The 57,386-nt window shown below is 46.5% G+C and carries 65 protein-coding genes and 1 pseudogene (2 of these 66 cut by a window edge); 4 read left to right on the plus strand and 62 right to left on the minus strand.

What is annotated here, in order from left to right:
* The 3 genes in view from BKD12_RS10135 to BKD12_RS10145 are tightly spaced (at most 27 nt apart) and all read right to left on the minus strand, a layout consistent with a single transcriptional unit that may run on beyond the window.
* Window positions 1-169 carry the beginning of a YggS family pyridoxal phosphate-dependent enzyme gene (locus BKD12_RS10135; protein WP_070089198.1) on the minus strand. 539 nt of this gene lie to the left of the window's left edge, so the window shows 169 of its 708 coding nt (coding positions 1-169); its start codon is at window positions 167-169; its stop codon lies off the left edge, out of view.
* Between the two features lie 27 nt (window positions 170-196).
* Complete coding sequence (locus BKD12_RS10140; RefSeq protein ID WP_070089199.1) at window positions 197-1,579, minus strand: biotin/lipoyl attachment domain-containing protein; 1,383 nt, start codon at window positions 1,577-1,579, stop codon at window positions 197-199.
* Window positions 1,569-2,528: a tRNA modification radical SAM protein MnmL/YtqA gene (locus tag BKD12_RS10145; protein ID WP_070089200.1), complete on the minus strand. Its 960-nt coding sequence runs from the start codon at window positions 2,526-2,528 to the stop codon at window positions 1,569-1,571. Before BKD12_RS10145 ends, BKD12_RS10140 begins: the two co-directional genes overlap by 11 nt.
* 97 nt (window positions 2,529-2,625) lie before the next feature.
* Between BKD12_RS10145 and BKD12_RS10150 the strand changes: the two genes are divergently transcribed.
* Window positions 2,626-2,826 (plus strand): DUF378 domain-containing protein, encoded by a 201-nt coding sequence (locus BKD12_RS10150; RefSeq protein WP_070089201.1) that lies wholly within the window; start codon window positions 2,626-2,628, stop codon window positions 2,824-2,826.
* Between the two features lie 33 nt (window positions 2,827-2,859).
* Here BKD12_RS10150 and BKD12_RS10155 read toward each other — a convergent pair whose 3' ends face one another.
* From BKD12_RS10155 to BKD12_RS10300, 30 genes are all read right to left on the minus strand, one after another.
* Window positions 2,860-3,852, minus strand: coding sequence for a D-alanyl-D-alanine carboxypeptidase family protein (locus tag BKD12_RS10155; protein ID WP_070089202.1), 993 nt, complete (start codon window positions 3,850-3,852; stop codon window positions 2,860-2,862).
* Window positions 3,836-4,231 (minus strand): methylglyoxal synthase, encoded by a 396-nt coding sequence (gene mgsA, locus BKD12_RS10160; RefSeq protein ID WP_070089203.1) that lies wholly within the window; start codon window positions 4,229-4,231, stop codon window positions 3,836-3,838. The genes BKD12_RS10155 and mgsA overlap by 17 nt, the downstream gene beginning before the upstream one ends.
* Before the next feature lie 12 nt (window positions 4,232-4,243).
* Entirely contained in the window at window positions 4,244-5,368 is a 1,125-nt protein-coding gene (locus BKD12_RS10165) for an FtsW/RodA/SpoVE family cell cycle protein (RefSeq protein ID WP_070089204.1), read from the minus strand.
* Window positions 5,365-5,574, minus strand: a complete 210-nt coding sequence (locus BKD12_RS10170) for a cell division topological specificity factor MinE (protein WP_070089205.1) — start codon at window positions 5,572-5,574, stop codon at window positions 5,365-5,367. Before BKD12_RS10170 ends, BKD12_RS10165 begins: the two co-directional genes overlap by 4 nt.
* A gap of 13 nt (window positions 5,575-5,587) precedes the next feature.
* The gene (gene minD, locus BKD12_RS10175; RefSeq protein ID WP_070089206.1) at window positions 5,588-6,379 is read right to left on the minus strand and encodes a septum site-determining protein MinD; all 792 of its coding nucleotides are present in this window, start codon (window positions 6,377-6,379) and stop codon (window positions 5,588-5,590) included.
* Complete coding sequence (locus tag BKD12_RS10180; protein ID WP_070089207.1) at window positions 6,361-6,951, minus strand: septum site-determining protein MinC; 591 nt, start codon at window positions 6,949-6,951, stop codon at window positions 6,361-6,363. The genes minD and BKD12_RS10180 overlap by 19 nt, the downstream gene beginning before the upstream one ends.
* 30 nt (window positions 6,952-6,981) lie before the next feature.
* On the minus strand, window positions 6,982-9,900 hold the full coding sequence (locus BKD12_RS10185) for a penicillin-binding transpeptidase domain-containing protein (protein WP_070089208.1): 2,919 nt from the start codon (window positions 9,898-9,900) through the stop codon (window positions 6,982-6,984).
* Window positions 9,893-10,411 (minus strand): rod shape-determining protein MreD, encoded by a 519-nt coding sequence (gene mreD / locus BKD12_RS10190; RefSeq protein ID WP_070089209.1) that lies wholly within the window; start codon window positions 10,409-10,411, stop codon window positions 9,893-9,895. The genes BKD12_RS10185 and mreD overlap by 8 nt, the downstream gene beginning before the upstream one ends.
* Window positions 10,412-10,414: 3 nt before the next feature.
* Complete coding sequence (gene mreC, locus BKD12_RS10195) at window positions 10,415-11,293, minus strand: rod shape-determining protein MreC (protein ID WP_070089210.1); 879 nt, start codon at window positions 11,291-11,293, stop codon at window positions 10,415-10,417.
* 1 nt (window position 11,294) lies between these two features.
* Complete coding sequence (locus tag BKD12_RS10200) at window positions 11,295-12,317, minus strand: rod shape-determining protein (RefSeq protein WP_070089211.1); 1,023 nt, start codon at window positions 12,315-12,317, stop codon at window positions 11,295-11,297.
* 15 nt (window positions 12,318-12,332) lie between these two features.
* Window positions 12,333-13,025: a RadC family protein gene (gene radC, locus BKD12_RS10205; protein WP_070089212.1), complete on the minus strand. Its 693-nt coding sequence runs from the start codon at window positions 13,023-13,025 to the stop codon at window positions 12,333-12,335.
* A 90-nt stretch (window positions 13,026-13,115) separates the two neighbouring features.
* Entirely contained in the window at window positions 13,116-13,376 is a 261-nt protein-coding gene (locus BKD12_RS10210; RefSeq protein WP_070089213.1) for a DUF4321 domain-containing protein, read from the minus strand.
* A 121-nt stretch (window positions 13,377-13,497) separates the two neighbouring features.
* Window positions 13,498-15,105 (minus strand): NAD(P)/FAD-dependent oxidoreductase, encoded by a 1,608-nt coding sequence (locus tag BKD12_RS10215; RefSeq protein ID WP_070089214.1) that lies wholly within the window; start codon window positions 15,103-15,105, stop codon window positions 13,498-13,500.
* A 33-nt stretch (window positions 15,106-15,138) separates the two neighbouring features.
* Complete coding sequence (locus tag BKD12_RS10220) at window positions 15,139-16,392, minus strand: BaiN/RdsA family NAD(P)/FAD-dependent oxidoreductase (RefSeq protein ID WP_070089215.1); 1,254 nt, start codon at window positions 16,390-16,392, stop codon at window positions 15,139-15,141.
* Between the two features lie 22 nt (window positions 16,393-16,414).
* Window positions 16,415-17,701 (minus strand): methionine gamma-lyase family protein, encoded by a 1,287-nt coding sequence (locus BKD12_RS10225; protein ID WP_070089486.1) that lies wholly within the window; start codon window positions 17,699-17,701, stop codon window positions 16,415-16,417.
* Between the two features lie 44 nt (window positions 17,702-17,745).
* Window positions 17,746-18,042 (minus strand): hypothetical protein, encoded by a 297-nt coding sequence (locus tag BKD12_RS10230; RefSeq protein ID WP_070089216.1) that lies wholly within the window; start codon window positions 18,040-18,042, stop codon window positions 17,746-17,748.
* Window positions 18,043-18,063: 21 nt separating this feature from the next.
* On the minus strand, window positions 18,064-18,990 hold the full coding sequence (gene miaA, locus BKD12_RS10235; protein ID WP_070089217.1) for a tRNA (adenosine(37)-N6)-dimethylallyltransferase MiaA: 927 nt from the start codon (window positions 18,988-18,990) through the stop codon (window positions 18,064-18,066).
* Window positions 18,991-18,992: 2 nt separating this feature from the next.
* The gene (gene mutL, locus BKD12_RS10240) at window positions 18,993-20,993 is read right to left on the minus strand and encodes a DNA mismatch repair endonuclease MutL (protein WP_070089218.1); all 2,001 of its coding nucleotides are present in this window, start codon (window positions 20,991-20,993) and stop codon (window positions 18,993-18,995) included.
* Window positions 20,994-20,996: 3 nt separating this feature from the next.
* On the minus strand, window positions 20,997-23,645 hold the full coding sequence (gene mutS, locus BKD12_RS10245) for a DNA mismatch repair protein MutS (RefSeq protein ID WP_330385583.1): 2,649 nt from the start codon (window positions 23,643-23,645) through the stop codon (window positions 20,997-20,999).
* A 93-nt stretch (window positions 23,646-23,738) separates the two neighbouring features.
* Window positions 23,739-24,155 (minus strand): putative ABC transporter permease, encoded by a 417-nt coding sequence (locus tag BKD12_RS10250; protein WP_070089219.1) that lies wholly within the window; start codon window positions 24,153-24,155, stop codon window positions 23,739-23,741.
* Between the two features lie 71 nt (window positions 24,156-24,226).
* Window positions 24,227-25,669, minus strand: a complete 1,443-nt coding sequence (gene miaB, locus BKD12_RS10255; RefSeq protein ID WP_070089220.1) for a tRNA (N6-isopentenyl adenosine(37)-C2)-methylthiotransferase MiaB — start codon at window positions 25,667-25,669, stop codon at window positions 24,227-24,229.
* On the minus strand, window positions 25,635-25,814 hold the full coding sequence (locus BKD12_RS10260; protein WP_070089221.1) for a DUF4250 domain-containing protein: 180 nt from the start codon (window positions 25,812-25,814) through the stop codon (window positions 25,635-25,637). The genes miaB and BKD12_RS10260 overlap by 35 nt, the downstream gene beginning before the upstream one ends.
* Window positions 25,815-25,821: 7 nt before the next feature.
* A complete protein-coding gene (locus BKD12_RS10265; protein WP_070089222.1) occupies window positions 25,822-26,040 on the minus strand; it encodes a DUF896 domain-containing protein in 219 nt (72 codons plus the stop codon).
* A 79-nt stretch (window positions 26,041-26,119) separates the two neighbouring features.
* Window positions 26,120-26,509 (minus strand): hypothetical protein, encoded by a 390-nt coding sequence (locus BKD12_RS10270; RefSeq protein WP_070089223.1) that lies wholly within the window; start codon window positions 26,507-26,509, stop codon window positions 26,120-26,122.
* A 47-nt stretch (window positions 26,510-26,556) separates the two neighbouring features.
* A complete protein-coding gene (locus BKD12_RS10275) occupies window positions 26,557-27,378 on the minus strand; it encodes a pyridoxamine kinase (RefSeq protein WP_070089224.1) in 822 nt (273 codons plus the stop codon).
* A 1-nt stretch (window position 27,379) separates the two neighbouring features.
* A complete protein-coding gene (locus BKD12_RS10280) occupies window positions 27,380-29,050 on the minus strand; it encodes a putative polysaccharide biosynthesis protein (RefSeq protein ID WP_070089225.1) in 1,671 nt (556 codons plus the stop codon).
* A 55-nt stretch (window positions 29,051-29,105) separates the two neighbouring features.
* Window positions 29,106-29,600 carry an rRNA maturation RNase YbeY gene (gene ybeY, locus BKD12_RS10285; protein ID WP_070089226.1) on the minus strand — a complete coding sequence of 165 codons (495 nt, stop codon included), beginning with the start codon at window positions 29,598-29,600 and terminating at the stop codon, window positions 29,106-29,108.
* The gene (locus BKD12_RS10290) at window positions 29,597-30,589 is read right to left on the minus strand and encodes a PhoH family protein (RefSeq protein WP_070089227.1); all 993 of its coding nucleotides are present in this window, start codon (window positions 30,587-30,589) and stop codon (window positions 29,597-29,599) included. Before BKD12_RS10290 ends, ybeY begins: the two co-directional genes overlap by 4 nt.
* Before the next feature lie 3 nt (window positions 30,590-30,592).
* Window positions 30,593-31,855 carry a sporulation protein YqfD gene (locus tag BKD12_RS10295; protein ID WP_070089228.1) on the minus strand — a complete coding sequence of 421 codons (1,263 nt, stop codon included), beginning with the start codon at window positions 31,853-31,855 and terminating at the stop codon, window positions 30,593-30,595.
* 16 nt (window positions 31,856-31,871) lie between these two features.
* The gene (locus BKD12_RS10300; RefSeq protein WP_070089229.1) at window positions 31,872-32,150 is read right to left on the minus strand and encodes a YabP/YqfC family sporulation protein; all 279 of its coding nucleotides are present in this window, start codon (window positions 32,148-32,150) and stop codon (window positions 31,872-31,874) included.
* 222 nt (window positions 32,151-32,372) lie between these two features.
* Between BKD12_RS10300 and BKD12_RS10305 the strand changes: the two genes are divergently transcribed.
* Both BKD12_RS10305 and BKD12_RS10310 read left to right on the plus strand, forming a co-directional pair.
* Entirely contained in the window at window positions 32,373-33,794 is a 1,422-nt protein-coding gene (locus tag BKD12_RS10305) for an MBOAT family O-acyltransferase (protein WP_070089230.1), read from the plus strand.
* Window positions 33,795-33,809: 15 nt separating this feature from the next.
* Window positions 33,810-35,141 (plus strand): DHHW family protein, encoded by a 1,332-nt coding sequence (locus BKD12_RS10310; protein ID WP_070089231.1) that lies wholly within the window; start codon window positions 33,810-33,812, stop codon window positions 35,139-35,141.
* A 42-nt stretch (window positions 35,142-35,183) separates the two neighbouring features.
* On the opposite strand, the gene BKD12_RS10315 is transcribed toward BKD12_RS10310, so the two are convergent.
* The 10 genes from BKD12_RS10315 to BKD12_RS16960 all read right to left on the minus strand — a co-directional run bounded on the left by BKD12_RS10315 (window position 35,184) and on the right by BKD12_RS16960 (window position 43,748).
* A complete protein-coding gene (locus BKD12_RS10315) occupies window positions 35,184-35,717 on the minus strand; it encodes a hypothetical protein (protein ID WP_070089232.1) in 534 nt (177 codons plus the stop codon).
* Window positions 35,708-36,385, minus strand: coding sequence for a J domain-containing protein (locus BKD12_RS10320; protein ID WP_070089233.1), 678 nt, complete (start codon window positions 36,383-36,385; stop codon window positions 35,708-35,710). The genes BKD12_RS10315 and BKD12_RS10320 overlap by 10 nt, the downstream gene beginning before the upstream one ends.
* 12 nt (window positions 36,386-36,397) lie before the next feature.
* Window positions 36,398-37,231 carry a DUF5685 family protein gene (locus BKD12_RS10325; RefSeq protein WP_070089234.1) on the minus strand — a complete coding sequence of 278 codons (834 nt, stop codon included), beginning with the start codon at window positions 37,229-37,231 and terminating at the stop codon, window positions 36,398-36,400.
* Between the two features lie 29 nt (window positions 37,232-37,260).
* The gene (locus BKD12_RS10330) at window positions 37,261-38,274 is read right to left on the minus strand and encodes an aldo/keto reductase (RefSeq protein ID WP_070089235.1); all 1,014 of its coding nucleotides are present in this window, start codon (window positions 38,272-38,274) and stop codon (window positions 37,261-37,263) included.
* A 42-nt stretch (window positions 38,275-38,316) separates the two neighbouring features.
* Window positions 38,317-40,386, minus strand: coding sequence for a HelD family protein (locus BKD12_RS10335; protein WP_070089236.1), 2,070 nt, complete (start codon window positions 40,384-40,386; stop codon window positions 38,317-38,319).
* A gap of 81 nt (window positions 40,387-40,467) precedes the next feature.
* Window positions 40,468-41,892, minus strand: coding sequence for a hypothetical protein (locus BKD12_RS10340; RefSeq protein ID WP_070089237.1), 1,425 nt, complete (start codon window positions 41,890-41,892; stop codon window positions 40,468-40,470).
* 2 nt (window positions 41,893-41,894) lie between these two features.
* Window positions 41,895-42,284: a GntR family transcriptional regulator gene (locus BKD12_RS10345; protein WP_070089238.1), complete on the minus strand. Its 390-nt coding sequence runs from the start codon at window positions 42,282-42,284 to the stop codon at window positions 41,895-41,897.
* Window positions 42,285-42,406: 122 nt separating this feature from the next.
* Window positions 42,407-42,784 (minus strand): DUF5655 domain-containing protein, encoded by a 378-nt coding sequence (locus tag BKD12_RS10350; RefSeq protein ID WP_070089239.1) that lies wholly within the window; start codon window positions 42,782-42,784, stop codon window positions 42,407-42,409.
* A 137-nt stretch (window positions 42,785-42,921) separates the two neighbouring features.
* Window positions 42,922-43,338, minus strand: coding sequence for an RNHCP domain-containing protein (locus BKD12_RS10355; protein WP_070089240.1), 417 nt, complete (start codon window positions 43,336-43,338; stop codon window positions 42,922-42,924).
* Between the two features lie 44 nt (window positions 43,339-43,382).
* Window positions 43,383-43,748: an RNHCP domain-containing protein gene (locus BKD12_RS16960; protein ID WP_070089241.1), complete on the minus strand. Its 366-nt coding sequence runs from the start codon at window positions 43,746-43,748 to the stop codon at window positions 43,383-43,385.
* 551 nt (window positions 43,749-44,299) lie between these two features.
* On the opposite strand from BKD12_RS16960, the gene BKD12_RS10365 reads away from it, so the two are divergent.
* Window positions 44,300-44,716, plus strand: a complete 417-nt coding sequence (locus BKD12_RS10365) for an FKBP-type peptidyl-prolyl cis-trans isomerase (protein ID WP_242872761.1) — start codon at window positions 44,300-44,302, stop codon at window positions 44,714-44,716.
* 2 nt (window positions 44,717-44,718) lie between these two features.
* On the opposite strand, the gene BKD12_RS10370 is transcribed toward BKD12_RS10365, so the two are convergent.
* From BKD12_RS10370 to BKD12_RS10460, 19 genes and pseudogenes are all read right to left on the minus strand, one after another.
* On the minus strand, window positions 44,719-45,759 hold the full coding sequence (locus tag BKD12_RS10370) for an alcohol dehydrogenase (RefSeq protein WP_070089242.1): 1,041 nt from the start codon (window positions 45,757-45,759) through the stop codon (window positions 44,719-44,721).
* Window positions 45,760-45,780: 21 nt separating this feature from the next.
* Window positions 45,781-46,743 (minus strand): coiled-coil domain-containing protein, encoded by a 963-nt coding sequence (locus BKD12_RS10375; protein WP_070089243.1) that lies wholly within the window; start codon window positions 46,741-46,743, stop codon window positions 45,781-45,783.
* Between the two features lie 26 nt (window positions 46,744-46,769).
* Window positions 46,770-47,291: a hypothetical protein gene (locus tag BKD12_RS10380; protein ID WP_070089244.1), complete on the minus strand. Its 522-nt coding sequence runs from the start codon at window positions 47,289-47,291 to the stop codon at window positions 46,770-46,772.
* Between the two features lie 54 nt (window positions 47,292-47,345).
* Window positions 47,346-47,870 (minus strand): flavodoxin domain-containing protein, encoded by a 525-nt coding sequence (locus BKD12_RS10385; RefSeq protein WP_070089245.1) that lies wholly within the window; start codon window positions 47,868-47,870, stop codon window positions 47,346-47,348.
* A gap of 20 nt (window positions 47,871-47,890) precedes the next feature.
* Complete coding sequence (locus tag BKD12_RS10390; RefSeq protein ID WP_070089488.1) at window positions 47,891-48,244, minus strand: DUF2200 domain-containing protein; 354 nt, start codon at window positions 48,242-48,244, stop codon at window positions 47,891-47,893.
* 325 nt (window positions 48,245-48,569) lie between these two features.
* Complete coding sequence (locus BKD12_RS10395; RefSeq protein ID WP_070089246.1) at window positions 48,570-49,082, minus strand: helix-turn-helix domain-containing protein; 513 nt, start codon at window positions 49,080-49,082, stop codon at window positions 48,570-48,572.
* 91 nt (window positions 49,083-49,173) lie between these two features.
* Window positions 49,174-49,929, minus strand: a complete 756-nt coding sequence (locus BKD12_RS10400) for a GNAT family N-acetyltransferase (protein WP_070089247.1) — start codon at window positions 49,927-49,929, stop codon at window positions 49,174-49,176.
* A 2-nt stretch (window positions 49,930-49,931) separates the two neighbouring features.
* Complete coding sequence (locus BKD12_RS10405; protein ID WP_070089248.1) at window positions 49,932-50,909, minus strand: Gfo/Idh/MocA family protein; 978 nt, start codon at window positions 50,907-50,909, stop codon at window positions 49,932-49,934.
* Window positions 50,910-51,004: 95 nt separating this feature from the next.
* Window positions 51,005-51,706 (minus strand): hypothetical protein, encoded by a 702-nt coding sequence (locus BKD12_RS10410; protein ID WP_070089249.1) that lies wholly within the window; start codon window positions 51,704-51,706, stop codon window positions 51,005-51,007.
* 357 nt (window positions 51,707-52,063) lie between these two features.
* A pseudogene (locus tag BKD12_RS17620) lies at window positions 52,064-52,150 on the minus strand (SMI1/KNR4 family protein); the annotation flags it as partial.
* A gap of 29 nt (window positions 52,151-52,179) precedes the next feature.
* A complete protein-coding gene (locus BKD12_RS10420; protein ID WP_070089251.1) occupies window positions 52,180-52,632 on the minus strand; it encodes a GNAT family N-acetyltransferase in 453 nt (150 codons plus the stop codon).
* Between the two features lie 22 nt (window positions 52,633-52,654).
* Window positions 52,655-52,933, minus strand: coding sequence for a hypothetical protein (locus tag BKD12_RS10425; protein WP_070089252.1), 279 nt, complete (start codon window positions 52,931-52,933; stop codon window positions 52,655-52,657).
* A gap of 135 nt (window positions 52,934-53,068) precedes the next feature.
* Complete coding sequence (locus tag BKD12_RS10430; protein ID WP_070089253.1) at window positions 53,069-54,493, minus strand: MATE family efflux transporter; 1,425 nt, start codon at window positions 54,491-54,493, stop codon at window positions 53,069-53,071.
* A 143-nt stretch (window positions 54,494-54,636) separates the two neighbouring features.
* Window positions 54,637-55,167, minus strand: a complete 531-nt coding sequence (locus BKD12_RS10435) for a dihydrofolate reductase family protein (RefSeq protein ID WP_070089489.1) — start codon at window positions 55,165-55,167, stop codon at window positions 54,637-54,639.
* 104 nt (window positions 55,168-55,271) lie between these two features.
* Window positions 55,272-55,553, minus strand: a complete 282-nt coding sequence (locus tag BKD12_RS10440) for a VOC family protein (protein WP_330385587.1) — start codon at window positions 55,551-55,553, stop codon at window positions 55,272-55,274.
* Window positions 55,531-55,947, minus strand: coding sequence for a pyridoxamine 5'-phosphate oxidase family protein (locus BKD12_RS10445; RefSeq protein WP_070089254.1), 417 nt, complete (start codon window positions 55,945-55,947; stop codon window positions 55,531-55,533). The genes BKD12_RS10440 and BKD12_RS10445 overlap by 23 nt, the downstream gene beginning before the upstream one ends.
* Before the next feature lie 32 nt (window positions 55,948-55,979).
* The gene (locus tag BKD12_RS10450; protein ID WP_070089255.1) at window positions 55,980-56,675 is read right to left on the minus strand and encodes a 4Fe-4S binding protein; all 696 of its coding nucleotides are present in this window, start codon (window positions 56,673-56,675) and stop codon (window positions 55,980-55,982) included.
* Window positions 56,676-56,923: 248 nt separating this feature from the next.
* Window positions 56,924-57,208 (minus strand): DUF2442 domain-containing protein, encoded by a 285-nt coding sequence (locus BKD12_RS10455; RefSeq protein WP_070089256.1) that lies wholly within the window; start codon window positions 57,206-57,208, stop codon window positions 56,924-56,926.
* A 19-nt stretch (window positions 57,209-57,227) separates the two neighbouring features.
* A protein-coding gene (locus BKD12_RS10460) for a DUF4160 domain-containing protein (RefSeq protein ID WP_070089257.1) crosses the window boundary here: on the minus strand, window positions 57,228-57,386 show its 3' portion. The gene runs 102 nt beyond the window's last position; the window shows 159 of its 261 coding nt (coding positions 103-261); its start codon lies off the right edge, out of view — the gene reads right to left on this strand; it ends in the stop codon at window positions 57,228-57,230.

Below are 57,386 nucleotides of genomic sequence, written 5' to 3' on the forward strand. Positions count from 1 at the left end.
CCTTGTTTTCTCCAAATACACGGACGCCGAGATCATAGGCTTCCTTAAGCGTAGAAACAGGCTTGGTTTTACTGACTGCGATCAGTGTGACTTCAGATCTGTCGCGTCCGGCCCGTCTGCAGGCAGCATCAATCTTTTCTTCTACCTGTGTAAGATTTTCTTTCAGCATGGTCTATCTCTCCTTCTGAGTGTTTCTTTAAAATACCACGTCATGTTCCTGGATGCCTTCTCCATTCAGGGCAATATGATCATAGTTTGCCAGCCCGTAATCGTTGCCGGATTGGACGATGTAGTATTCATCGCTTTCGGTGAGGATTGTAACCTGGCGGAACTCAGCATACCCTTTATTGATATTATATACGCCTTGAAGAGTGGCGGTATCCTGCAAAGTATAGGTCTGGTCGGAGTCCTCCTTTCGAAGGACTGTACCTTCTTTGAAGAGATCCCGGTCCAGATAGATCATTCCTGTTTCGTTGTCGCGGTAATAGACTTCTGCCTCCTGAAAGCTGGCACTGTCAGATCCGTCGTCGACCAGGACTCCCGTATTGTTGGAATTGCCACCCTGGGTCAGATAATCCTCGGGAACCGTATAAAATTCCTTTTCTATCACAGAAGATTTGGGGATCTTAAGGCCCGACTGGTTTTCCAGGATCAGTTCGATATCCACGTAACGGTCAGTAGCGTAACGGACCATGGAAGAATCAAGAGTCAGGACTCCCAGTGTGGCGTCTCCGCTTTTCCGGATCTCGAAGGAGGCCGTTGCAGTCTGATTGTCCTTGGAAAATTCAATATTGACACTGGTCGTATCCGCCAGCTCTTCCGCCGTATCATCATCCAGAAGTATCACAATATTCCATACATTAGAACGGATCAGCTTATATACAGCTTCCCCGGAGTTTATATAAGCATTATTTGCAAGGCTGACCTTTTCATAATCTGCTTTTGTAACCATGTCCTCTGTCACGTCGTCCAGAGAAAGATCCTCCATGCCATCAGTAGAATATACGATGACACCGTCGGAAGAAGCATTATAGAGGGTCAGCTGCTGAGAACCGTCTACCATCATCTGATCCAGCTGAGCCTGGCGGCTTTGGTTGGATTTACTATCCAGGATTGTAGAGATACTGTCCTTCAGGCTATATACATCACCGAAGCTTTCGCTCTGGAAGCTGTCACTGAACGCCTGGGTCTGCTGAAGAATGGCCGACTGCTCTTCTGCAGTCAGGGCTTTGGTATCTTCAGAATCAGAAGAAGAGTCTGCAAACGTTAATTTCTCCGGCGAAAGGCTGAAGACACGGGTCCGGGCCCCGACTTTGCTGCCCTCCAGAGCAAAATAATTTATGTATCCTTCCGCATCCGCCTGGACTACTGTTTCATTCCGGAGGATCAGGCCCGTGTAGGCATTATCCTTCTGGATAGACCCTTCCCTTACTTCATAGATCGACACATGGTTCCCGGTCAGATACATGAGAATCGTGACGACCAGATAAATAAAAATGACGCCAAAGATCAGGATTCCAATATTAAAATTCCACCGTTTCCGGTAAACTTCGATATTTGTCAATTTTTTATCCGCCAATAAAGACTTCCTCCTTTAAAGCCGCGCCGCCAAGATAATCAAAACGGCTTCCCTGCCGCAAGCCCTCCCGGGTCATGATATCAAGTAGCTCGTCCCTTAGCTTCCACCAGCTTGCGCCCCAGTTGCAGAATACAGAGTCCTTTTCCGGAATCCGGCTGAACAGGCGCTCCACGGCAATATCCGGGGACAGATACTCCAGAAATGCGATCACACGCCTGAAGTATTCTTCTTTAGAACATAAAGCTATTGTACCATTTTCATACTCTTCGCACAACCTTGTGTTTTTAGCGATATAAAGAGAATGGACTTTTACGATGTTCACCCGCAGTGCAGACAGGATCTTGGCGGTCTCTATCGCGTCTGTCAGATGATCGCCCGGGAGATTCAGGATTACATGTGTACAGAGATCGAATCCATAAGGGCGGATCATCTGGACAGCATCCAGAAATTCGGCCAGGGTATGTCCGCGGCTGACTGCAAGTAGCGTGTGATAATTTACTGTCTGCAGACCCAGTTCCAGCGTGATGGAGATTCCGTAAGTGCTGCGTATCCCGTCAAGTACATCGAGATAACCGGAAGTAATACAGTCGGGTCTGGTGGATACGGCAATTTCCACAATATCTTCTGTCTCTGCTGCTTCCAGCAGATATTGCCGGAAGTCTTCCAGGGGAAGGTAGGTATTCGTGTAATTCTGAAAATATGCGATATATTTGTAAGCGTGGTACCTTTTAGCAATCCTGGCTTTTGCTGTAAGCAGCTGCTCTTTTACAGGCACAGAGCTTTCCATCGCCTCAAACCCGGTCCCGGATTCGGCACAAAAAGCACATCCCCTGCCGTTTCTGCGGTTTGGACATGTGACGGGCAGATTGACCGGCAGTTTATAGACCTTTTCTCCGTATTTTGTTTTCAGATACTCTGAGTATGGATAATAAGGTATTGTTTCCTGCATAAAAAACTCCCTGTTATGAATATTTTTCGAAAGAACTGTAATACTAACGGTAGCGTCGGCGAATACCGGCGTTAGTAGCAAAAAAGGAGGAATTCATATGAAATGGTTTGATTACACAGCTTTGACTCTGGTAATCATAGGAGCTGTCAACTGGCTGCTAATTGGTATCTTCCGTTTTGACCTGGTGGCTTTCCTGTTTGGAAATCTGTCCTGGCTGTCCCGTATTATCTATACACTGGTGGGACTTTGCGGACTGTATCTCATCAGTCTGTATGGAAGGATTTCAAGTTCTTCATAGAGTAAAGGGGTATCCCTTTTAAGAGATGCCCCTCTAATCCTCAGATTCAGTATTTTCAGGAATATTGTCTACCAGTGCAGTCATATCCTGGTAAAGCAGATCCTTGGTATCGGCTCCCATGACAATGGAAATATACGGCTGGCCGCCATCATCCTTTGAAAGAAGTACAAGACAGTTTCCGGCAAGCTTTGTAGTACCGGTTTTCCCGCCTACCAGTGTCACATTCTGTGGAGAGGCGGCCTCTCCGGTAGCATAAAAATTAGTAGGCTCCCATTCCACGGATCTGGGATTTCCATCAGCGCCGGTAATATCCGGTGTATAGGAGTCGGCACTGATCACTTCTATAAATTCATCATGTTTGATACATTCATTGAAGATCAGATAAAGATCATAGGCAGTGGTATAATGATTATCGCTGTGAAGTCCGTGGGGATTTTCAAAATGTGTCTGTGTTGCCATCAGTTTTCTGGCTTCTTCGTTCATCAGATCGACAAAATCGTCCACATTTCCGCTGACTGTCTCCGCAATCGCCACTGCGGCATCGTTTCCGGAGCAGAGCAAAAGACCATACAGCAGATCCTTCAGTGTCAGCACGTCTCCCTGTTGAAGTTTGGCAACAGATTCATCTGCCGCAAAGCTGGAGGCAGATGCTGCTTCCGAGACCGTGACCTCTTCGGAGAGATCACCATAAAGAATGGCAACCAGCGCAGTCATGATCTTAGTTGTACTGGCAGGATAAAGTTTGTCAAAAACCTGATAGGCAAAATCCACTTCTCCTCCGTTCACGTCAAAAAGAGCGGCAGCATGAAGGCCTGATGCATCCGGAGCGCCGGTCATCTCCACATTTCCCTCGGTGACACAGAGATCTTCTGCGTACAGGCTGGCCTGATAAATATTCTGATTATAGTTTTCTGTTTCATATTCTGTGACCACGTCTTTGGTCTCAAAAAGGGAGCAGCCGCTAAGCAGAATGGTTCCGCACAAAACGGCAGCTGTTGTTTTAAAATAATTACCGATACATTTCACGCCAGTCAAGATCTCCTCTGTCTATTGCTAAAATAATCAACTCAGCCGTTGCCAGATTGGTGGCCATCGGGATATTATACATATCACACAGCCGTATCACATCATTGACATCCGGCTCATGAGGCTTTGGATCATTGGGTTCGCGCAGAAAAATGAGAGCGTCGATATCATTCTGGGCGATCTGTGCACCAAGCTGCTGCTTCCCGCCAAGGGGACCAGCCAGATATTTATGGATGTTCAGATTTGTAACTTCCTCAATCAGCCTTCCGGTAGTTCCGGTTGCATACAGATTGTGCTTACTCAGGATTCCTCTGTAAGCAATGCAGAAATTCTGCATCAATGTTTTTTTGGAATCATGTGCTATCAGCCCTATATTCATGATTTTCACTCCTTATTGATATTTTTTCGGCTGTAATCCAACATTCAGTACGAGTCCGATACCAATATAAAGACTGACCAGGGAGGTCAGGCCGTAACTGACAAAAGGCAGCGGGACACCGGTGTTGGGAATCAGTTGTGTAGCAACTCCTATATTAATAAAGCTTTGTATCCCTATCAGGCCGCCCACGCCGCAGCAGATGATCCGCCCTGACAGGTTCTGCGATCGTATTCCAATCAATATACATTGTATCACAATTAATAATAATAAAGCAATAATAATACAGCTTCCGATGAAGCCAAGTTCTTCGCCGACAATAGCGAAGATAAAGTCCGTGCTGGGCTCCAGGATAAAATCTCCGTTTTTGACAGAGTCGGTGGTGTTATTATTTAAGCCTTTTCCGGTAAGCTGTCCGGAGCCGATAGCCATGACAGAATTACGCTGCTGATAGGCTCCGTCGTCCGCATATTTTTCCGGCTCCAGGAAGGCCAGGATCCGTTCCTGCTGATAATCCTGAAGAAACGGCTGGTTTGGCTGGACAACGATAGCCAGAAAGATGATGGCGGTCGGGATCAGGATGACCAGCACGGTGCCAATGAACTTGTAGCTTAAGCCCCCGATATAGATTAAAAGACACAGGACCAGAGCAGTACAGATCGTAGTGGAAAGATTGGGCTCCGCAATGATCAGCGCAAGTGGTACCGCACACAGCGCCGCATACTTTAAGAGAGTCTTCTTGTCATTGATATCATCCTCGTGCTCCGCTATAAATTTTGCAAAAAACAGGATCAGCAGGATCTTTGCCAGCTCCGACGGCTGAAAATTGGTAAAACCAAGGTTGATCCACCGGGTGGCGCCGTTGACTTCTGTACCTATGATAAGAACAGCACCCAGGATCAGGATAACGAAGCCGTAAATCAGCCAGTAAAAGTCCATGAGCCAAACGTAATCGATCAGAGATACGACGACCATGGCCGTAAGGGCAATGATCAGGCCGATAATCTGCCTGGACTGGTTGTCCGGCTCTGCACTTCCGATTACAAACACACCCAGAATGGACAGTGCCAGAACCAGAATGACAAGGTTCATTTTATAATCTTTTAAATGGTACCGTTTGGTAAATTTTGGTAATCTCACGTCTCTTCTCCTAAAAATGTGATGATGACTTGTGTACGGTTGATTTCTACCTGAAAATTATCTTCTGTAAGTTCCATGTATTTTGACAAAGCTCCGTAAAGCTCCCGGCAGATTTCTTCATATGCAGCCGGGTCACAGTTGACCCTGTCAGAGGTGACAAGTGCACGCAGGCGGTTCCTTGCAATTGAAACAGAAGATCTTTTCATGCCTTTCCCCCTCCTAATCCTTTTTAAACAGGCTGGAAAGCCTGGAAAAGAATCCGTTGCCTGTATTCAGATCCAGAAACGGGACTTCAAGGCCAAGGATCCGTTTACAGATGTTCAGGTATGCAGATGCAGCTTCACCGCCAAGCCCGATTACAGGCTCCCCCTGGTTGGTGCCGATCACTACCTTTTCATCATCCGGCAGGGCTCCGATCAAAGGGACGGAAAGGATTTCCGTCACGTCATCTACCGACATCATGTCGCCCCGCCTGACCATATCCATGCGGATCCGGTTGATGATCAGTTCTATTTTTTTTATCTGCTGGTTTTCCAGGAGTCCGATGATACGGTCCGCATCACGGATCGCGGATACTTCCGGAGTGGTGACCACAATAGCACGGTCTGCGCCGGCAATTGCATTTTGAAAGCCCTGCTCAATGCCGGCCGGACAATCCAGAAGTATGTAATCGAACTCCTCCCTTAATTCCGAGGTCAGTTTTTTCATCTGTCCAGGGGAAATGGCCGTTTTATCCCGGGTCTGTGCCGAGGGAAGCAGATAGAGATTTTCATATCTTTTATCCCGGATCAATGCCTGTTTCAAACGACAGGTGCCCTCGATCACATCCACCAGATTATATACGATCAGATTTTCCAGTCCCATAACAACATCCAGATTTCTAAGCCCCAGATCCGTGTCGATGACGACAACTTTTTTGTCCAGCTTTGACAGACCTGCACCGATATTTGCGGCGGTAGTGGTCTTTCCTACTCCGCCCTTCCCTGATGTGATTACAATAACTTCGCCCATGAATAACTTCCTCCTATAACTGGTTTTACTTCAATCTCTCCGATCCTTAGTTTCTTTGGCTCCATATGGAGAGCGGCGATCCATGCGTCGCGCCTGCCGGCGGCGCCGGCGGTCACGATACCGCGGATCGTTCCAAGCACCGTAACATTTCCTTTGGACGTTACGATAGCGCCGTCTTCTACGTCCCCGATGATCACAATGCTTGTTTCCGCCTCCAGTCGGTGCTTTTCTCGCAGAGTACCTTTATAGAACAGGCCGTCTCTTTCATGGATGACCTGCAGGCTTTCATGATATGCCTGTTTGTGGATTTCTTCTGTCCTCGTATCCCTTTCCAGGAGACAGAGGATCTGTATATCTGCCGCAGTTTGAATGGCGTCCGCCATCCGTAAGGTTTCTTCTTCTGTGAAAGCACGGCCTTCAAATTCCACGACCATTTCCGCATGATTGAAAAAATGCTTTGCCGAACGGAATTTTTCCAGGGTTTCTTCCATGAGCTGTTCAAAGGGAAGCTCATGCTGAAAGAAAACGGTGATGCCGTATTTGTTACTCTTAATGAGCACAGGGTCTTTCACATACGATCATCCTTTCTATTAGTCTTCCGTTTAATCTCCCGTCGTGCTTGCGGCAATCTCTGACGCGGTTCCGGTGATCAGTTCTTCCTGCGGGGTTACCTGGTAATAATATTCCATGACATCATTACCGATTTCAGCCGCGTAAGTAGAACTGTAGCCGTTGGCAATACGGATCGCAAATGCAACCTCCGGGTTGCTGCTCTGTGCAAATCCTACGAAAAGTGCATGGTCAGGATGAGTTTCGCTTTGCTGAGCGGTACCCGTTTTCCCGGACACCTCTACTCCGCTGGCATTCAGTTTACTGAAAACCTGAGCCTGAGCTACGGAAATTACATTGCGCATGCCGTTATGGACTGCTGTCCAGCTGGTGGAGGAAATATCCGAAATGTTATTTTTCACTTCCGGAGTGAAATCTTTTATCGTCTCTCCATCCACAGAGACCACCTTATCCAGGAGGCTTAAATTATATACGGTTCCCTCATTGGCAACCGCCGTAATATATCTGGCAAGCTGACTGGTAGTGAAGTTATTGTTTCCCTGACCAATCGCTGACAGGACGGAAGTCTCATCCGAGATCTGGGGATCTGATTCCGGGATCTCCAGTCCGGAGCTATCACCAAGCCCGAATTCTACAGCATATTTACGGAGTGTATCTGTACCCAGATCACTGGAAAATGTCACATTGTCTGGTTCGCCGTCGCCGTCTTCATCTGCGGAACCGCCGCTGCGGTCCAGGCTTAACTGGTAGCCGACTTCATAGAAGAAGCAGTTACAGGAATTCTGAATCGCCCCTTCTACCGCAAGGCTTCCATGTGCATTCGGATAAATCCAGCATCTGGGGTTTGGTTCTACCTTATCGTAGACGCCATGACAGGTAAAGTAGGTTCCGGTATCGATCACGCCTTCCGTCAGTCCGCTTAATGCGACCAGCGGTTTGTAGGTGGAGCCGGGCGCCGTACGCTCCTGTGTAGCAGTATTATACATCGGGCTGGAATTATCATTGGCAAGCTTATTATAGTATTCCGAATCCATGGTATTGGCAAGCCTGTTATTGTCATAACCGGGATAGGATACACAGGCCAGCACCTCTCCGCTGTTCGGATCAGTCATGACCAGGGAGCCGGTACATGGCTCCAGGCCCAGCTGTCCCGGTGTGATCTCCAGGGTCTGGATCTTGCCGCGCACAAAATCGTAAGCGCTGATGCTTCCGGAATTCAGTCCGCTGTACTGGGCTTCGTCGAAATCCAGTACGCCCTGTTCATATAAAATCATGCAGAGCTGCCTTCCGGTGACGGAACCTGCCTTGATCATATATTGATAGACCAGTTTATCGAATTCCGTGTCATCACCAAGCGCGTCAATAACACAAGATATGATCGCCTGATAAATCTCGCTGGAATCGGAATACTCTCCTTCCGAAGAAACATAATCCTTTAAAAGGGAGGTGTCGATCCAGTTTTTGGAGATTGCATAATTCAGGTAGGTATAGATGTTGATCGTCTCTTCCTCGCGCCATGCCTTGTAGGTCTCATCATTGGTGTCAATAGCATCCCCCATCAGAATACCTGAATTCTGATTCAGGATCGTGTTAACAATATAGCTCTGGTACGCCTGCTGTTCCCGTCCCGCATCCTGATATGCACTGGCATTCGGATCAGATAGAACACTCTGGATCTCCTGCAGGACCTGTTCCTTACGGGCAGAAAAAGCCGCATATACTTCTTTCTCCGCCGCCTGGGCGTCTTCGGCGCCAAAATGAGTCATATCAATGATCTCATTGTCTATAAAGGCATGGTAGACATCGCCGATCGGAATGATCACGTCACTACCGTCTTCCACCTGTGTCCGGTCAAAGTCCAGCGTGTTTTGGATCTTGGACAGCAGAATACCTGCCAGCTCCTGTTCGATAATATTGTAGGCCGCTTTCTGGAGATTGGCATCAATGGTCAGATACAGATCGTTTCCTGCCTTTTCTTCCTTACTTTTTACCCGGTCAATGACCCGGCCGACACTGTTGACATATAAGGTTTCACTACCCTTCTGGCCCTTCAGGTAGGAATCCATCACCTGTTCCAGCCCGGACTTTCCAACGGTATCCGTAAGTGCATAATCTTCCTGCTCTTCTTCGGAAAGAGAATCGTACTCTTCCTGGGAGATCTGGCCGGTATAACCGATAATATTAGCAAAGCAGTAGCTGTCGGTGTATCTTCGGAGGGATTCTTCTTCAATATTAATTCCCTGAAGAGAATCCAGATGCTCCATCACATCTGCTACCGTTTCCTGGCTGACGTCTTCGGCAATCGTAGTTGAAAGCCATTGCTGATAACTGTTCAGAGAAATGGCATAGCGGATATTGACCATCTTGAGTACCTCGGCCTTACTCATATCCTCCTGATCGATACCATAGCCATAGGTCTCATCGGTACAGAGATAGTCGATCAGATCTTCTGCAGATACATTTCGCTGATTGTCTTTCAATTCATCAATCGTACGCAGACCATATACGTCGGCGATAAAACGGAGCCGTTCTGTGTCTGTCTCTGCGACATAGACATAATTGTCATTGCTGTCCAGGATGATGCCAAAATCGTTGATCACGGAGTCTCCATTCGACTCTACCATCTGGATGACCGTGGATACGATCTTGTTCAGTTCGTCATTTTTATAGTCTCCGCTGTATTCAAAGGTTACAGAGTAGGCCAGTTCATTATAGGCAAGAAGGTTTCCGTTGCGGTCATAAATATTTCCGCGGGTTCCTTCCGTTTCTTTCGTTTTCTGGATCTGAAGCTCATAATCCTCGGCGTAATCTTCGCCCCGGACAATCTGGAGATAGAAAAGGCGCTGTACCAGTATCGCTGACATCACACAGAAAACGATGATAGCGACAGAAGTTCTGGACTGCACGACTTCCGAGATCCCATACTTGATTTTTTCCCATAAATTATACAAATTTGCTTGCACTCCTTTGTTCTTCTGCTTCCAGTTTCTTATTGATCTTCAGTATGATTTGATAAAGTAACAAAGTAACCAGGATTGTATATACCAGTTCCGGCATGATGATATCGAACAGATAACCGGCAAAATCAAAATCGCTCTGCAGCATATAAAGGCAGAAATATGTGACCAGGCCGTATACCAGTTCACTCGCACCGATCAGTCCGATGGGCAGTTTGATGTCGTCATCATAGAACAGCCTTCGGAAAAATCCGTTGATATAGCCGATCAGTGTATAGATCAGCATGTAGAAGCCAAGAACTTCTCCCCAAAACAGATCTGTCAGAAGACCGCACAGAAATCCGACAAACATACCTGACTTCTTTCCTCTCATAAATCCAAAAGAAGAAGTCACTATGATCAGAAGATTTGGCTTGATCAGTGCAAAGGATAGTTTGTCAAATAAGGTACATTCTAAAAGAAAGCAGACGATAATGATGACAAAAGTAATGATCTTTCTTTTCATACGCTACTCTCCTTCGCCGGACGCTTCATCTCCCCCGACCATTTCCTGCTTGGTGGTGGTGATGACAAGCACTTCCTGCAGATTGCTGAAATCCACGGCCGGCGTGATATAACCGGACCGGGTCAGATTATTGGAATCCACCTGGATGTCGCTGATATATCCGATAAAGAGTCCCTGGACAAAACGGCTGCTGACATGGGAAGTTACAACCTGTTCGCCCACTTCGATCTCATTGTCATTATTCGGAAGATTTTCGAAATGAATCTTTCCGTCTGAAGCAAGCTGCAGATCCCCCCGCACCATGCAGATATCAGACGTTGAAAGGATCATCGCACTGATGTTGCTGGAATCATCAATGATAGAGCGGACTCTTGCATAATCCGGGCCGACTTCTGTTACAATGCCGACAAGCCCGCTGCCGGCAAGGACATTACAGTCTACTTTCACGCCGTCATTGCTTCCCTTGTCAATGGTGAAATCATTAAACCAGTTGCTGCCGTTATTGGCAATTACATGGGCGCCGATCTTTTCATAGTCAGAATAGTTTTCATCCAGCTGGTAGAGCTCTCTCAGGCGCTCCAGCTCGTACTGCTCCTGACGAAGCCGGGTGTTATCAATGGTCAGCTCGTCCACCCTGGACTTAAGTTCGTCGTTTTCTGCACGGACCTCTTCCAGTGTATCAAAGTTATCTGAGATATCGCTTAAATACCTGCCCGCATAACTGATGCCCTTCTGCATGGGAACAATGGTATAATTTGCCACAAACCTGAGAGGACCGCCTCCGTCAGAGACGGCTTCTATTCCCAGAAGGCCGACACAGATGACTGCCAGAATGACCAGCCAGTATTTACTTGGCATGGAGGTTTGGTTTTTAATTTTCATATTATCTCATCCACCTATAATTTTCTTCTAACATTGAATATGCAAGTTTCCGCAGTTCTTTGGACTCCATGATCTTTTTCAGACCCGATACGGAGCAGATATCCGGCTCCAGGGCCGTCCGGCATTTAATGCCGATCATTTCCTCGATATAGGTCTCAAGACCTGCCGTGTGGGCTATCCCTCCTGTGAGGAAAATGCCGTTGTCGATGATTGCCTGCCGTACTTCCGGCGGTGTACGGTCCAGAAGCGACTGGATCGCACGGACACATTCCAGCAGAGGATCCTTCATGGCCGCCCTTACCAGATTGATGGAAATAGGCTTCTGCATCGGCACACGGGTAATCAGATCCCGGCCGGCGACAGTGATGACCTCATCCACTTCGCTGGTAAAAATACCAAAGCTCTTCCGAAGGTTTTCCGCTGTATGACGCCCGATCAGGAAGTCATGGCTGTGCCGGATCAGGGTAATGATCGCTTCGTCAAAGGTCCGTCCGCCGACTTTCAGGAGACGGTTCAGAACCATACCGCCTCCGGCAAGGACAGAAAGCTCTGTGGTCTCGCCGCCAAAATTTGCGATCATCAGGCCTTTTGTATTCTGTACGTCCAGATTCAGCCCTATAGCATCGGCAATGGCGCGCTCCACAATATTTACTTCCTTTGCTTTGGCCGTGGAATGGATCACCAGATCAAAAAAGGCTTTCTTTTCTACTTCTGTTACATCTGTAGGTACGGCGATAACGTATTCGGATCCCCGTACAAACTGCCGGTCCTTTTTTAACAGGCTCTGCAGAAGAAACTGCATGTCTGTAAAACGTGAAATAACGCCATCCTTCATAGGAAATACGACTTCAATAGTGGATGGTGCCTTTTCATACATTTCATAAGCCTCGTCTCCTACTGCAAAGATCTCCTTTTTTTCCGTCAATGCAAGGACGTCTTTTTCTTTCCATATGGTATCTTTTTTCTTATCGTAGACCTTGATCTCATAAGAGCCCAGATCCAGTCCGTATATGTTTCTCGCCATCTGTCAGAATCCTTTCTACAAGATGCCCTCCTCCCGGAAACTGATATAACAATTATTGCCAATAATGATATGATCTAACAGCTCGATCCCGATCAATGCACCTGCATCCAGAATCCTTTTTGTTGTCAGCATATCTTCCCGGCTGGGAGTCGGATCACCGCTGGGGTGATTATGCATAAGCACAATAGACACTGCATCCTTCTGCAGTGCTTCAATAAAAAGTTCTCTTGGTGTGATCAGGGAGGAATTTACTGTTCCTTTGGAGATATTTGTCTCCCCGATCAGTCTTGCCTTGGAATTCAGCATTAAAAGTTTCATGACCTCCTGCTTTTCGTGCCGGAGGTCTTCCATATAATATCGGGCAATGGTTTCAGGCTGTGAAAAAGAAAGCATCTCGCTGTAAGACGCCTTGGAAAGCCGTCTGGCCAGTTCCAGAATACAGGATATCTGTACTGCCTTGACTCTTCCGATTCCCTTGATCTTTCGTAGCCGTTCCAGACTGAACTGATGAAGTCCAAGTATCCCTTTATCCTCCGCACCGTATAAGATGCGCCTGGCCAGAGATACTGCATTTTCTCCCCGGCTGCCTGTCCGCAGAAGTACAGCAAGAAGCTCAACATCTGTCAGTTTTTCTGCCCCCATTTTTTCACACTTTTCATAAGGCCGTTCCGCTTCCGGCATTTCTTTCATGGTATTTGGCTGATTCATTTTCTCTTTAGATTCGTGCGGCATTTCCGCATAGAAGGATGAACTCATCATATAATCATTACAGTTATCTGACAAGTTCATCATATTTTATTATAAGAAGCGATAGATTAAAATCGAAAGAATCACGCCAATAATACTTGCGATTGTTATCTTGATCGATAGACCAAACGTAACGACCAGGACACCTAAATTCAGCACGATAGGCTCGTCCAGCCCAAAGGACTGGCCGTAAGCGAGCCAGTCAAGCGAAGGAACTCCTTCTGCCAGCATCCCGATAAATCCCCCAAGTACAATTCCTGCCAGAAGCAGCAGAAATAAAGCCCAGGCGTTTTTACTTCCTGTTCCCTTCATATGTACTCCTCCTCAATCCAGCTGTCTAACTCTAACTCAAAACTCACTACATTTTATCATATTTCGGAAAATGTGTATAGGGTAATCCCATTAAATATTTCTTAAACCTCTCCGGGGCCTGTCAAAAAAAGTAGTTTCCTGCGATGGCTTCCGCCACCTTCAGGCCGTCCATTGCAGCAGAAGTAATGCCGCCGGCATAACCGGCGCCCTCTCCGCAAGGGTATAGCCCCCGAACACTGCTTTGGAATGTTTCATCCCGGGGAATGCGTACCGGAGAGGAAGTCCGGCTCTCTACTCCGGAGAGAACGGCGTCGCCTCTGGCATATCCTTTTAGCTTTTTGTCAAATTCGCGGATCCCCATCTCCAGGGCGTCCCCGATTTCCTCCGGGAAAATGCTGCGCACGTTGCTCCAGGCATAGGCTCCCTTGATCAGCGGTGTCACTGCTCCCGGTCCGGCGGAGGGCTGATTTTTGCAGAAATCCTCATAGAGCTGTACCGGGATCTTTCCCCGGCCGGCCTTAAATGCCGCTTCTTCCAGTCTGCGTTGGAACTCCATCCCGGCCAGAGGAGAATCACTGCCAAAGTCTGCAGGATCTACCGTCACTACCACTGCACTGTTGGCATTTTTCCCGTCTCTTGCGTGATAGCTCATACCGTTGACCGCGATCCGCCCCTCTTCTGATGAGGCATTGACCACATAGCCGCCCGGGCACATGCAGAAGGTATAGACGCCTCTGCCGGAGGGAAGATTTGCAGTCAATTTATATGCAGCAGCTCCAAGCCCTTCCACCGATTCTTTGCCGTACTGAGACAGATTGACCATGGACTGCGGATGCTCAATACGCACGCCTGTGGCAAAGGCTTTGGCATGCATAGGGACTCCTTGCTCCATCAGCATGGAAAAAGTGTCTCTGGCACTGTGTCCCACGGCAAGGACTGCGATCCTTGCTGCAATTTCTTCGCTCTTTCCGGTCCGGGGATCCGTGACCACAAGACCCAGAAGTTCCTGAGAAGAAGAAAGCTTAAGGTCTGTCACCTGGCTGTGAAAGCGGATTTCTCCGCCCCACGCCAGAATCTGCCTGCGCATATTTTTTACGACCTCCACCAGGACATCCGTTCCGATGTGGGGCTTATTCTGATAAAGGATTTCTTTTGGCGCGCCGAATTTTACAAAGGTTTCCAGCACATAGCGTCCTCTTCCTGCCGAGTCATGGACCATCGTGTTCAGCTTTCCATCGGAAAAGGTTCCGGCCCCGCCCTCTCCGAACTGTACATTGGAAGAGGGATTTAAGATGCCGGTCTCCCAGAAACGGTCTACATCCTCCAGGCGTTCTTCCACAGAGGCACCTCTTTCCAGGAGAAGAGGCTGATACCCGAGCTTTGCAAGCTCCAGTCCGCAGAAGAGTCCGGCCGGGCCCGTGCCGATGACCACCGGTCGTTCCGATAAACGGCTGCTTCCGGAGACATGGATCTGGTAAGGGTGCTCGGGGTCCAGGAACAAAAGATCCTTCCGACCTCGTTTCCCTTTCAGAGATTTCTCTCTTTTGACGGTGGCATCTATGGTATAGACATAGAAAAGCTCCGGCTTTTTCCGGGCGTCAACAGATTGTTTGCGGATCACATAAGAAAGAAGCGCATCCTCTTTGATGCCAAGCTTTTTTATAAGCCTGGCGGTAAGATCCGCTTCCGTATGATGGATTGGTAATTTTAATTGTTGTACTCGAACCATGCGATACTCTCTTTCATGTGTAATATTCCCTGGCTACAGAACAGCGGATCTTCCGGCAAGCCTTCCAGTTGTTATGGCCCAGCAGATGTTATATCCGCCGCAGATCCCATCTGCATCTGTCAGTTCACCGGCAAGATAGAGACCTTTCCGAAGTCTGGATTCCATTGTATCAGGATCGATCTCTGCTGTGGAGACACCTCCTGCACAGACCTGGGCGCTTTCAAAGCCATTGGTGTCTGTGACGGTAAGGCGTGTATGTTTGCAGGCTGATACCAGCTTATCTAAATGATAGTGTTCCAGATCAGGAACACGTATACGCCCTGAAAGTCCGGCCTGCTTTAACAGCGGTACGATCAGCTTGTCCGGGAAAAATCCAAGCAGAAATTCTTCCAGCGTAAGCCTGGGACTTCTTAAAAGCGCTTCCGTGCGTTTCCGGAACAGTGAAAGAAGCTCCCTGTCAGAAAGTTCCGGTACGAAATCTATAGATAGCCGCACCTGTTTTCGCTCATGCAGTCCTTTTGCCGCATAGCGGCTGACCTGAAAGACCGGAATACCGGAGATGCCATAGGAGGTCAGCTGCAGTTCGCCGCTGTCTTCGGAACACACTTTCCCATCCACATAGACCGATACCTTTCCGTCTGTACGGACGCCGGAGGCTTTCGCAAAGGGAGAATCTTCCACTTTCAGCTGGACAAGTGCCGGAACCACCGGGACTATGGTGTGGCCAAAGGATTTTGCCAGATCATAGCCGGTGCCGTCGGAGCCCTGTACAGGAGCTGCTTTTCCGCCGCAGGCAAGGATCACCCGGTCTGCGTTGCAGATCTTTTTCTGGGACTGGCAGGTCTTTGATCCTGCATGGATCTGAAACCCGGTGCCTTTGGGGATGATCTTTGTAATATGTGTATCCAGACAGATCTCCACTCCCAGTTCTTTTAAACGTCTTGTCATAACCCTTAAGACTGAGGAGGCCTGGCCGGAACGGGGATAGAGATAGTTTCCCTTTGCCCGGACAGGAAGGCCCAGATCCTCGAAAAACCGGACCGTGTCCTGCCAGCTGGTCTTTTGGATGACGGCCTGAATAAACCTGGGGTCCTCACTCCGGTAACAGTCCGGGGTCAGATGGGTATTAGCCAGGTTGCAGTGCCCGTTGCCGGTCACAAGGATCTTCTTCCCCAGCTGGGATTTGTGTTCCAGTATGGTGATCCGGGCGGACGGATCCTGTTCGGCAGCGGCAATAGCAGCCGCCATACCGGAAACGCCGCCTCCGATGATAGCAATATGCTTCATATTCTCTCTCCTTTTGCAGGATTTATAAAGTCACGATTCCGTCCCGTACCAGATACTCCAATGACATCAGGATTCCCAGCTTGGCGTGCGGCCAGGTGAGCCCGCCCTGGAAATAAACGGCATAGGGAGGTTTGATGGGACCGTCGGCGCTCAGCTCTATGGAGGAACCCTGGACGAAGGCACCGGCCGCCATGATCACATCACTGTCATAGCCGGGCATGGCCCATGGCTCCGGCGTTACATAGGAGTCCACCGGCGCCGCGGCCTGAATACCTTTGCAGAAGGCGATGACGCCCTCAGGCTTTCCAAAGGTCACAGCCTGGATGATGTCGTGACGGTCCTCCTGTCCGTCCGGGATTACCGGAAACTGAAGTTTTTCATAGATATTGGCGGCAAAGATGGCGCCCTTTAATGCCGACGCGGTCACCGTGGGGGCAAGGAAAAGCCCCTGGTAAAAGGACTGCATGATGCCAAGGGATGCGCCGACTTCTTTGCCAAGCCCCGGTGAAGTCAGACGGTAGCTGCAGTTTTCGATCAGATCCTTTCGTCCGGCGATATAGCCGCCGATGGGGGCAAGGCCGCCGCCTGGATTCTTGATCAGAGACCCCACCACCAGGTCGGCTCCTAAGTCGCTGGGCTCGATCGTCTCTACAAATTCTCCGTAACAGTTATCTACCATCACGATCACATCAGGCTTGATGCGTTTTACAAAGGAGATTAGCTCGCCGATCTGTGAAACGGAAAAGCTGGGCCTGGTCTGGTAGCCCTTGGAGCGCTGGATGGTAATGAGTTTTGTTTTATCGTGGATCGCCTTTTTGATATTATCGTAATCAAAGCTTCCGTCAGGCAGAAGATCTACCTGGGAATAGGTGATGCCGTACTCCGCAAGTGATCCGTTGGAAGGCCGGATACCGATGACCTCTTCCAGGGTATCATATGGCTTTCCAACTGGAGACAAAAGCTCGTCTCCCGGGCGTAGGTTTGCGGCGAGAGCCAGGGACAAAGCGTGGGTCCCGCAGGTAATCTGAGGCCGTACCAGGGCGTCTTCTGTGTGGAAAACAGAGGCATAGACCTTTTCCAGCGTATCCCTGCCAAGATCATCGTAGCCATAGCCGCTGGCATACTGAAAACAGGCCTCGCTGACCCGGTTTTCCTGCATGGCGCGGATCACCTTCAGCTGGTTATACTCAGCTGTTTCATCAATAGCACGAAACCGCTCCTTTAGCCCGGCCTCAATCTGATTTCCAAAATCCAATACTGATTTGCGGATTCCTATTTCTCTGTAAATAGATTCTTTTTCTGTTGACATATCAAATGACATATCTGATTATTCCTCTCTTTTCTTGTTACTTGCTAAAATGCATCCATGATCATGGTCTTAAGTGCGGCGCATTTTGCGTCGAATTCCGGATTCAGAGACGGAATCTCGACAATCACATCTGCCGCCTCCCGGAATTTTTTCATATCGTAAAGAAGCGACGCCCGGTTCAGCTCGTAAAGCGCCCGTTCTCCTTCGGTCCGTATCAGCGGTTTTAAGCGCTGAAGCTCCCGGTAGGTGACCGGTGCGTTGTGGCTGCAGGCATACACCTCCATCAGTGTGTTCATCCGTTTCAGAAATCTGGAACCCCCGAATAATCTTTGAAACAACATAATACTCCCTCCATTTATTTATCAAATGTGCTTCAGCATAAATGCCAGCATCTTTTCTTCATCATAATCAAAATCAGGTTTGTCTACCCAGATTACATCCTTCTCCCTCTTAAACCAGGTGATCTGGCGTTTTGCAAAATGTCTTGTGTCCCGCTTGATACGGTAGATGGCGTCATCAAGGCTTAAGACTCCGTCCAGATAGGCAAGAATCTCTTTGTATCCCAGCCCCTGCATGGATACCATGCTGCTGGTACAGCCCATGTCCTTTAATGCCTGCACCTCATCTACAAGGCCGGCTTCTATCATCAGGTCTACCCGGCGGTCGATCTGACGGTAAAGCTTCTGACGGTCGTCGTTTAATACAAAATAAGATGCGTCATAGGGAGACTCCTTCTGACGCTCCTGTTCGTTGTGGCGGGAAATCAGATCTCCCGTCTGGTGATGGTATTCCAGCGCCCGGATCACCCGCTTGATATTATGCGGGTGGATGTCTTTTGCCGCCTTAGGATCCACAGCCGCAAGCCTTTCATGGAGTGCTTCTGCTCCGGATCTTTCGGCAAAATCCTCAAGCTCTTTCCGGTATGCGTCATCGCCGCTTTCCTTGGTAAAATCAATGTCATAGAGCACTGCCTGGATATAGAAACCAGTGCCTCCGGTAAGGATGGGGATATGCCCTCTGTCATAAATACCCGTCATGGCTTCTTTTGCCATCTGTTGGAACTTCACAACATGAAATTCTTCGGAAGGTTCCAGCACATCGATCAGATGATGGGGGACGCCTTCCATTTCTTCCGGTCGGATCTTGGCTGATCCGATATCCATATGCCGGTACACCTGCATAGAATCTGCAGAAATGATCTCGCCGCCAATGGCTTTTGCAAGGCGTATGGACATTTTTGTTTTGCCCACGGCCGTAGGCCCGGCCAGGACAACAAATGGTTTCTTCATAGCTACACGATCCTTTTAAATTTCTTTTCCAGTTCCCGTTTGCTCATGGCAATGATGGTCGGTCTGCCATGGGGGCAATGATAGGGGTTTTTAAGGGTCAGAAGCTCACCGATCAGGGTATCGACTTCGGCCGCCGACAGCTTCATCTTTCCCTTGACTGCTGCTTTACAGGACATAGAGGCAACCTTTTCATCGATGAGATCAGCAGACAGATTCCGACTGACTTCATCAGACAGGGAATCCAGCATCTGCATCAGCAGCTCTTTTTTGGCAATACTGAACAGATTGTCCGGAACTGCCCGGACCGCAAAGGAATCCTGCCCGAATTCTTCAAATTCAAATCCGATCCTGGTGAACCGGTCCATATATTCACGAAGGAGGGCGGCCTCCTGCATCCCCAGGTCCAGGATGATGGGCGGACTGATCATCTGAGAGGTATACTCTCTGGTCTTCATGCTTTTTAACGTCCGCTCATAAAGCACCCGCTCGTGGGCGGCATGCTGGTCGATGATATATAAGTTATCCTGGAACTGTACCATCCAGTAGGTGTCAAACACCTGGCCGATCAGCTTATACTCGGCCTTTACTTCCCGGTCCAGAAATTTTTCTTCAAAAAGATCCAGCTGCTTTGTTTCCGTGGCAGGCCCGGCCTGTGCCTTTTCCTGTTCTTTTCTGGCCGTAACAGCTGTTTCGCGGATACGGTCTGCCTGAAGCTTTTGCCGGTAAATCTGTGACTGTCCGTCCACCTCCGCCTGAGAGCCCCGGTCATGATATGCCCTGACCCGCTCCCGCATCTTTGCCATGAAATAGTCAAGATCCCGCTCCTCTTTTGGAGGAATCGCTTCTTTTTTAGGCATTGAAGCCTGGACAGGAGAATTGTTCTCCATTTTTTCCCGGGAAGGAACAGCCGGGGAAGGCACGGGCGTGGAAGACATGGACGTGGAAACCGGAGCAGGCGCAGCCGGGACCTTTTTGGGGACAGCCGGCTCATCAAGCTCTACCTGAGGGATCAGTTCTTCGGCGTGAAGCCCCTTATCCACTGCTTCGTATATGGCATTATAGACTGCCTGCTGGTTCTGGAACCGGATCTCCATTTTTGCCGGATGGACATTCACATCCACCTCTTCTCCCGCCATGGTGATCATAAGGACCACAAAGGGATACTTATGCTGCATGGTAAAATCCTTGTAGGCGTCTTCAATAGCCTTCGATACAATATGATTTTTAACATATCTGCCGTTGATAAAATAGTTTTCAAAGTTCCGGTTTCCGCGGGAGATGATCGGCTTTCCGAGAAAACCGGTGATCTGTATCCCTTCCGCCTGGAAGCGGACCTCCAGCAGGTTGGACGCAATCTCCCGGCCGTAAACATGATAGATCACATCTCTTAAATTTCCATTCCCGGAGGTGTGGATCCTGGACTGGTGATTATTAATGAACTGGAACGAAATCTCCGGATGCGACAGAGCCATGCGGGTCATAAGATCGCTTACGTGGCTGGCCTCTGTCATAGGCGTCTTTAAAAATTTCCGTCGCGCCGGTGTGTTATAGAAAAGCTGACGGATGATAAAGGTGGTGCCGTCCTTTGCACCCGTCTCCTCCAGATCCTCCTCTTTTCCACCGCTGATCCGGTAGCGTGTCCCAAAGGTCTCTTCCTGAGTCTTTGTGATCATTTCCACCTGGGAGACGGCAGCGATACTTGAGAGCGCTTCTCCACGGAATCCCAGGGAATGGATATGTAGCAAGTCATCCACCGAGCGGATCTTGCTGGTAGAATGTCGTAAGAAAGCAGACGGAACCTCTTCTTTTGGAATCCCACAGCCGTTGTCGGCAATGCGGATATAGGAGATTCCACCCTCCTCGATCTCTACGGTGACGGCGGTGGCTCCCGCGTCGATGGCGTTTTCGGACAGCTCCTTTACGATGGATGCCGGGCGTTCCACTACCTCTCCCGCTGCGATCTTGTCTATGGTGACAGGATCCAGTATCTGTATTTTACTCATAACTTACCACCTGTTTTTTAATTTATTCTGTAACTGGTATAAAGTGTTCAACGCGTCAATCGGTGTCAGGTTGGCAAGATCCAGCTGCTCGATCTCTTCGATCACGTCGTCATCTTTCACAGTGTCAAACAAAGACATCTGAGCCAGATCCACCTCATCATAATGCTTTGTCTTAAGCTTTGGCTTTTCCGTACCCTGTGCGGCAATGTCCTTGATCCGGGTGGTGATATCCGCCTGGACCAGCTCTTCTACAATCTCCTTGGCACGGTTAGTGACGGATTCCGGTACGCCGGCAAGCCTTGCCACCTGGATGCCGTAGCTCTTATCAGCGCCTCCCTTTACGATCTTGCGCAGGAAAATGATGTCGTCTCCCTTTTCCTTAACGGCAATGCAGTAGTTATTTACATTGCTGATCTTGCCCTCCAGCTCCGTCAGCTCATGATAATGGGTGGCAAACAGGGTTTTGGCTCCCAAAAGCTTACTGTTGCTGATATGCTCGATCACGGCCCAGGCGATGCTCAAGCCGTCAAAAGTGCTGGTCCCTCTTCCAATCTCATCCAGGATCAGAAGGCTTTTGCTGGTGGCATTGCGCAGAATGTTGGCCACCTCCGTCATCTCCACCATAAAGGTACTCTGGCCGCTGGCCAGGTCATCAGAGGCTCCGACTCTGGTAAAGATCCGGTCCACCAGGCCGATGTTGGCGCTGGAAGCCGGCACAAAGGAGCCAATCTGGGCCATCAGCACGATCAGTGCGCTCTGGCGCATATATGTAGATTTTCCCGCCATATTAGGACCGGTAATAACAGAGATCCTGTTTTTGCGGTCATCCAGGTAGGTGTCATTGGAAATAAACATATCCGACGGGATCATTTTTTCCACTACCGGGTGGCGTCCGTCTTTGATGTCGATCACGCCCTTTTCGTTGATCCTGGGGCGTACATACCGGTTCCGCTCCGCTACCAGAGCCAGGGAAGCTAAGGCGTCGATCTTTGCCACAGCCTTGGCCGTTGTCTGTATCCTTAAGACTTCTGCGGCGATGGTGTCACGCACGTCGCAGTATAATTGATATTCCAGTGCGTAGAGCTTGTCCTCCGCACCGAGGATCGTATCTTCCAGCTCCTTGAGCCTGGGGATGATATAACGTTCCGCATTGGCCAGCGTCTGCTTTCGGGTGTAGTATTCCGGAACCAGATTCTTGAAGGAGTTGGTTACCTCCAGATAATAGCCGAATACTTTATTATAGCGGATCCTTAAGTTTTTGATGCCTGTTTTTTCCCTCTCCTCTTCCTCCAGCTTTGCAAGCCATTCTTTTCCGTTTGATTTAGCCTGCCTTAACCGGTCTACCTCTTCATGATATCCATCCCGGATGATGCCGCCTTCTTTCATTGCAATCGGCGGATCCTCATTTATGGCTTGTCCGATCAGAGTGCACAGGTCCTCCAGAGGATCCAGATCCTGACATAATTCCTGTAAAAGTCCGGAGGACATATCCTGAAGGATACATTTGATATGCGGGAGCATGGAAAGGGATTTTTCAAATGCGATCAGATCCCTTGGGTTGGCGGAATGATAGGTGATCTTGCACATCAGCCGCTCCAGGTCGTAGACCGAAGAAAGATACTCCCGGATCTCTTCCCGGGAAATGGCCTGCTCCTTGAACTCCTCTACCGCGTCAAGGCGCTCTTCGATTTCTTTTTTTGTGATCAGAGGCTGCTCGATGCATTTGCGCAGTGTACGGGCGCCCATGGCCGTTTTTGTTTTATCAAGAACCCACAGAAGAGACCCTCTTTTCTGTTTTTCTCTGAGTGTCTCGCAAAGTTCCAGATTTCTGCGCGTAGAGCTGTCCAGGAGCATATATCTTCCGCTGTTATAAACGGTCAGATTGGTGATATGGGACAGATCCTGCTTCTGGGTTTCCAGCAGATATTTCAGCAGCGCTCCGGAAGCGATCACACCGCAGTCATAGTCGGAAAGCCCCAGTCCTTCCAGTGCACTGACATGAAAATGGTCTTTCAGAGTCTGTCCGCAGATCGCGTCATCAAAATACCAGGCATCCAGGGTATAGATGGTGATGCCAAGCTTCTCCTTTAAAAGGTCAAGGTCCATGCCGCTCATATAAAAAGCCTCATTGCATATCAGCTCTGAGGGCATGTACCGGTAAATCTCATCGAATAATTTTTCGCTGTCGCTGATCTCGCTTACAAAGTAGTCCCCGGTTGTAACATCCGCTACTGACAGCCCGTAGCGGTCCGCAATGTAAACGATGCACATGATGTACTGGTTTCTGGTTTCATCCAGAGCCTGTGTATCCAGATTGGTTCCCGGCGTAACGATACGCACGACCTCACGCTTCACAAGCCCTTTTGCGGTAGCAGGATCCTCCATCTGTTCACAGATAGCCACTTTATAGCCCTTGGAGACAAGGCGGTTCAGATAGCCGTCCACTGCATGATAGGGAACGCCGCACATGGGGGCCCGCTCTTCAAGTCCGCAGTTTTTTCCGGTCAGAGTAATCTCCAGTTCTTTGGACGCTGTCAGGGCGTCGTCAAAAAACATTTCGTAGAAATCGCCTAATCTATAAAACAGGATGCAGTCCGGATATTCTTTTTTTGTGTCTACATATTGCTGCATCATGGGTGTTAATTCTGCCAATTTTATTCTCCTCTTCTGTAACTGATATCATCCTAATATTATAGCATTTCCGGTGCGAATAAGAAAGAGAGAATTTCTCAATTTCCTCCTCCGCTAAAGGAAATGAAGGGTGGGACGAATCTCTCCGTAGAGCCAGTGGGCCAGATATCCTCCAAGACAGATCCCGCAGGCGCACAGGCCCGAAAATATGATGGCAAAAGGGAGACAGATCTGTCCGAAAAGCTGCAGGGGCTGGTCGGTATAATCCCAGATGTACAGCCCCAACCATTTGTTTACGATGATTCCGGTGATAAACTCCAAAGAGACAACAAAGAGGGTACATCTCAGGATCTGTACCCACATAGGATCCTCCCATTTTACCATCTGCCCCTGCCGCGTACAGAACAAAAGGCTGATACCGCCAAGCACAAACATAGACCAGTGGGAAAAGCCGCGGAACAGGATTTCAAAACTGTAATACAGGCAGCCTCCAAGAGTCCATAGAAACAAGTATTCACTGATTTTTTTCATGAAAAACGCCCTCACTATCTTGATACATTCATAGTGTGAGCGTTTTCAGGGCAAAATATAGATGGCAGATATTACATGCCGGGTTCTCCCAGATAATAGAAGCCTTTACATTCTGTCAGATGTACAGGCAGGAGCTTTCCGATCAGGGAAGCATCTCCATGAAAATGCACCAGAAGATTGTTGCTCAGTCTTCCGGTGACCATGGACGGATCATGATCACAGATAGACTCTACCAGGACCTCCTGGGTAGTGCCCTCGTGGACAGAGCATACCTCAGCGGCGATATTCTGTACCTCTGTGAGCAGCCGCTGGAACCGGTCTTTGATCATTTCTTCCGGAACCTGGTCTTTCATCTTAGCTGCAGGCGTCCCCGTCCTTTTGGAGTAGATAAATGTAAATGCGCTGTCGTAGCGTACCTTTCTTACGATATCAAGGGTTTCCTGAAAGTCTTCTTCCGTCTCGCCGGGAAAACCTACGATAATGTCTGTAGTAAGAGAAATGCCCGGGACGGCTTTTCGGATCTTTTCCACCAGCTCAAGGTACTGCTCTTTCGTATACCGGCGGTTCATCTGTTTCAGGACCCGGCTGCTCCCCGACTGTACCGGGAGATGCAGATGCCGGCAGATTTTGCTGGAGCGGCTCATAACTTCAATAAGCTCGTCGGACAGATCTTTGGGGTGAGAGGTCATGAAACGGATCCTTTTGATGCCTTCAATCTTCTCAATCTCTGTCAGAAGCTGGGCAAAGGTCATGGGTTCATCCAGAGTCTTTCCGTAAGAATTGACATTTTGTCCCAGCAGCATGATCTCTACCACACCGTCTTTGGCCAGACGCCTGATCTCATCCAGAATAGCCTGAGGTTCGCGGCTCCTTTCCCGTCCCCTTACATAAGGAACGATACAGTAGCTGCAGAAGTTGTTGCATCCAAACATAATGTTTACTCCGGATTTGAACGCATATTTCCGCTGGTTCGGCAGATTTTCCACGATCTGGTCCGTGCCTTCCCAAATGTCGATCACAGGTTTATCAGTGGCAAATCTTTCTGCGATCAGCTCGGCGAATTTAAAGATGTTGTGCGTGCCGAAGATGATGTCCACAAAAGGATAGCTTTTCTTCAGCTTTTCGATCACCTCCGGTTCCTGCATCATACATCCGCAAAGGCCGATCATCATATGGGGATTTTTTTTCTTGCGGGGCTTGAGCTGGCCTAACCGCCCGTAGACCCGGGTGTTTGCATTTTCCCGGACAGTACAGGTATTGTAGATCACAAAATCCGCCTGATCCTCCTCTGCCTCCAGATACCCGATCTCTCTTAGGATTCCCCGCAGCTTTTCCGAGTCTCTGGCATTCATCTGACAGCCAAAGGTTGTAACACAAAAAGTCAGAGGCCGTCCGATACGGCTGGAGAGCTCCTGTACATAAAGCCTGGCCTTTTCTATGTAGTAATACTGCCGGCTGGTTTCATCCTCCGGCAGTGCATCAGACAAATTGATGTCCTGATTCATCATATTCATATCCAATTCCTTTCAGTTTATTTGTGATTTCATCTTTGTCCGCCTGCATATCTTCACACAGGTCGTCCAGTGTAAGGTACCGGTCCCTGAGTTTGGTGTTTACTACACTGAGCAAAAGGACCGGATCTTTGGGAAGTCCGATCATGGTTTTCTTATCCTTTCTTGTTTCCGAATTTCTCACCCAGGTCCGTAATGCTTCCATCCATTTCCTGGATAGAGATCTGGTTAAGCTGACTGCGGAGATTCCGCTTAAAAGCATCAATATATTCTCTCCTGAGAAGCTGCTGTTCCTTCCGCTCTTTAGCTGTCAGTCCTTCTGCTTTTGATTTATGATATAATTCATTGATTCTTGCAATCTTCTGTTCATCCATTATTTCATCCTCATTTCTGCAGTTTTTACCGCTTTTCCTATCTTACACGATTCACGGGAAGAAGTCTACTTTTTCCTGGTCAGCTGGAATAATTTTCCAGAAATCCATAAAGCGCTTCCGTGCTTTCGATATATTTTCCGTTACGGATCTCTTCTCTTAAGAGGGCCGGCAGTTCATCATAGGGAATGTCAGTGTATTCAAAGGGAGTTTCTTTATCGCTTAAGTAAACCACAACATATCCGTTTACCTCCATCAGGTAGTAAGCATCCTCTTTAAGAGCTTCCCCCTCTGCAGCCACTGCTTCATCAGGCGTTTCAGCTGCAGAAGCCTTTTCTTCCTCTCTGGTTTCTTCCTTTTCGAGAGCAGCCCGTTCCCTTGCCTTATAATATGTCAGCTGGTAAGCGCCGGTCAGCACCAGCATCAGAATGATAGCTGCCGCAAAAAAACCAATACCATACTTATTCTTCATACAGATTACCTCTTTTTTAGTACAGTATTGGCCGGAAACAGCCCGGATTATACGAGCTTTCTCAATGTTTTTTCAATCAGCAGTCCTTCCCGTTCCGGATAAGTGTATTTTTCACTTTCACGGATGCAGGCACAGACAAAAGCATGGGATGCCTGAACACTTTCCAGCAGTGTATGTCCTGTCAGCAGCTTGGACAGAAACATTCCGTCAAAAGCATCTCCTGTTCCGTGATATTCTCCCAGCATCTCTCCGTTTCCAAGATATAAGAAAGCCTGGTCTTCATACAGAACGATTCCCTTCTGGCAGTCGTCCTTTGGCACGCTGGTAATCACAATGTCTTTTGCACCGTATGCCTGGAGCTCACGGCAGAGTGCCAGCACATTCCTGTGATCGCCTGTGATCTGAAAGGGTCTTCCGGTCAGGAGAAAACATTCCGTTAGATTTGGCAGAATAATATCAGCAAATGGCAAAAGCTTACGCAGAGCAAGACCGTAGGAGTCGTCAAAATTCCGATAGTAGGAGCCGTGATCCCCCATGATCGGATCCATAATGACCCTTGTGCCGGGAAACTGTTCTACGAAGTAAATGACAGCGTCTATAATATCCGGATGTCCCAGATATCCGATAAAGATAGCGTCGAATTCTACGTGCTGGCTTTTGAAATGATCGGCACACTGCCGGATATAGGATCCGGGAATCTTAAGCGTAGCCGGAAGCCCGTAACCTCCTGTATGGGTAGATAGCAGCATAGTCGGAATCGGACAGGCTTCAATACCCATGATACTTAAGATAGGCATCATATTAGTAAGAGCAGCTTTCCCCACGCCGCAAAGGTCGTGGAGAAGCGCAATTTTTTTAATGGGTTTCATATTATCTGTATTCTCCTCTGATCAGATGTAATTTCCGGCAAAGAGTTACCAGGGTAGCGCCTTTTGGCATATCCAGAAGCTCCTCTTCTGAAACGCCGCCAAACAGAACCAGTGCAGCTCCATAAACGACGATTGCCACAAGGATTGCAATAACAGTGGCTACATATTCGCCAACGAAAAGTTCAATTAAAAGATGTACGACCAAAGCGGCAATTCCCATGACCGCAGATGCGGCGGCAGGGATTACAAAGGTCTGCCTTTGCTCCTGCACATAGCTGATTCTCTCCCGCAGCGCATGGGCGTTCAGGATACAGAGTGCTCCGGCGAACACGATCTTACTTAAAACGACGGCATAGATATTCCATTCAAACACGACCATCATCAAAAGCAGGGATACGACATGAATCACAAGTGCGATAGCAGAATTTTTCACCGGTGTGATCATGTCATCTAACCCCTGCAGCACGGAAGTCGTCACCGTGGACAGACAGAAAAAGACCACGGAGATTGCGCCAAGCTGCAACATTCTGGCGGCAACATCATTATCCTGGGTAAAAAACAAAAGATCCAGGATCGGCTTTGCCAGAACCAGAAATCCCATAGCGCAGGGAATAGCGATGCACATATTGAAACGGATCACAGATGTGATCTTATGATGGATCTGTTTGCGGCTTCCTGTCTGTACTGTGGCAACCAGGCTTGGGATCAGGGATGACCCCAGAGCTGTAGCCACGGAAAGCGGCACGTTGATCATGGTGGTGTACTGCCCGCCAAGGATACCAAGAAGGCTTGCGTATTCGGTTTTTCCATAGCCCTGGGCGGCCATGATATTGTTGAACAGAGCGTTGTCTACAAAATCGCTGATATTAGACACGGTTGCACTTAAGATGACCGGGGCAATCGTTACAAATAATACCCGGTACATCAGCTGGTAACTTTCACGCTTCCGGCTGCGGTCCCGGCGCATTTTCCGCTTAAAGACTTTCAGATATGCAGAGGCAAGCAGGGCAATGAACAAAAGGGCAAAAAATGCTCCTGCAATGGTACCCACCGTTCCGCCGGCCGCGGCATATGCCGGGCCAAAAGAATCATTGCCTCTGGTTTCAGCCAGGCCCTTTCCAACCTGAAGCAGGATATAAGCGCCCGCGATAGATGCCACCGCATTGACGATCTGTTCCAGAATCTGTGAAACTGCCGTAGGAACCATGGAACCATTTCCCTGGAAAAATCCCCGCAGCACGCCAAGAAGCGCCACTACCAGAATACAGGGAGCCAGGATCCTCAAGGCGTACACACTCATATCCATAGACATAATGGTCGAGGCAATGAACTCGGCGCCAAAGAAAATGAGCAGAGCCACAAAGCCTCCTGACAACAACGCAAAAGTAAAAGCACCTTTCAGTACCTTGTAAGCATTTTTATACTGCCCCACAGCGACCCGTGCGGATACCAGTTTGGAAACCGCCAAAGGCAGACTGTAGGACGTCAGGGTCAGCGCCACCGTATAGATAGAAAACGCCACATTATAGTATCCCATCCCCTCGTCTCCTACTATATTCATCAGCGGGATACGGTAAACAGCGCCGATGATCTTAGTAATGACCCCGGCGATGGCAAGGATGGATCCCTGTATCATGAAATTATTCTCTTTTCGTTTCTGCTTTCCAGCCATATATTACTCCAACTATCTGTTTTCTCTCGTAAAAGGTTGCATACTTATCTGATTCTTATCTCAAAATGTTCAAAGCTTCCATGATCCTTCTCTGCTGCTCTTCCATGACAGAACGCTCAGAAGGTTCCATATGGTCATATCCTGTTAAGTGTAGCACAGAATGGACAATTAAAAAAGCATATTCTCTTAAAACGGAATGTCCGTAGGCTTCGGCCTGAGAGAGTACCTTCTCTTTTGAGATTACGATATCGCCCAGGGACAACTCACCTGTTTCCGGATCGAAGCAATCTTCCCGCTCTTCCAGACCATCAAAATTTCCCGGGACCGCAAAATCGATCATCGGGAAAGAAAGTACATCTGTAGGCCGGTCCACGTCACGAAATTCCAGATTCATCCGATGGATCTCCTCGTTGGTAGTCAAAAGAAGACTAACTTCGGCCTCATAGGGACAGCCCAGTATATCCAGTGCGGTCTCTACAGCCACACGCCCGGTTTTTTCACAATCGAGAGGCAGTGTTACCGCACCCTCCTCTTCAAAATACAGGGTCATGAGCGCCTCCTTTTCTCACGCTGTCTTTTATGACCGCGGTTTTCATATTCTTCATATGCCTTCACAATTTTTTGCACCAGCGGATGACGGACCACGTCCTTGCTGGTCAGATTACAGATGCTGATATCATCAATATTCTTTACTACGGAAACTGCTACATCCAGTCCGGAAACCTGCCCGGAAGGGAGGTCTTTCTGGGTGGCATCTCCGGTAACCACCACTTTGGAGCCGAATCCGATCCTGGTCAGGAACATTTTCATCTGAGCCGGTGTAGTATTCTGTGCTTCGTCCAGGATAATAAATGCATTGTCCAGTGTACGCCCGCGCATATAGGCAAGGGGCGCTACTTCTATCAGGCCTTTTTCTGAGTTTTTCAGGAAACTTTCCGCTCCCATGATCTGATAAAGAGCGTCATAGAGAGGCCTCAGGTATGGGTCGATCTTGCTCTGCAGATCGCCGGGAAGAAAGCCCAGTTTTTCTCCAGCCTCAATTGCCGGGCGGGTCAGGATGATCCGCCCCACTTCATTATTTTTAAAAGCGGTAATCGCCATGGCCATGGCAAGATAGGTTTTGCCGGTGCCGGCAGGGCCAAGGCCGAAGACGATCATCTGTCTGCGGATTGCGTCCACATATTTTTTCTGGTTGATTGTTTTTGGTTTGATCGGCTTCCCCTGCAGCGTATGACAGATGATATCCTTATCAATTTCCAGAACACTGCCCTCGCTGTCCTCCATGGTCAGGGCAATGGTATAGTCAACATTCTGTTCCTGAATGGTATTTCCCCGCCGGGACAGTTCCACCAGCTGAGTCAATACCTTTTTTGCTTTTTCTACAAGTGCGGCCTCTCCCATGATCTTCACATGTTCTCCTCTGGCGATTAAAGTGACATGAAAGGTACGCTCAATCTTTTTTGCATAAGCGTCAAACTGTCCGAACACATTGCGCTCATGTTCAGCCGGTATTTCAATTACTGATTCCATTAATCCCATGTATCATTCTCCTGCTTCATTTTCTTCTTCCGCCGTCTGCACCTCCAAAAGCTGTGAAGGCCTGGATACGCCGATCGGCGTCAGGATTAGAAGTCTGCCATCCGCGACAGCGGTCTCAGACTCTGTGTATATTTTAACATCATTCTCAATAATTTCTACCCCTTTTTTCTCCAAATCCTCTTTATACCGTTCAAACCGGGTGCTTAAAACCTGCCGTATCCGTTCTGTGGCATATTTTTCCCGCGACGCGTGATAGGGGGATGCTGTCCTGGATCCATAGGATACTTTCCATGGGAAATGCATATTTCCAAACAGTTCTTTTTCGTATCCTTCCATGGTCCAGTAGTCGTAGCTATTGCGGATAGATCCGAAAGTAAGGCGCCATGGTCCGACCTGCAGGAAGACTTCTCTCTTTTTGACCAGATCATAGTCCTTCTTTATATAGAAGAGATCCATTTCATCCTGATAGGAAGTTGAGACCTCTGCCAGGATCTGTGCGTCTGCCTGGTGATATTGATATCCGGTGACCTCCTGCTGATCATTTCTGACCGGAACCTGGCCGGAAACCAAAAGATCTCCTTTTTTTACTTCGGATCCTTCCTGCACCAGGACAACTCCCTCCCGTGGCGTGATGGCCCGGATCGTACCATCCATGTCCGCAACCAGATCTGTGGGTGCCGGAGTATTTTCCGACGCCTCATTTTTATCTTTATCATCATCTAAAAGTCTGTCATCGTTTTCTTTCAGGCGGATTTTAAGCCTGGTGCCGTCTACAGAGGCGGAAACCCACACGATATCGTGATATGCTTCCCGGATATCCGCGGCTATCCCGGCACAATCAACGTCCGAACCGGCCATCCCGGCATGTACGTCCTTTGTCAGCAGGAATTTCAGCAGCGTATCATCCGTATAAGACTGATTTCCGGAAAACTCGATACTCCAGATGTGTCTGGACATTAAAAAGATCAGGAGGACAAAAAGGAGACTCCCGGCAAAAAACAGCCGTCTTTTTCTGTATTTGAATAATAAAAAAGGAAGACCGGAGCGTTTTACAATGACGACTTTGGTTCCTGTCTTCCTGATGATCGGCTTTAATTTGCGGAATCCACTGATGGTGATACACATTTCATAACCGCCCGGCACCGGTTTCAGATCCCATAGCCGGATCTTTTTGTGACTGCATCCATTTAAGAAGCGTTCTGCAAAATAACCGGACACATGAATCTTAAGATATCCTTTCCCATATTGAACCAGTTTTCTGAGCACTGCTTTCTCCCCCCTTTTATTGCTGGTATTCGACCGTCCGGATGTATCCTGACACCTTCATTTCATCCTCTGTATAATACTCCACCTGAAGGGAACGGCCGCCGATCAGGATCAGTCCGACTTTTGTCCGGACTTTGACACAGGAGTCCGTATACTCTGCGATTCCCCGGTAATTTTCCAGACGAAGTTCTGTCTGACCCGTTACCGTAAGGATCGGCATCCCCAGTGCTACGTCCTTGGGGACTTCAGACCATTCGGCAATTTTGTTTCCAAGAGAATTTTTTTCTTTTTTCATAAAGCGCCATTTCCGGAAATTTATACTAATTTATGAATAAATGAATGGAAATTATGCATGTCTGAGGAAATTTGGTCAAAGCAATCTTTACAAATTTTTACAATATCTTTAAGAATTCATATTTTTCTTGTGTTTCTAAATTAATAACATTATACTGATAATGTCGGGGACTGTAGGATTACGTCTGAAATCAGTCCCTGCAGTCTGGAGAGGGGAAAAGTTATGGTTTTTTCAAGTCTGATATTTTTATTTGTTTTTTTAGTTTCCAATCTTATCATTTATCTGCTGATTGATAAGAAATATAAAAATAAAGTTCTTCTTATTTTTTCTCTGATATTTTATGCCTGGGGCGGGCCGAAATACCTGATCCTGCTGGTAGGAGAAACATTTGCGAGCTGGTTCTTTGCTCTGAAGATCCAGCATTCCAAAAATAAACGCAGCCGGAAACTATATATGCTGGGAGAATGTATTGTTCTTCTGGGATTACTTGGATATTTCAAATATGCAGTCTTTTTCATGGAAAATTTCCAGGCTTTATTTGGAGTCCCGGATGTGATTCCTAATATTGTTCTGCCGATTGGAATTTCTTTTTATACGTTTCAGCTGCTTTCCTATGTTGTGGACGTATATCGGCGGGAAATCCATGCGCAGCCGGTATTCTGGAAGCTGCTTCTGTATTCCAGCTTGTTCCACCAGTGTATCGCCGGCCCTATTGTCCGCTATGAAACGGTTGCAGATGAAATAGATAACCGAACCGTTAATCAGACAGATATTTACATGGGAGTCCGCAGGTTCTGTATCGGACTTGCAAAAAAATCAATTCTTGCCAATTCCTGTGCAGAGATTGCAGATTCTCTGATCCTGCCGGGAAGCGATGCCCTTGCGTCTCAGTCTACACTTGGTCTGTGGCTTGGGATGTTTGCATATATGCTTCAGATATATCTGGACTTTTCAGCTTATTCCGATATGGCGATCGGCATGGGGCGCATGGTAGGATTCCATTATCTGGAAAACTTTAATTATCCTTATATTGCGAAATCTGTACAGGATTTCTGGCGCAGATGGCATATTTCTCTTAGTACTTTCTTCAGAGATTATGTTTATATTCCTTTAGGCGGAAGCCGCTGCTCTAAGGAAAAGATTATCCGGAACATGGCAGTGGTATGGTTTTTGACCGGTATGTGGCACGGAGCCAGTTGGAATTATATTTTCTGGGGAATCTATTATCTGATCTTTCTGCTATTGGAGCGCTTTGTAATCGGAGATAAGATTCCCGGACCTTTGAAACATGTCTATACCTTGCTGGTAGTTTTCTTTGGATGGGTTATTTTCAAATTTGAGAGTCTGGGAGAACTGGGACATGTATTGATTGGACTGTTTGGAATCGGGACCTCCGGCTTTACCGGAATGGATGTAGGAACCATGTTTTTGAGCAATATTTTTCTATTGCTCTTTGCGTCGGTTGCCTGCACTCCGCTTGGCAAGACAATCCGCCAAATTTTGATCCGCTATGGAACCCGCAACCCCGTTTCCTTCATGGTATTCAACATCACGGAGATGATCGTACCGCCGATTCTCCTGATTTTATCTGTCCTGGCACTGATCGGAAACAGCTATAATCCGTTCTTGTATTTTCAGTTTTAAGAGGTGTTTGATCAAATGAAAAGTCAGAAAGTTACAAAAAAGCAAAAAAGACTGATTTATATGTTCCGGGCCATCAGCGTGCGCATCTTTGCTGCTGTTATGGTGATCGGCGGATTTCTGGGACTGTTGTTCTTTGTACGGCCAGATACCTCAGAGGTTGAAAAACGTACTTTGACAGAATTTCCAAAGCCGACTCTTTCTTCGCTGTGGAATGGAGAATTTTTCTCCGACCTTTCTCTGTGGTATTCTGATACTTATCCGATGAGGGATCAGCTGATCGCCGCAGACCAGAAGGTGGAAAGTGTTTATGGAATTAAGACTTCAACGATGATGGTAGGCAATCAGAAGCAGAGCGATGACATTCCGGATGCGGATGCAAAGAAAGCCGACAGTAAAGACGCCAAGGAAGTGGAGGAAATATCCGCTCCGGACAGCCGGGCGATGGAGTCCGAAATCCAGAATCAGATCCAGGACAGTCTCTATGTGAAAGACGGAGCCGCATATACCATCTACTACTATAATCAGAATGCGGCAGATATCTATACGAGCGCGCTTTCCAAGGCAGCAAAAGAATTAGAAGGCGAAACCGACGTGTATTCCATCCTGGTTCCTAATAATTCCGGAGCCATGCTGACAGAGCAGGAACTGGAGGATCTGGGCGGTGCAGATCAGAAGCAGGCTATCGACTATTACTACAGTTTATCTGATGGCTGCAAGACTATTGATACGATCGACACGCTGCGGGAGCATAATGATGAATACCTGTATTTTCGGAGTGATCACCACTGGACGCAGCTGGCGGCATATTATGTATATGAAAATTTCTGCAAAGAAAAAGGGCTTGAGCCTAATAAACTTTCAGATTTCGAAAAAATGACCTTCTCTCCGTTCCTTGGAACTTTTTACCAGAAGCTGCAGAATGCGGATATGGCTGCAAATCCTGATTCTGTAGATGCATACATACCGATGGCTACCAATGATATGACTTATACAGATACGGATGGTTCCCAGGTAGACTGGCATGTGATCGAGGATGTGAGCACCTGGAATGAAAATTCCGGCTACTCCTGCTTCATCGGCGGGGATAAACCGCTGGCGGTTATAGAAAATCCCGACCTGGATGATGGATCATCCTGTGTAGTTGTCAAAGAATCTTATGGAAACTGTTTCGTGCCCTTCCTGGTAGACCACTATCAGACCGTGTATGTCATTGACTTCCGTTATACTCAGAATAATGTCATGGATTTTGTAAAGGAACACAAGGTGCAGGATCTTATAATCATGAATAACATTTCTATCATCGCAAGTGAAGATGTGGCGACAACAATAGCGGGACTCCTGGAATAGGAGCCCCGCTTTATTTTTAATGCTTCAGGCGATTTACTTTATTTAATTCAGGAAACGCCCTCTCATCCTGCTCCAGATATGACCCTGGAAATACTCATAAGCTTTGTCATAGATGATAAGTCCGATCTGACCGGCCAGAACCGCGCCAATAAGGAATGGCAAAGATAATTGTCTGGAAAACAAAAGCTCCTGAAATCCGAACAGCACCGGCAGATAGATCACATTGAAGATCACGTATTTCAAAATCCAGAACAGGCTTCTTTTCTGGTATTTTTCAGAAAGGCATCCCATCCGTTCCCAGATTCCTTCGATAGCCAGGATATAAAATCCCATAGCCGCATAGGAAGCTACATAAAATTTATTAGGCACGATCAGGAATCCCAGGATGACGGATGCAAGATAGAAGGCCGCCCCCATTCGGAAGTTTGTTTCCCGGATCATGATCCCTACAAAATAAGAGGCTGCGGCCAGCAAAAACAGCGTATTGCTTTCAATAATTCCTCCCAGCATCATAAAGATAACTGTGAGAGCAAGTAAAAGGCCGCCAAAAGCCAGTATTTTTGCCTTTACATGCATGAACAAAGATCTCCTCCCATACATTCGCACAAGGTGTCTGCACACCACAGGTCACAGCAGAAATTTCCGGTACCGCAGGTTGGGCTGCCAGTGCCGTATCCTCCGCCATATGGATTGTTCTGGTATCTTCTGCTGTTCCAGCTGAGCTGGTTTAAAAGCTGGCAGTAACGCTGATTGTTCGGCTCCATGTTCACTGCCTGAGCCGCATGGTCGCGGGCAACGATATTATTGCCAAGTCCTGCGTTTGCAGCGCCGCTTAGGTAATACCACTCTGCCGTTCGGTTTGGCATCCGGTTCAGAAGATTGATGGCTTCCTGGAACCGGCGGTTATTGATGTAATTATAGACTGCCTGCATTTCCACATTCTGAGAGCCGCCGTAGTTCTGGCTTCCGCCCCAGGATCCGGAAGACTGACGTCCGCCATAGCCGCCCTGACTGCCGGAAGAGCCATAGCCATACTGATATCCTCCGCCGTTCTGGCGTTCCTTCATAATAGTATCATAGGCCTCCTGAATTTCTTTAAACTTCTCTTCTGCCAGATCCGCCAGAGGGTTATTGGCATTGGCATCGGGATGGTATTTTCTGGAAAGCTCCCGGTAAGCTTTTTTTATCTCGTCATCCGACGCATTGGGCGATACCCCTAACACATCATATGGATTACTGCTCATGTTGATTCATCCTCACTTTTCTTTTTCTTTTCGTTCTTTTTCGATTTTGCGGAATCTGTTCCAGACACCATCATATAATATATTTCGTAAAATGTCTATATCCAGAATACAGGGAAGTTTCTCAAACTGTGCACTGCACTCGGCAATCATCATGCAGAGCATGTCCCGGCACCGCTCGTGATAATCCGGTTCCTCAGAGATAGTGCGCAGAGGATTATAGTTTCCTTCTTTCAGATCCTTCTCCAGATCGTCGTAAGCATCCATGATATAGATAAATTTCCCAAGAAAGAATCCAAGCGTCCGCAGCGTCTCTTCCCACTGATCCTTTTTCCAGACCATCAGCTCCGCCATGAGCCGTCCGAAACAGCCGGCAGGCTGGTCGATCCCCATGATCCCGTCCTGTTCACACCTTGCCAGTGCTTTTAGTTCTTTTTGAATGGCATGGCTCTGCCGGGGATATTTTTTGACTGCCTTTTTTACCCGCCGCCTGAGAGCGCAGGTTCCCAGGAATCCGCCTATCTTTTTTTCATCGACCCAGTCGTCCCGGAGATGGTAATAGGCCAGGATCAGATTCATATCTGCTCCGTACCCGGTAAATACGCTCCGCAGGATCTCCTGCTTTTTTACCGGATGTACTTTACAGCGCACTTTCTCGCTTCTAACCTCGGTCTCGTACAGTGAAGTAAGAAGCAGGACTGCAAAGGTCATGTCATAGGTCAGTGTCATCTGTCCCAGATGGCCGTAGCGTTCCCGAAGCTCCCGGCAAAGGCCGCAGTAAAAGGATTTATACCGCCGGAAATCCTTGACTTTCAGTTCCGGCTCTAATATCGTCACATATCCAAACATGAGTTTCCCCGTTCTTTACATAAAGAGATTTATAAAAAGGTCTTGTAGTCTTCGTAGTTTTTCTTTAAAAGCTCCGGTGTATCCAGTCCGTAAGGGCATTTGCTCTTACAATGTCCGCAGTTCAGACAGCCTTCGATCTTCTTCATCTTTTCCTGCCACTCCTCTGACAACCATCCTTCCTGCGGGGCACGGCGGAGCATCAGGCTCATACGTGCACAGTTGTTGATCTCGATGCCGGCCGGACATGGCATACAATAGCCGCAGCCACGGCAGAAATCTCCGGAAAGCTCTTTCCGGTCTTTCTCAATTTCCTTTTGCAGCGCTTCCGTCAGTGCGGGCGGACAGGCCTGATAGGACAGGAATTCATCCAGCTCGGACTCTCTTTGTACGCCCCAGATCGGCACCACATGATCAAACTGCGGCTGATCCATAAACGCATAGGCACAGGCGGAATTGTGGATCAATCCTCCGGCCAGAGCTTTCATGGCAATGAAGCCCATATCTGCCTTCCGGCACATTTCTACGATCTCCAGATCCGCTTCAGAAGAAAGATAGGAGAACGGGAACTGCATCGTTTCATAAAGGCCGGATTCGATGGCTTCTTTTGCCACAGCGATCCGGTGGTTCGTGATGCCGATATGCCGGATCTTTCCTTCCTTTTTTGCCTCCTCGGCTGCCTCGTAAAGCCCGGATCCATCTCCTGGCTTCGGACAGAAGGCCGGATTGTGGAATTGGTAAATATCAATATAATCTGTTTTCAACATTCTAAGACTTTCTTCCAGGTCCTTTTTCAGATCTTCTCCGGTCTGTGCCGCTGTTTTGGTACTGATGATCAGTTTTTCGCGGATATAGGAAAACGCCGCTCCCAGCTTTTCTTCACTGTCAGAATAAGCCCTTGCCGTGTCAAAATAGTTGATGCCCTGATAGAATGCCTTCTGCAGCAGATAGACGGCATCTTTTTTACTGATCCTCTGGATCGGGAGTGCACCAAAACTGTTCTTGCTGACTTCAATCCCTGTTTTTCCTAAAATGACTTTCTGCATAGTAATCTCTCCTTTTTCTATTTCGTTCTGTATATTTTAAATCTATCTGTCTCTCTTCTCCGGTTCCAGGCGATACATGTAAAGCTCATGCAGAGCCCGCGTCGCACAGATATATCTGGCCTGGGGAAGCAGTGGATTGCCATTTTCTTCATATACGGTAAATACCTGGTCGAACTCCAGCCCCTTGGCGAGATAAAAGGTGGTAACGGTCAGTCCCGGATGGAAGCTCGTACTGTCCCGGTCGATATAAGAAACGGAAACGCTCCGGTTTTTCAGAAGCATATAGATATCATGTGCCTCGTCTTCTGTCATGGCCAGCACTGCGGCAGTCTCATATCCGTCCTCCTTCTGAAGTCTTAACTCTTTTACAACCTGATCCAGAAGATCATCGACAGAAGAAAAAGCAGACTCTGCCACTTCTTTTCCGTGGCGCGCTAAAAACTGCTCCGGCGCCCCGGCGGCTGTCTGAAGTTCCGCTGCATACCGGCTGATCTCCAGGGTGTTCCTGTAACTTTTATTCAGGTAGATCTTGCGTACCTTTTTCCCGAAAATCCTCGGAAGAAACTGCATGACATCCTGCGACGCATGATCCATGGTCTGAAAGCGGTCTCCCAGAATGGTCATGCTGCAGGAAAACAGTTCAGCCAGGATCAGGTACTGCATGTAGGAATAGTCCTGCATCTCGTCAATTATCAGATGCTTGGTCCTCTTATGAGCGCCCTTCCCCAGAAGACGGTACTTTAAATACAGCATGGGAGCCGCATCCTCATACTCGATGAGCCGTCTTTCATAGGGGACATCGGGAAGTGCAGGATATCCGGCAAACTCCATCAGCCAGTTATAGATCTGATAGATGTCAGTCGTCACGTAAAGGGAGGCAAATTTCTGACAGACCACTTCCGCTTCTTCTTCGGAAAGCTCCCTTCCACGCAGGGTTTCATACTCGTCGGTCACATATTCCCTGACGGCATCCATTCTTGCCAGCAGGGGAATATTCTGAAATTTAAAATAGAACAGCTGGATCAGTTCACTTTCCGTCTTCTTGAGACCCTTGTATTCGATATCCCGGAAATTTAAAAGGCTGTCCTCCAGGATTGCTAAGAATCCCTCGATCTGTCCGGCCATTTCCTCGGACTGCTTTTGCTGGTACCGCTCCTCTCTTTCCTTGTCAGGGAACTTCATCATACGTTCCAGCTGATGATACCGGTCCTCACAGTCAGGCGCCGTGTCTTTTAATTCACGGTAGGTGAAAAGATCAAAGCTCATCTCCTGCACAGGCTCTTCCCCAAGCTCCGGAAGGATATGGGAAATGTAGTCTGCAAACACGCTGTTTGGAGACAGGATCAGAACATCGGAAGACGTAAGGTTCTCCCTGTCGTGGTACAAAAGATAGGCGATCCTGTGCAGAGCAACAGAGGTTTTTCCGCTTCCGGCCACTCCCTGGATCGCCAGGATCTTATCCCGGGTATTGCGTATGATCGCATTCTGCTCCTTCTGGATGGTCCGGACGATGTTCTTAAGCTTTACATCCCCATTGGTCCCCAGTTCTTCTTTCAGGATTTCGTCGTCGATCTTGGTGTCGCTTTCAAAGGCATAGATCAGCCGGCCGTTCCGGATCTTATACTGCCATTTAGAGGTGATCTCTCCTTCCATCACACCGGCAGGCGCCTGATAGGATGCAGGCCCCTTGTCGTAGTCGTAAAACAGCTCGCTGACAGGCGCGCGCCAGTCATAGACCAAAGGTGTCATGCCTGCCCGTTCGGCAAAGTTGGCAATTCCGATATAGAAGGTTTCCGGATCCTCCTCGCCCTCATAGCAGAAATCCACCCGGCCAAAGAACGGGGACTTTTGCATCTTTCGGATCCTTCTTCTTAACAGGATCAGCTCCTGGTTGGCGTTGACCTGGCCAAGCAGAGCCTGCTGGTTGTCGTAGTTTTCGTAGCCATACTGGTCCATCTCTGTATAATTTTCCCAGTAGTAATCGTGCATCCGTTCAATATCCTTCTGCCCTTCCACCAGAGAAGCCTCGATGGTTTCCAGCTTCTTATTCAATTTTTCCGTGATTTCCCGTAAAAAGTCCGTGACTTGTGTATTTCTTTCCATGCTGTCCATGCGGTCAAATTCTCCCTACGTTATCTGAGATAAATATCAGAATTTCAATAAATTATATTTTATCACAGATCCGGGCTCTTGTCAGGACTCATTTTCTAATTCCTGGTACCAGGATTCTACCGTTTTTCCTTCCGGACAACTGGCAAAAACAGTCATATCCTTTAATTCTATTTTTAGAATATCTGTGTAGTCGCCTGTTAAAAACATCATACATTTTCCGGTTTCTTTTCCGCGGAAATGTCCGATCTGGTAGTCCTTGCCGCTTCCGCCGTTAGTCCGGGTAAATTTGTCGTCCGGCATCTTATCTGTCAGCGTTACAGATAAGATATCGTCGCGGGTAAATTCACATCCATATCCGGCGGCTTCAAAGGAATAGACGCCGTCTTCCCTGGTAAATACAACTTGGGCATTTTCAAAGCCTGACACAAGGCTTACAGTCCAAAGAATGATCGCCGCCGTCAGTGCACAAAGAGCGCCGACAAACACTTTTACTCCTGTATGTGCGAAATTAAAAGAAAAATTTATGCTATTAAAGCGGTCCTGGACCAAGATATGCGGGTCATTTGGATTGGAATACCAGCCGTTTTTCCAATACTCGTCATCATCAATGAAGAGAGGTGACGGATCCGCGGCCAGAACCTCCCGCCGTTTTTTGACTGAACGTCCCAGAGGCAGTAGAAAGAATACTGCGGCAGAAATGATCAGCACAAAATAAACGGCATAGTTCATTCCCGGCATAGAGGGGCCGTGTCTGAAATAACAGACCGCCAGATAAAGGAACGAAATGACGTTCAGCCAGGACGCAGACAGAAGGCTCACGCTCCAGGAGTGCTTTGTCAGGCGGTTTGCAGCCAGATTAATTTCCGTCTGGTCACTGTAAACCTTATTCGGATGCCGAAGGATCCCTACATGGAGAATCAGAAACAAAACTGAGATTCCAAGACTGGAGGCATACATGATCCAGAAAGGAAACGCTTCTTCTGAAGTCACGGCGTGTTCTGTATCTGCCAGACGAAGGAGATATGCACCCCCGCAGGCAAGAATCAGAGCAGGAAGATGCCATTGCCAGCGAAGAGCCAGCTTATCGGACGCGGCGGAAACAACGGTGTCGATCCGGACAATCTTTTTGCTTTTCTCATGAAGCCACCCGTTTTCCATTTTCAGCCGGTACATCTTTCGGTGTGGCGCAAGGATCAGATAATAGTCTCCGGCAATATACAGGAGCAGCCAGACAGACCAGACAATAATGAATACTGTAAAGTCATACAGGCAGAGCAGACTTATCAGCAGACTTACAACCAGGTTGATCCATTGAAAAAGCTTCCAGGTCTTTTTTGCCTTCTGGCAGATTCCTTGTACATCAGGACGGGAAAGGCATGTCCACGGGATATGGACTCCATGAACCATTCCTTCTTTGTATTCTCCTGATTTCCCGTAAGAATACCAGCAAAGAAGCACGATCAGAAGATCCGTGCCTAAAAATATAAAGAACAAAACCCAATCCATGTTTACCCCTCACTTTCCACTGGCTGCATACGTCCGAACATCTGCTCGCAGATATTTAGGAATTCATCCTTTTTCATTCCCTTCAGACAGGCTTCTGCTGACAGAAGCTCCAGCTCAGATTCCAGTTTTTCTCGATACCGCTGTTCAGTCTGTTGTACCGGAAGGATCCTGGCACCTTTTCTTCTGTCAATCTCGATGAATCCTTCAGCTTTTAGAATCTGATAGGTTTTATTGACTGTCATGGAATTGATCCCTGCGTCTGCGGCCATCTGCCTGACAGAAGGAAGTGTTTCGCCAACACATAGCTCTCCTTTTCCGATACCAGTGACAATCTGGTTGCGAAGCTGTACATAGATTGGAATGTCGCTGCTCGTATCCAGAGAAATGATCATAAAACCGCCTCCCTTAGCATAAAAAAGTATTATCTGTATTATGTATTATAATACAGATAATACTTTTTGACAATTTAAATTTTGGTATATAGACATTGACAACAATAATGCCCGTGTCAGTTTTATTTCTGTGCAGAGAATTCTGCGGCCCTATGAATCCACCCCATCAATTCATCGTCGATCTCTTCTGGCTCTGATATCAGAATATGGTGAGTCCACCGGTTCGGGTATGGCTCGGTAGCCACATCAATCCTGGGAGAATCAATACGTGTCTGTGTACCGATGGTCACTACGATATATACGTCAGGGCGATCCTTTGCCTTTCGTACTTTTGCAAAGGAAACGCAGGCAAAGAGATGGCGGTTATAAAAAGAAATCTGAGTCTTCTGTACCTTAATGGTTACGTCCGGTATCTCATTCAGAATACGTGCCTCCAGCATTTCGTAAAGAGGCAGTGCATCCGGCTGGCTGTCAAAAAATCGTAACGATGCTTCATTCATAAAAGAATCCCTCCCTGGATTTTCTATAAAATAAATTTCTCTACTGCAAGTATAATATATATCCTTCATCTACTGCAATGTTCTGACAGCCATTATTTTACATCTTCGGATGCAGCCCCTTCTCTATCTTTTAAATATTAGATCCGGCCTTCCATGGAACTTGTCATTGCCCGGATGTCTTCCGGTGAGATCATATGACTTCCAAAGGGGCGCATGGCAAGAGCCATGAGCTTCATCGGATTATCGTCGGCAGCAATGCGGTTTGATACGATCTTTCCGCAGGAACGGCATCTGTGGATGATTGCCCATTCGCCGTTTTTCCGTACCCAGACGCCGATGGGCTCCATCCGCCCGCGGCAGTCCGAACTGCGGTCACCTGGCTCATTATCCAGATGGATACTGTGCAGGCAGTTGGGACAATGGTTCCTGTGGCGGCTCCCCGCCCCTGCTGATACGACCGGCCATCCACAGATCTTACAGGTAAATGAATCTGTACAGGGATGGGTACGGAAATACTTTTTATCATATTTTCGTTTTTTCTTTTCTCGGTTCAATTTTATTTCCTCCTTTTTTCTTCATCTATCTATGAAGCTTTGATTTATTTAGGCAGCTCACCGCTGCCGCCCATGATCCTGGTTAGTTCCTCCAGCCTCTCCACGGGAAACGGAGGGGATGACAGGGGCTTTGAGGCAATGGACAGTACCTTGATCCGGCTGTCTTTTTCTGTCATCTCTACGGATGTCATCTCTCCGCACAGTCTGCACCGCTGGATGATCTCAAAGCTTTCGTCTCCTTTTACCCATATGCCTACAGGCTCCAGCATCCCTCCGCATACTTCACCTTCTGCGTCGGTTTCATGGATCCCTGAAAGGCAGCCTGGACAATGATCCGGGATTTCAGACGATATTTCGGACAGCAGATAGCCGCAGACTGGGCATTTGTATATTTGATTCTTTTCTTTCATGATCTTTCTCCTCCAAAATGTTCTTTTTCTAAATTTCACGTATTGAAAGAACAAAAAAGGACAACCCATTACTTCTGAGTTGTCCGCATACCTTTTTACCTTTAAAATCCGCTTTGACTGTTTTCCTTGTATGATTTTAGGCGTACCAAAAAGAAACCCGAAAGAAACCCGCCCATATTCAGAAGCCAGCCTGATGATCCTATCCGCAAACAGGTACAACAAAAAAACCCATCGTAACAGTTTAAGATGAGAAAAAATCATTGTCCTTTTTTGTTAGCGAATAGCCGACATCAAGCCACCTCCCTTGCTTATACTTTCCTCATGGTAGCATAAAATATATCGTATTGCAAGTTGCCTTTGAAAAAACACAATTTCATCATATTTTTCCAGTAGAATAGAAGCGATATTTTGATGGAAATGAGGAATAAAATCGATGAAAAAAGAAAATCGAAAATTAGCCCAGGAACGAAGGGCGAAAGAACGGCGTACAAAAGGAACGGCGGAGGAAACTGAAAAAAGCGCTTCTGATCGGAATCCCGATTTTGGCTGTTGTGATCCTTGCGGCTGTAATTATTTTTTCTGCCATGTCTTCTTCCGGCGACAGCGAATCATCGGAGGATCAGGCAACGGAAGACACGTCGTCAAACGACACAGGAGACACCACAGACACCGGCGCCTCCTACTCTACCGACACAGCTTTGACGGTAGAGGACGGAGACACAGTAAATATTGACTACGTCGGAACAGTAGACGGCGAAGAATTCAGCGGTGGAAATACCAATGGAGCCGGCACGGATCTGGTGATCGGATCAGGATCTTATATCGATGATTTTGAAGATCAGCTGATCGGCGCGCATCCTGGCAACACCCTGGAGGTTACCGTTACCTTCCCGGAAGATTACGGAGTTGAAGAGCTAAATGGCAAAGAAGCCGTATTCACGGTTACCGTTAATGGTATCTATGAATAATCTTAAGGTTTTATAGCATATTTGATAACATGATCTTTTTTCTGTTCAAACACATCATATGCTTCCAGGATCTGATCCAGCCTGCAGCGGTGAGTGATGAGAAATTCTGCATCCAGCTTTCCACAGGCGGTCAGATCCATCATTTCCTGACAAAAGCTTCCATCCACGCCGCCTGTCTTAAAGATCAGGTTCTTTCCATACATATCCGGCAGTGGAAGGATCTGAGGCTCTTCGTACATAGCCACGATGACGACAATGGCGCCGGGCCTTGCAATCTGCCAGGCCATTTCAAAGGTAGTATCACCACCAGCCACCTCGAATACAGTATCAGCTCCACGTCCTTCTGTCAGCTCACGGATTTCTTCCTCTATCTTATCCTTGCCAGGAACCAGCGTCAGGTCTGCAAGCCCCTTTTCTTTTGCCAGTCTAAGCCTGTATTCATCCGTGTCGATGGCAATGATTCTGGTCGGAGTATAGAGACGCGCACACAGCATGGTGCAAAGTCCTGTCGGGCCGGCGCCGATTACGGCCACTGTGTCGGCAGGATTCAGTTCTCCGATCTTTGCCGCCCAGTATCCGGTTGAAAGGATGTCTCCATGAAACAATGCCTGTTCATCTGTCACATGATCCGGGATAATGGTAAGTCCGTTGTCTGCGAAGGGAATCCGTACATATTCTGCCTGGCCTCCGTCGATCCGACATCCGAGAGCCCAGCCTCCGTTTTTATCAGTACAGTTATTGACAGAGCCTCTCTTGCAGAAAAAACATTCTCCGCAGAAGGTCTCTACATTTACGGATACACGGTCACCGGGCTTTACCTTCTTTACAGCATTTCCCGTCTCGATCACCTTTCCTACAAATTCATGGCCCAGGATCGTTCCCGGAACTGCTTTTGGGACCGCTCCGTGTTTGATATGGATATCACTGGAACAGATCGTGGTCAATGTGACCTCCAAAATGACATCCCGCTCATCCAGGATTACTGGCCTTGGGCGCTCCTCAATTCCGATTTTCCCATTTCCCTGATATACAACTGCTTTCATCTTTGTTCCCTTCTTCCTGCCCTATTTTTCTAAACGCTCTTCTGCATAATTGATAACAACTTGTTCCCGTTCCCTCTGCAAAGACTCACTTTCCTGACAGAGCTCAGTCTGCATCCGTCTCAGACGGTCCAGGATGTCCTGGATTTGTTTCTTTGTGTGCAAAGTTTTATTTTGAGATTCTGCAATTTTATTATAGACCATCCAGTCAGTAAACAAGCTATCGAAAAAATAGTCCGCAAAATGAAGGAATTCTCCGATCTCTGCCTGTATATTCCCCGAAATTTTATCCGTTACGTCGGCAAGCTCTGTCCGGAAGCTGCGAAGAGAATTCTGAAGCGTGGTGGCCTGTTCCTGTACCTGGTCCAGATGATCGTATTTTACCACATCACTGATAATCCCTCCGCCCAGCATGTCAATAGTTCCCCAGCTTTTGGCTCCCTCCAGATGCTCCAGGATCTCTTCTGTGGCCTGAAGTGCCTGCTCTCCTGCCGTGAGTGCTTCTTCGATTTCCTGATTCTGACTTTTCAGAAAGGAGAGACGTTTTTCCATCCGCATGAGCTGTTCTGCCTCTGGCGCACCGGAATTTTTGACTTGCTCTGTCCTGCTTTTCAGCAGAGACTGATACCGCTCTTCACATTCTGGCAGTCCCTCAATTTCCCGCAGACACGCGGCAATGTCTTCATCGACAGCCCAAAGCTCACTTCTGGCTGTTTCATACTTGACTCTGGCAGCATAGGCTTCCGCCTCTTCCTTTGACAGCTTTTCTTCCATTTGTCCGGATGCTCTGTAAAAGAAAGCTGACAGACTTCCGCGGTTCAGCCGGTCTACATCCTTTTGCTCTTTTACCATCAGTTTTTCAAGCTTTGCAGTCCGTTCTTTTAACTCCGCCTGTTGAATCTGCAGGTCAGAAAGCTTTGCTTTTGTTCTTTTCTTTTCCAGGATCTCCTGCTGGAGACGCTGGAGATCTTCACTGTAATACCTCATAGTACCTCCCGTTGCCACATCTTCACCTAAAAGTATCTTTCCTTAAACTCTTCGTAACGCTCCTGCCTTAATTCATCAGCCTTTTGCTGTGCAGCCCTGTTTGCAAAAAACATGGGAATACTTGAAACAGCCAGGATCAAAACACCTCCTACAAACATGAAAATGAGCCATCGGACGCCCGCCCTTAATGTCGGTTTTAACATCTGGCTATTGATTTCATTGATGTTCAATACCTGTGCATATCTCTTTTTACCGCAGCAGGGGCAGTAAAATTTTTTGGCAAAATACCGATACTGAGGACGATTGATAAATGCGCCGTTCTTGAACTGTGTTTTTGACGTACTTACTGATTTTGACATATGTGATTCCGTGAACTGCGCAGCGTTTACATCGTAAAGAGTCCCGCATTTTTCACATTTCACATGCCCGATAAAATCCGCATATACGATGAGCTCTTTGCTGTGCCGGAAAAACTGGATTCCACAGAAAATGACCCAGCCTAGCAACAGCGCAGACATGATAAGAAGAATGATAAATCTTGCATCCATCTAAAACTTACTCCTTATGTATAATCCATATATAATGTATTATAGTCCCTAAATCTACCGGATCGCTTCTATAATTTGATCCAGCGAATGATAATCAACAAAGTCCACTTTAGAATTAAAGGTTTCTATCATAGCCCGGTCCTCTGCCGTCTTTTTTTCCTCCGGGAGATTCTTGACCTTGTGATATAACAGTGTCATCATGGTCCGATGTTTAAAACTTAGCTTTTCGTAATCAATGCCGCCTCGTAGATGAAAAATCTGTGCATTGCTCAAAAGCGTTTCAGGCACCTGCGTCTTCAGAGAATTCCGGATATTATTTATATTTTTCTGGTCATTCACATCAGCCAGGCCTACCGTGACAAGAATGAGCTTCATATCTTCTGGCAGCAGCTTTGCAATATGCCTGAATCCTTTTAGGCCTCCCGCATATAGACCGCCGAAGTATACAAGAAGCCTGCAATCTGTCAGATCGTTTGCTGCTTCATAACTCAGAGAAGGAATCCCTGTCATCTCGGAAAATCTTTGTGCATAGCGCTTCGTCGTTCCATATTGACTGCCATATATGATCAGACGTTCCATTCAAGTTCTCCTTTCAATTTTCAATTTGCCCGCAATATCTTCTCCATTTTCTTTCCTTTTGCCAGCTCATCTACAAGTTTATCCAAATAACGGATTTCCTGCATGAGAGGATCCTCGATATCTTCTACACGAACTCCGCAGACAACACCTTTGATCAGTTTTCGGTTTTCGTTCATTTTCGGGGCGTTATGAAAGAAATCTTCGTAATTTATGGATGTTTCAGCCATCCGTTCCAGGTCCTCCGGATGATACCCGGTAAGCCAGCAGATAACCTCATCCACCTCTTCCTTCGAACGTCCCTTTTTGACAGCTTTGTTTACTAAAAGAGGATAAATTTTGGAGAACTCCATCTTGTATACTTTTTCGTTGTTCATATAACCCTCCATATCATATTCCGTAACCGGCATGGAAGTACTCTCCTGCCCCTACGATTTCCATATATTTTAGAAAGCCATGCTCGTAATCCTCAGGATAAGTAAAAGAAACATTTCATTTTCTGTACGCATATCGTCTCTATGCCCCCTTCTTTGTCCATTATATCATCCAATGATTTCCCTGTCATTTTCTTTCTCGTGGATATAAAAAAAGAGCAGACCACTGATTTGTCTGCTCCGTAAAATTGAAGTTATAGTCAAACCTGGATCCGTGGCAGGGACAGTTCCAGCAGTTTATACCCATAATTCTCTGCAAAGTTTGGTTTTACGGCATGTGTCTCCTGATCAGGAAAATCCCAATGGCCGCCGTTATAAGGATCACCGGCGCTAATCTGGCGAACAGCCATTCAAATGCGTGAAAGGCCACTCCCAAAACGGCGGTTTCCGGGTCACTATAGTCCCATCCTAAGTAAGGACTATTTAATACTGCTAAAACTGCAAAAATTATCACAATAATTATGCATAATGAAATCAGCAGCCAATGAAGTATTTTCCGTCTTGTGATTTTTCTCTGTGCGAACTGCAGATTTATCATCTCCAGTTTTTCAGATAGTTCTTTTAAATCATCTGTTTTCGGCTCGATAATAGTTTCTCCAAGCAAAGTGCTTACGGGCGTTTCAAGTACTTCCGATATGGAAATCAGCATATCAGAATCGGGAACTGATAACCCGTGCTCCCATTTAGAGATTGTCTGACGTACAACATTCAGCTTAATAGCAAGTTCTTCCTGGGATAGTCCTTTTGATTTTCTGATTGATTTAATGTTTTCACTTAACATGCGGAATAACCTCCTCTGTCTGTTATTGCCATCATTGTACGGGGGGTCCGCTCATTGCTGCAAGCAACGCAGATTAACATTTTAACTTGTTTCATCCAGTAAACTTTGAGGATAAATCCTTCGTTATGTCATTATATATTGAACTTCCATCAAGAATAGTTCCAAAGGTATCGACCCAGAACGGGATGTAACCACATCGACTTGCGACCATCTGTGAACCAATATTCGTTACAGAGGCAGAATAAAAAGGAATGATATTTCGTGCCAGCAATTCTTTGGTTAACCGCTTCACTAAATAGGTCCCTAATCGGGCATTCCTATATTCTTCTCTTACATCTATCCCAATCTCCCACACTCCATTTATTGATGATTCCGCAGCTCCTGCTACTCCGATAATTTTATTCTTATCCTTTGCAATACAGACAGCTTTCGTTGATGTAGAGCCATTTTCATGAAAGGCTAATGAATTTTCAAAACCTGTCACCCCGTCAAGTGATAAAATATCTCTGTAAAAAAGACATTCGCACTCATATTTCAATGAATCTGACATATCATCTATACAGCCGTTATCAGGAACATAATGAATTGTCTGTCCATAAACCAATGGAAGTTCAAAAATTTCATCCCTGTTCTTGTTTAATAAAAGTTCCTGCACTTTAGAATGTAAATCTTCTGATGTGCAAACCACAACGCAATTTCTATAGGCTAGTATTTTAATATATGGCTGTTTTGCGTTGAAGTTAATAGAAAATACCGTTGATTTTCCGTTTAGTTCGTCTGAACTACAGCAAAATTCATTTATCAACAATTCTTCAGTTTTATTTTTAATCATTGTTTTTATATTCATTTCTACTGCTCTTTTTCCTGCGGATAAATAAGGCCCCACTGTTCGCGTAACTCATCCATAATCTTCATAACTTCAATGCTGTCGGCAAGAGGCATGGAACTGCTCTCTTTCTCCCCGGAACGGACAGCATTTATACATTCCAGCACTTCATATTCATATCCGCTGATCTGTTCTGGCACATCTATCCTCTTAAGAAGCCTGTCTTGTGTGTCATAAACAGAGATGCTCTGAGGATTATTAATGTTTTCTACAATAATGTAGCCTTTTTCGCCATAGAAAATGCCCTTTCGGTCTGACCTGCTGTAGATATCATGAGTCAGCACCGCCATACGTCCGCCGCGGTAAAAAATAGTGATAGATTCCATTGCATCTACCCCTGTATCTGTCATACGGACAGACGACTCGATCCTTTCAATATCTGTTCCGAAATGCATCAGTGCAAAGTTAAGCCCATATACGCCGATATCCAAAAGCGCTCCCCCTGCCAGTTCGGGTCTCATGATGCGCTCTTTATGAGTGATAGGATAGGAAAGATTAGCCGTCAATACAGAGATATCGCCGATGATCCCACTGTCGATAATTTCCTGGATCATATTCCTGGACGGCATATATCTTGTCCAGATCGCCTCAGCAACAAAGACCTGCTCCTGTTTCGCAAGCTCTTTGATCCGCTCGGCCTCCTCTGCATTCAGAGTAAATGCCTTCTCACACAGTACCGGTTTTTTATGCCGGATACACAGTTCCATATTGTCGAAATGACAGGAATGAGGTGTTGCAATATAGATCAGCTCAACTTCTGGATCTTCACACAGTTTTTCGTAGCTCCCATAAGCCTTTTCAAATCCGTATTCTCGCGCAAATTCTTCTGCGCGTTTTAAAGTACGCGAAGCTGCCGCATAACACTCAGTCTCTTCCATCTGTCTTAACGTATCGGCGAATGTCTCCGCCATGGCTCCACAGCCTAAAATTCCTACTTTCATAAAATCCTCCTAATCTATTTATGTTTCTTTTTTGCTTTTTCTCTCTCGAATATCGTAATCGCAAATCTTCATTTTGGTCAACCCTCCTGTCACTTTCATATCTTTGTAATGATTTTATCCGGATCGGTATGCCGCAGAAAATATGCGTCCATATCCTCGATTCCAGTCATATTGTCATTTAATGACACATGTCTGGTTTCTGTATAAATTGTGACCTTTTTTATCATCTCCCAACCGGAATCTGTCTTCGTCTTCCGGATGATCCTGGTCACTTCATCCGCAGAGAAGGTATATTTTCTTCCTGCTGTGGGTCTGACAGTTACAATGGCGCCTTCAGCAGTTACCCGGAACCTCCATATCTGAAATGCCCAGACAAGAAACGGGCTGGCAAGCAGAACAGATACACTGGCAGATACTATAGAAAACATCAGACTTACAAGATCCAGCACTGTAATCAGCACCACCGGGAAAACAAGGGTGAAAACTGCCACGGCTACAATAACAAGATAGGACTTTGACCAGTATACTTCCGTTTTCAGTCCCAGTTCTGTTTCAAACAGGACTTTACCGTCATCATCAAAAAAGAGTACTTTTTCACCGCAGTTCTTTCCATAGCGGGTAGCCTGATAGATCAGATCAAGCCTGTCCTGATCCGTTGCCTTTCCCGCATGTCGGATCCACCGGACAGAATCGGCGTATGCATAAAAGCTTCCAAGGCAGACTTCCCCGTCAAACCTTGCAATGTTTCCGTTATCATCTTCGACCTGCACGTATCCCTTTGTCCCTGTAACTTTCACCTTATAGTCCCCCCTTGGGTGATTTCTCCTAGCATTCCAGCCTGGAGCACTCACTTGACCATCCAAATTCTTTCTTTAATTTCATATATGAAGGTTTGCTGGAAAAGAAATCCCTTCTGCGTGCAATCATTTCCCATACCATTTTGTATGCACTGTCTTCAGACTTCAGTTCGGGGCAAAGATGTTGAATACAGTGATTGTAGAATTCTTCACGCCATCCGATATACAGTTCTCCTGCATAAAAGGAAGCTTTAAGTCTCTGTAGAAAACGATCAAAATATTCTTTCCCCTCTTCAAAATCTCTTTTCAGAAAACAGAGCAGAGCCAATTCATATACTTCCCAGAACACGCTGTTTTATTGACAGGAATACCTCCGTTATGTTGCTTCGTCAAACAAATATAAGAGGCTGGTAACTTATAACCTAATTCCTGTTCAACACTGGCGCACCTCTTACTCCTTCGCAAATGATAATTTATCTGTGAATATACATTCTTGTCATATCAGGCTCATTGTCCCCTTGAACCATACACAAAAATTCCCAGCCGTATCTTTCATAAAAACTCTCATGATCTGTAATCAAATAGATAGGAGTAATTCCTTTAGACTTCATATCTTTTACAACTATATCCAGCAGTTGTCCCGCGATCCCTTGGCAACGATATTCCTTTTCCGTATATACCGCACATACATTTGGTTTAAGGTCCTTCCTGTCATGAAAATCATTTTCAATCACGCCAAGACCGCCTACAATGCACTCGCTGTTTAAACAAAGATACCAACCGTATTCTGTTTCATAATTGAGATAGGCTTCCATACACTCAAGATATGCCTCTTGCGGCACTTTCCATTTGTCATGAAACCATGCAGCCGCTTTTTCTTTTAATTCCGGCTTTTGTCTTAAAGTAACGTAGGTATATTCTTTCATAGTGTCCTCCGTAAACCAGGATTTATCGCTTCTTTACAAGCCAATTATCATTTTGTGTTCTTCTTTCTGCATAATAACCACATGGCATGTCTTTAAGAACACCGACAGAATTGTCTAAATCGAACACTTCTTTTAGAGATACCACTCTCGCTTCATCTGTATCATGCCTTGAGCCACACAAAAATTGCCACATTCCATCATCTTCATCATGTGATACATATAAAATGGGTTCGTTATCGTCTATAATATGGTAGCAGATTATCGTGGCTGTATTAGGTGCATCATAAAAAGGAAAATCCATATGAAACGCTCCTTTCAAATCATGATTTTTTAACTAATATGTGCTTCTATTTTTATTCCGTACTGTCCAATCTGGTCCTGAACGGTATTCAAAAAATGCTCACAATTCTCTGTTATATCATACTTAAAATGTTATCTATTGCCATTTTCCTTTCCTCCTGATCAAATTCCAATCTACTGTCCGGTCTTTTTTATTACCATTCTTTTTCTCTCCGTACTTTTTAAAGATATGCCTCAGCATCACAACAGCACAGATGCTCAAGATCAGTTCCGCCACAAACTGCGCATAGGCAAGTCCGTAGAGCGGGAACAGCCGGTTCAGTACGATCAAAGCAGGGATCTCCAGTACGACTTTTCTCATAATCGCAAATATAAGCGCGTACCTACCAAGTCCCAATGCCTGGAACACACCGACTGCCAGAAAATCAATACTTAAGAATACAATACCCAGACAGAACCCTCTCAGGAACGCCGATCCGTACTCTATGATCGTCTCATTTTTCATAAACAGGCCGATGAGTGCATCCGCTCCTGCGTAATATCCGATCGTCACCACCGCCAGTACCGGCACGATAAGTTTCAGGGCAAACATGATCGTATCCTTCATTCTCCTGATCCGCCCCGCGGCAAATGTATAACTTACCAGAGGCATGATTCCCTGCGAGAAACCGAGTGCCACCTGCATCGGGACCATGTAGACTTTGTACGCAATCCCCATTGCTGCGACCGCGTCTGCGCCGTAGACAGACGTAAAGTTATTGAGTATCGTCATGCCCGTCACATTCAGGAGATTCTGGATCGACGCCGGAATACCGACACCGCACACTTCAATAATAATCCTCTTTTTCAGACGGAACTTTCTCGGATCGATACAGACAAATGTATTTCCCCTCTTCACATAGAGAAGTACGAAGAAATACAGGCACGCCATACAGTTAGAAAGGAATGTGGCAAGGCCTGCGCCTGCCGCTCCCATGTTCAGCCCCCACGGAAGTATGAAGACCGGGTCTAAGATAATATTGAGGAAACAGCCACTCATCGTCCCGATGCTGGCATGCATCGCCGCACCCTCGGAACGCACCAGATAAGCCATGACCACATTGAGGATGGCAGGCGCAGCCCCCAGATATACTGCCCAGAACATATATCCCTGCGTTGCCGACCAGGTCGTCTTATCTGCCCCGATAAGCGTCAGAAGCGGGCTGTTCAGCAGACCGCACAGTAGTCCGAAGATAACGCCGCTTATAAGAGAACAATAAAAGCCAAAAGCCGAGCTCTCCGACACCGTCTTATAGTCTTTTCTTCCCAGTGCCCGGCTCATCATACTGGATGTGCCTACACCGAAGAGATTATTTACCGCATTAAATGCCAGCAGCACCGGCGAGGCAAGAGATACCGCCGCATTCTCCACCGGATCATTCATCATTCCTACAAAATAGGTGTCCGCCATGTTGTAAAGCACCATGACAAGAGAGCTGAAGATCATCGGAACAGCAAGCTTTGCCACCGCCCTGGGAATGGGAGCTCTCTCGAACAACTGTATCTTTTCATTTTCGTGCATTACGGTATCTTCTCCTTAGTAAAACTAGCATACTGCATTTATACAGTACGCTGTTATCTTTTTATGACCGGAATCCAGATTTCACTGTATGCATAGATGTCATTTTTTGTTGGTGAAATCTTTTCTCTCATGGATACATCAAATTATCTTCGTGTATAAATTAAATCTATCATACCATTATAATTTTGCGTATGAAGCAATTTTAATTTAATTTCATCTGTTCCATTTTCAAAAAGCCGGATACCAGAACCTAAAATGGTTGGAATTACAGTAATATAGTAAATATCAATCAAATTCTCGTTTACTAACTGCTGAACAATATCAGCTCCACCGCAAACCCATATTCCTTTTCCGCCTTGTTCCTTTAGTTTTTTTATTAAATCACCAGGATTTTCGTTGGCAAAGATAATTTTGTCAGAAGAAACGTTCTCTTCACGCGTAATCACATAAGTTATAAAATCGTCATATACCCACACATCCGGAGAAAGCTCGGTGATAAGTTGATGATACGTGTTTCGTCCCATTAAGATTGTATCTATATCCTTTACAAATTCAGAATAAGAATCAATATTTTCACTGTCATCACCCTGCCCCGTCAGCCAACTGACACCGCCTTTGCTGTCCGCAATATATCCATCAAGGCTCATCGCAATAAATAAACTGACTTTTTTCACTCTCTCCAAATAATTGATTGCCTTATCAGAAAATCTTTGATCATGGTTCATTTCATATCATCCTTCACAAAATTCTTTTTTTGTCTAGTTTATGAAATATGAATTTATCGCATACAGGCATTGACAAATTTCATGGGTACGCCCATACGTTCTGCTACTTGTTCTGGTGTCATTCCACTATTAAAAAAACGCTTGCATACTATTTTCATGTTCTCACCAACTTCGATAATATGTTTATCTGGATCATAGAAACGAACAACACGCTGTCCCCATGAATGTTCTACAATCGGGTGGACATATTCAACATCACATTCTTTCAGTTTATCAGCAAATTCATCAAAATTATCTTCTTCAAAGTGAAAGTTAAAACTCATACCTTGTTCCATGTGAAAGTAACAGTCCGTCAGTTAATTCTACGCATAGAATTATAGTATTCTCATCATTGAAATTATTATGTCCATTGTCGATCCACTCAGAAAATACTTTTTTTAATTTCTCGGCAATCCAACGATTTTCCTCTTTCCCGAAATATCCCAAATTGATACTCTTTCCATGTGCTGTGAGCCATTCACCAGCTATTGCAACAGTAGAGTTGCTTTCTATATGCTTCATTTTATTTGAAAGTGCATATGTAATAATATAAAATGCACCATTCTCATAATAAGCATTTACATAACGTACAAAAGGCACCTCATTCTCTACTGTTGCCAATGCAATAATGGTATCTTTTCCAAATCGTTCCGACATTATTTTTTCAGCATCTTCACTTAGTTTTTTCACAAAGTCATCTCCCTTAGAAATTAGGATTTTCTTTAGGTATTCTTCCTTAGAATCGAATTTTGACTGCCTAGATTATACGGACAAATGTCTCTACACTTATGACAAGCAATTCTCCAAACCTGCTCTTCTTCATCATCTCCAAATGCAAAATCCCAACAGGATTGCTGTTTTATTTCTGGATTTTCTAAAGCATTTACAGGACAAATATCAACACATAAGTTACAATTATTACAAAGGGGTTCTTTCATTTTATCAGGCTCAAGATTCTGTTCGCATAACACTGCTCCTAACCAGACCATACTTCCAAACTCTGGCGTTATTAACAAAGAATGCCTCCCTATTGTTCCCAAACCCGCCGCTTGAGCTATATGTTTTTGCGAAACAATAGAACGCCATCTGTTAGTATTTTTATCCCATTGGCTTTCATTTGTAGGAATAGGAACACATACTATCTGGTTCTTTTCCATTTCAATACAAAAATCCAGAGCTATCGCATCCATTTTTGCCGTAATAGAATTTCTTACCCTTGTATATGGAATATTAGACTTACAATTAAGTGTTCCTACTGGAAATCTGCAACCAAAAGAAATTACCGATTTGCAAGTCGGAAGTACATCTAAAGGATGATAGCCTTTCGGTGCATTATCAAACCTATCTATACTTGCTATACCACACAAATCTGCACCTAACGCAAACATTATTTCCTTTATCCTTTTACTATCCAACATACAATATCTCCTCCGTAAATTCCAATCTGTCAGCCTAGTTTTACTTCATTATACCATTCGTTTATTTCCCTGTCATTGTCTTTCTTATCCATACGAAAAGGAGCGTAACATCATCTGCCCACTCCCTTCTAAATACTCCACATGATTCATTACTTCACACCAAATCACACCCAAATGCGAAAAAACCGCACTTATTTATGATATGGCTCTCCATAACGTATCCAAGTGCGGTTTATATATTTAATATTCTATACTATTCGTTCTTTACTTTTTTTCAACTCGTGCAAATATAAAGGATCGATATCAATGCACTCGTTTACATTTCTTCCTCCAGCCACATCCCATGCCAATGTTCCATTTAAAACCATACATTTATTCATAAAAATATGATACGCCTTTATTCGATCAAAAATATTAGGAGCCAAATCTTTTTCTGCATGGCAACATACAATTTTCCCATCATCAAAATATACATCAACAGTATAATCTTCATACGGTATTACCTGAACAACAGTTGGAATATATTCTAACATTACAGCGCCTCCTTCATATTTAAACCAAAGGATTGATTCTGTTTAACGGTTTCCCATCTTTTGCAAGTTCCCAGTTTTGCATTAATTCATCCTGATGGATCACACACCATGCCAACACAAGTTTCAATTGCCTTGATGGCAATGCTCCCTGCAAAACACAGACATCATTTATATCGAT

Origin of the sequence: Merdimonas faecis (assembly GCF_001754075.1) — a bacterium.
In the GTDB taxonomy this organism is placed as follows: domain Bacteria; phylum Bacillota; class Clostridia; order Lachnospirales; family Lachnospiraceae; genus Merdimonas; species Merdimonas faecis.

Coding starts and splice junctions, on each gene's coding strand:
- BKD12_RS10145 (WP_070089200.1), bottom strand. CDS start 2,528: ATGCAGGAAACAATACCTTATTATCCATACTCAGAGTATCTGAAAACA.
- BKD12_RS10150 (WP_070089201.1), top strand. CDS start 2,626: ATGAAATGGTTTGATTACACAGCTTTGACTCTGGTAATCATAGGAGCT.
- mgsA (WP_070089203.1), bottom strand. CDS start 4,231: ATGAATATAGGGCTGATAGCACATGATTCCAAAAAAACATTGATGCAG.
- BKD12_RS10170 (WP_070089205.1), bottom strand. CDS start 5,574: ATGAAAAGATCTTCTGTTTCAATTGCAAGGAACCGCCTGCGTGCACTT.
- minD (WP_070089206.1), bottom strand. CDS start 6,379: ATGGGCGAAGTTATTGTAATCACATCAGGGAAGGGCGGAGTAGGAAAG.
- mreD (WP_070089209.1), bottom strand. CDS start 10,411: ATGAAAAGAAAGATCATTACTTTTGTCATCATTATCGTCTGCTTTCTT.
- mreC (WP_070089210.1), bottom strand. CDS start 11,293: ATGAAAATTAAAAACCAAACCTCCATGCCAAGTAAATACTGGCTGGTC.
- BKD12_RS10200 (WP_070089211.1), bottom strand. CDS start 12,317: ATGGCGAGAAACATATACGGACTGGATCTGGGCTCTTATGAGATCAAG.
- radC (WP_070089212.1), bottom strand. CDS start 13,025: ATGAATCAGCCAAATACCATGAAAGAAATGCCGGAAGCGGAACGGCCT.
- BKD12_RS10210 (WP_070089213.1), bottom strand. CDS start 13,376: ATGAAGGGAACAGGAAGTAAAAACGCCTGGGCTTTATTTCTGCTGCTT.
- BKD12_RS10215 (WP_070089214.1), bottom strand. CDS start 15,105: ATGGTTCGAGTACAACAATTAAAATTACCAATCCATCATACGGAAGCG.
- BKD12_RS10220 (WP_070089215.1), bottom strand. CDS start 16,392: ATGAAGCATATTGCTATCATCGGAGGCGGCGTTTCCGGTATGGCGGCT.
- BKD12_RS10225 (WP_070089486.1), bottom strand. CDS start 17,701: ATGTCAACAGAAAAAGAATCTATTTACAGAGAAATAGGAATCCGCAAA.
- BKD12_RS10230 (WP_070089216.1), bottom strand. CDS start 18,042: ATGTTGTTTCAAAGATTATTCGGGGGTTCCAGATTTCTGAAACGGATG.
- miaA (WP_070089217.1), bottom strand. CDS start 18,990: ATGAAGAAACCATTTGTTGTCCTGGCCGGGCCTACGGCCGTGGGCAAA.
- mutL (WP_070089218.1), bottom strand. CDS start 20,993: ATGAGTAAAATACAGATACTGGATCCTGTCACCATAGACAAGATCGCA.
- BKD12_RS10250 (WP_070089219.1), bottom strand. CDS start 24,155: ATGAAAAAAATCAGTGAATACTTGTTTCTATGGACTCTTGGAGGCTGC.
- miaB (WP_070089220.1), bottom strand. CDS start 25,669: ATGAATATGATGAATCAGGACATCAATTTGTCTGATGCACTGCCGGAG.
- BKD12_RS10260 (WP_070089221.1), bottom strand. CDS start 25,814: ATGATCGGACTTCCCAAAGATCCGGTCCTTTTGCTCAGTGTAGTAAAC.
- BKD12_RS10265 (WP_070089222.1), bottom strand. CDS start 26,040: ATGGATGAACAGAAGATTGCAAGAATCAATGAATTATATCATAAATCA.
- BKD12_RS10270 (WP_070089223.1), bottom strand. CDS start 26,509: ATGAAGAATAAGTATGGTATTGGTTTTTTTGCGGCAGCTATCATTCTG.
- BKD12_RS10275 (WP_070089224.1), bottom strand. CDS start 27,378: ATGAAACCCATTAAAAAAATTGCGCTTCTCCACGACCTTTGCGGCGTG.
- BKD12_RS10280 (WP_070089225.1), bottom strand. CDS start 29,050: ATGGCTGGAAAGCAGAAACGAAAAGAGAATAATTTCATGATACAGGGA.
- ybeY (WP_070089226.1), bottom strand. CDS start 29,600: ATGACCCTGTATTTTGAAGAGGAGGGTGCGGTAACACTGCCTCTCGAT.
- BKD12_RS10290 (WP_070089227.1), bottom strand. CDS start 30,589: ATGGGATTAATGGAATCAGTAATTGAAATACCGGCTGAACATGAGCGC.
- BKD12_RS10300 (WP_070089229.1), bottom strand. CDS start 32,150: ATGAAAAAAGAAAAAAATTCTCTTGGAAACAAAATTGCCGAATGGTCT.
- BKD12_RS10305 (WP_070089230.1), top strand. CDS start 32,373: ATGGTTTTTTCAAGTCTGATATTTTTATTTGTTTTTTTAGTTTCCAAT.
- BKD12_RS10310 (WP_070089231.1), top strand. CDS start 33,810: ATGAAAAGTCAGAAAGTTACAAAAAAGCAAAAAAGACTGATTTATATG.
- BKD12_RS10315 (WP_070089232.1), bottom strand. CDS start 35,717: ATGCATGTAAAGGCAAAAATACTGGCTTTTGGCGGCCTTTTACTTGCT.
- BKD12_RS10320 (WP_070089233.1), bottom strand. CDS start 36,385: ATGAGCAGTAATCCATATGATGTGTTAGGGGTATCGCCCAATGCGTCG.
- BKD12_RS10325 (WP_070089234.1), bottom strand. CDS start 37,231: ATGTTTGGATATGTGACGATATTAGAGCCGGAACTGAAAGTCAAGGAT.
- BKD12_RS10330 (WP_070089235.1), bottom strand. CDS start 38,274: ATGCAGAAAGTCATTTTAGGAAAAACAGGGATTGAAGTCAGCAAGAAC.
- BKD12_RS10335 (WP_070089236.1), bottom strand. CDS start 40,386: ATGGACAGCATGGAAAGAAATACACAAGTCACGGACTTTTTACGGGAA.
- BKD12_RS10340 (WP_070089237.1), bottom strand. CDS start 41,892: ATGGATTGGGTTTTGTTCTTTATATTTTTAGGCACGGATCTTCTGATC.
- BKD12_RS10345 (WP_070089238.1), bottom strand. CDS start 42,284: ATGATCATTTCTCTGGATACGAGCAGCGACATTCCAATCTATGTACAG.
- BKD12_RS10350 (WP_070089239.1), bottom strand. CDS start 42,784: ATGAATGAAGCATCGTTACGATTTTTTGACAGCCAGCCGGATGCACTG.
- BKD12_RS16960 (WP_070089241.1), bottom strand. CDS start 43,748: ATGAAAGAAAAGAATCAAATATACAAATGCCCAGTCTGCGGCTATCTG.
- BKD12_RS10370 (WP_070089242.1), bottom strand. CDS start 45,759: ATGAAAGCAGTTGTATATCAGGGAAATGGGAAAATCGGAATTGAGGAG.
- BKD12_RS10375 (WP_070089243.1), bottom strand. CDS start 46,743: ATGAGGTATTACAGTGAAGATCTCCAGCGTCTCCAGCAGGAGATCCTG.
- BKD12_RS10380 (WP_070089244.1), bottom strand. CDS start 47,291: ATGGATGCAAGATTTATCATTCTTCTTATCATGTCTGCGCTGTTGCTA.
- BKD12_RS10385 (WP_070089245.1), bottom strand. CDS start 47,870: ATGGAACGTCTGATCATATATGGCAGTCAATATGGAACGACGAAGCGC.
- BKD12_RS10390 (WP_070089488.1), bottom strand. CDS start 48,244: ATGAACAACGAAAAAGTATACAAGATGGAGTTCTCCAAAATTTATCCT.
- BKD12_RS10395 (WP_070089246.1), bottom strand. CDS start 49,082: ATGTTAAGTGAAAACATTAAATCAATCAGAAAATCAAAAGGACTATCC.
- BKD12_RS10400 (WP_070089247.1), bottom strand. CDS start 49,929: ATGAATATAAAAACAATGATTAAAAATAAAACTGAAGAATTGTTGATA.
- BKD12_RS10405 (WP_070089248.1), bottom strand. CDS start 50,909: ATGAAAGTAGGAATTTTAGGCTGTGGAGCCATGGCGGAGACATTCGCC.
- BKD12_RS10420 (WP_070089251.1), bottom strand. CDS start 52,632: ATGAAAGAATATACCTACGTTACTTTAAGACAAAAGCCGGAATTAAAA.
- BKD12_RS10425 (WP_070089252.1), bottom strand. CDS start 52,933: ATGGATTTTCCTTTTTATGATGCACCTAATACAGCCACGATAATCTGC.
- BKD12_RS10430 (WP_070089253.1), bottom strand. CDS start 54,493: ATGCACGAAAATGAAAAGATACAGTTGTTCGAGAGAGCTCCCATTCCC.
- BKD12_RS10440 (WP_330385587.1), bottom strand. CDS start 55,553: ATGGAACAAGGTATGAGTTTTAACTTTCACTTTGAAGAAGATAATTTT.
- BKD12_RS10450 (WP_070089255.1), bottom strand. CDS start 56,675: ATGTTGGATAGTAAAAGGATAAAGGAAATAATGTTTGCGTTAGGTGCA.
- BKD12_RS10455 (WP_070089256.1), bottom strand. CDS start 57,208: ATGTTAGAATATATTCCAACTGTTGTTCAGGTAATACCGTATGAAGAT.